41 protein-coding genes and 1 other RNA gene (1 of these 42 cut by a window edge) are annotated in these 43,518 nt (G+C 48.6%); 9 read left to right on the forward strand and 33 right to left on the reverse strand.

Annotated elements, in window-relative coordinates; genetic code table 11:
• The 16 genes from murG to FJM67_RS08440 form a co-directional block, all read right to left on the reverse strand.
• A protein-coding gene (murG, locus tag FJM67_RS08365) for an undecaprenyldiphospho-muramoylpentapeptide beta-N-acetylglucosaminyltransferase (RefSeq protein WP_140588380.1) crosses the window boundary here: on the reverse strand, nt 1-1,022 show its 5' portion. The gene continues 49 nt to the left of window position 1, outside the view; only the first 1,022 of its 1,071 coding nucleotides appear in the window; it begins with the start codon at nt 1,020-1,022; its stop codon lies off the left edge, out of view.
• Nucleotides 1,015-2,259: a putative lipid II flippase FtsW gene (ftsW, locus tag FJM67_RS08370; RefSeq protein ID WP_140588382.1), complete on the reverse strand. Its 1,245-nt coding sequence runs from the start codon at nt 2,257-2,259 to the stop codon at nt 1,015-1,017. The genes murG and ftsW overlap by 8 nt, the downstream gene beginning before the upstream one ends.
• Nucleotides 2,244-3,605 (reverse strand): UDP-N-acetylmuramoyl-L-alanine--D-glutamate ligase, encoded by a 1,362-nt coding sequence (gene murD, locus FJM67_RS08375; RefSeq protein WP_140588384.1) that lies wholly within the window; start codon nt 3,603-3,605, stop codon nt 2,244-2,246. The genes ftsW and murD overlap by 16 nt, the downstream gene beginning before the upstream one ends.
• Before the next feature lie 12 nt (nt 3,606-3,617).
• Nucleotides 3,618-4,700 carry a phospho-N-acetylmuramoyl-pentapeptide-transferase gene (mraY, locus tag FJM67_RS08380; RefSeq protein ID WP_140588386.1) on the reverse strand — a complete coding sequence of 361 codons (1,083 nt, stop codon included), beginning with the start codon at nt 4,698-4,700 and terminating at the stop codon, nt 3,618-3,620.
• A gap of 2 nt (nt 4,701-4,702) precedes the next feature.
• Nucleotides 4,703-6,073 carry a UDP-N-acetylmuramoyl-tripeptide--D-alanyl-D-alanine ligase gene (locus tag FJM67_RS08385; RefSeq protein WP_140588388.1) on the reverse strand — a complete coding sequence of 457 codons (1,371 nt, stop codon included), beginning with the start codon at nt 6,071-6,073 and terminating at the stop codon, nt 4,703-4,705.
• A complete protein-coding gene (locus tag FJM67_RS08390) occupies nt 6,057-7,529 on the reverse strand; it encodes a UDP-N-acetylmuramoyl-L-alanyl-D-glutamate--2,6-diaminopimelate ligase (RefSeq protein ID WP_140588390.1) in 1,473 nt (490 codons plus the stop codon). The genes FJM67_RS08385 and FJM67_RS08390 overlap by 17 nt, the downstream gene beginning before the upstream one ends.
• Nucleotides 7,526-9,277 carry a peptidoglycan D,D-transpeptidase FtsI family protein gene (locus tag FJM67_RS08395; RefSeq protein WP_140588392.1) on the reverse strand — a complete coding sequence of 584 codons (1,752 nt, stop codon included), beginning with the start codon at nt 9,275-9,277 and terminating at the stop codon, nt 7,526-7,528. Before FJM67_RS08395 ends, FJM67_RS08390 begins: the two co-directional genes overlap by 4 nt.
• 2 nt (nt 9,278-9,279) lie before the next feature.
• Nucleotides 9,280-9,558 (reverse strand): cell division protein FtsL, encoded by a 279-nt coding sequence (ftsL, locus tag FJM67_RS08400; RefSeq protein ID WP_140588393.1) that lies wholly within the window; start codon nt 9,556-9,558, stop codon nt 9,280-9,282.
• Entirely contained in the window at nt 9,551-10,489 is a 939-nt protein-coding gene (gene rsmH / locus FJM67_RS08405) for a 16S rRNA (cytosine(1402)-N(4))-methyltransferase RsmH (RefSeq protein ID WP_140588395.1), read from the reverse strand. Before rsmH ends, ftsL begins: the two co-directional genes overlap by 8 nt.
• Nucleotides 10,486-10,938 carry a division/cell wall cluster transcriptional repressor MraZ gene (mraZ, locus tag FJM67_RS08410; RefSeq protein ID WP_140588456.1) on the reverse strand — a complete coding sequence of 151 codons (453 nt, stop codon included), beginning with the start codon at nt 10,936-10,938 and terminating at the stop codon, nt 10,486-10,488. Before mraZ ends, rsmH begins: the two co-directional genes overlap by 4 nt.
• Before the next feature lie 198 nt (nt 10,939-11,136).
• An RNA gene (gene rnpB, locus FJM67_RS08415) (RNase P RNA component class A) lies at nt 11,137-11,485 on the reverse strand.
• Between the two features lie 44 nt (nt 11,486-11,529).
• Nucleotides 11,530-12,864 (reverse strand): sensor histidine kinase, encoded by a 1,335-nt coding sequence (locus tag FJM67_RS08420; RefSeq protein ID WP_140588397.1) that lies wholly within the window; start codon nt 12,862-12,864, stop codon nt 11,530-11,532.
• A gap of 8 nt (nt 12,865-12,872) precedes the next feature.
• Nucleotides 12,873-13,568, reverse strand: a complete 696-nt coding sequence (locus FJM67_RS08425; RefSeq protein ID WP_140588398.1) for a response regulator transcription factor — start codon at nt 13,566-13,568, stop codon at nt 12,873-12,875.
• A gap of 176 nt (nt 13,569-13,744) precedes the next feature.
• Entirely contained in the window at nt 13,745-15,262 is a 1,518-nt protein-coding gene (locus tag FJM67_RS08430) for a fumarate hydratase (RefSeq protein ID WP_140588400.1), read from the reverse strand.
• A gap of 211 nt (nt 15,263-15,473) precedes the next feature.
• Nucleotides 15,474-17,318: a DUF2786 domain-containing protein gene (locus tag FJM67_RS08435; protein ID WP_140588402.1), complete on the reverse strand. Its 1,845-nt coding sequence runs from the start codon at nt 17,316-17,318 to the stop codon at nt 15,474-15,476.
• 78 nt (nt 17,319-17,396) lie between these two features.
• A complete protein-coding gene (locus tag FJM67_RS08440) occupies nt 17,397-17,807 on the reverse strand; it encodes an HIT domain-containing protein (RefSeq protein WP_140588404.1) in 411 nt (136 codons plus the stop codon).
• Between the two features lie 83 nt (nt 17,808-17,890).
• On the opposite strand from FJM67_RS08440, the gene FJM67_RS08445 reads away from it, so the two are divergent.
• The 5 genes from FJM67_RS08445 to FJM67_RS08465 all read left to right on the forward strand — a co-directional run bounded on the left by FJM67_RS08445 (nt 17,891) and on the right by FJM67_RS08465 (nt 21,979).
• Nucleotides 17,891-18,760, forward strand: coding sequence for an SMP-30/gluconolactonase/LRE family protein (locus tag FJM67_RS08445; protein WP_140588406.1), 870 nt, complete (start codon nt 17,891-17,893; stop codon nt 18,758-18,760).
• Between the two features lie 30 nt (nt 18,761-18,790).
• Nucleotides 18,791-20,515, forward strand: coding sequence for a proline--tRNA ligase (locus tag FJM67_RS08450; RefSeq protein ID WP_140588408.1), 1,725 nt, complete (start codon nt 18,791-18,793; stop codon nt 20,513-20,515).
• The gene (locus tag FJM67_RS08455) at nt 20,469-21,116 is read left to right on the forward strand and encodes an acyloxyacyl hydrolase (RefSeq protein ID WP_140588409.1); all 648 of its coding nucleotides are present in this window, start codon (nt 20,469-20,471) and stop codon (nt 21,114-21,116) included. The genes FJM67_RS08450 and FJM67_RS08455 overlap by 47 nt, the downstream gene beginning before the upstream one ends.
• Before the next feature lie 41 nt (nt 21,117-21,157).
• A complete protein-coding gene (arsC, locus tag FJM67_RS08460; protein WP_140588411.1) occupies nt 21,158-21,505 on the forward strand; it encodes an arsenate reductase (glutaredoxin) in 348 nt (115 codons plus the stop codon).
• Nucleotides 21,506-21,574: 69 nt separating this feature from the next.
• On the forward strand, nt 21,575-21,979 hold the full coding sequence (locus FJM67_RS08465; RefSeq protein WP_140588413.1) for a DUF2069 domain-containing protein: 405 nt from the start codon (nt 21,575-21,577) through the stop codon (nt 21,977-21,979).
• Nucleotides 21,980-21,982: 3 nt separating this feature from the next.
• Here FJM67_RS08465 and rmuC read toward each other — a convergent pair whose 3' ends face one another.
• The 13 genes from rmuC to FJM67_RS08530 all read right to left on the reverse strand — a co-directional run bounded on the left by rmuC (nt 21,983) and on the right by FJM67_RS08530 (nt 36,452).
• Nucleotides 21,983-23,413 (reverse strand): DNA recombination protein RmuC, encoded by a 1,431-nt coding sequence (rmuC, locus tag FJM67_RS08470; protein ID WP_140588415.1) that lies wholly within the window; start codon nt 23,411-23,413, stop codon nt 21,983-21,985.
• Between the two features lie 106 nt (nt 23,414-23,519).
• Nucleotides 23,520-24,818 (reverse strand): adenylosuccinate synthase, encoded by a 1,299-nt coding sequence (locus FJM67_RS08475; protein ID WP_140588416.1) that lies wholly within the window; start codon nt 24,816-24,818, stop codon nt 23,520-23,522.
• A 39-nt stretch (nt 24,819-24,857) separates the two neighbouring features.
• Complete coding sequence (locus tag FJM67_RS08480; RefSeq protein ID WP_140588418.1) at nt 24,858-26,024, reverse strand: ATP phosphoribosyltransferase regulatory subunit; 1,167 nt, start codon at nt 26,022-26,024, stop codon at nt 24,858-24,860.
• Between the two features lie 14 nt (nt 26,025-26,038).
• Nucleotides 26,039-26,236 (reverse strand): DUF2065 domain-containing protein, encoded by a 198-nt coding sequence (locus FJM67_RS08485; RefSeq protein WP_140588420.1) that lies wholly within the window; start codon nt 26,234-26,236, stop codon nt 26,039-26,041.
• Between the two features lie 116 nt (nt 26,237-26,352).
• The gene (gene hflC, locus FJM67_RS08490) at nt 26,353-27,219 is read right to left on the reverse strand and encodes a protease modulator HflC (RefSeq protein WP_140588421.1); all 867 of its coding nucleotides are present in this window, start codon (nt 27,217-27,219) and stop codon (nt 26,353-26,355) included.
• Nucleotides 27,219-28,442, reverse strand: a complete 1,224-nt coding sequence (gene hflK / locus FJM67_RS08495) for an FtsH protease activity modulator HflK (RefSeq protein WP_140588423.1) — start codon at nt 28,440-28,442, stop codon at nt 27,219-27,221. Before hflK ends, hflC begins: the two co-directional genes overlap by 1 nt.
• Nucleotides 28,443-28,477: 35 nt before the next feature.
• Nucleotides 28,478-29,767, reverse strand: a complete 1,290-nt coding sequence (gene hflX / locus FJM67_RS08500; RefSeq protein WP_140588425.1) for a ribosome rescue GTPase HflX — start codon at nt 29,765-29,767, stop codon at nt 28,478-28,480.
• Between the two features lie 34 nt (nt 29,768-29,801).
• Nucleotides 29,802-30,047: an RNA chaperone Hfq gene (gene hfq / locus FJM67_RS08505; RefSeq protein WP_140588426.1), complete on the reverse strand. Its 246-nt coding sequence runs from the start codon at nt 30,045-30,047 to the stop codon at nt 29,802-29,804.
• Between the two features lie 85 nt (nt 30,048-30,132).
• Complete coding sequence (miaA, locus tag FJM67_RS08510; RefSeq protein ID WP_140588428.1) at nt 30,133-31,068, reverse strand: tRNA (adenosine(37)-N6)-dimethylallyltransferase MiaA; 936 nt, start codon at nt 31,066-31,068, stop codon at nt 30,133-30,135.
• Nucleotides 31,068-32,993, reverse strand: coding sequence for a DNA mismatch repair endonuclease MutL (mutL, locus tag FJM67_RS08515; RefSeq protein WP_140588430.1), 1,926 nt, complete (start codon nt 32,991-32,993; stop codon nt 31,068-31,070). Before mutL ends, miaA begins: the two co-directional genes overlap by 1 nt.
• Before the next feature lie 25 nt (nt 32,994-33,018).
• Entirely contained in the window at nt 33,019-34,344 is a 1,326-nt protein-coding gene (locus tag FJM67_RS08520) for an N-acetylmuramoyl-L-alanine amidase (protein WP_140588431.1), read from the reverse strand.
• Between the two features lie 98 nt (nt 34,345-34,442).
• Nucleotides 34,443-34,910: a tRNA (adenosine(37)-N6)-threonylcarbamoyltransferase complex ATPase subunit type 1 TsaE gene (gene tsaE / locus FJM67_RS08525; RefSeq protein WP_140588433.1), complete on the reverse strand. Its 468-nt coding sequence runs from the start codon at nt 34,908-34,910 to the stop codon at nt 34,443-34,445.
• 57 nt (nt 34,911-34,967) lie between these two features.
• Nucleotides 34,968-36,452 (reverse strand): NAD(P)H-hydrate dehydratase, encoded by a 1,485-nt coding sequence (locus FJM67_RS08530; RefSeq protein WP_140588435.1) that lies wholly within the window; start codon nt 36,450-36,452, stop codon nt 34,968-34,970.
• A gap of 19 nt (nt 36,453-36,471) precedes the next feature.
• On the opposite strand from FJM67_RS08530, the gene FJM67_RS08535 reads away from it, so the two are divergent.
• Nucleotides 36,472-37,218, forward strand: coding sequence for a sulfite exporter TauE/SafE family protein (locus tag FJM67_RS08535; protein ID WP_140588437.1), 747 nt, complete (start codon nt 36,472-36,474; stop codon nt 37,216-37,218).
• 19 nt (nt 37,219-37,237) lie between these two features.
• On the opposite strand, the gene orn is transcribed toward FJM67_RS08535, so the two are convergent.
• Nucleotides 37,238-37,783, reverse strand: a complete 546-nt coding sequence (gene orn, locus FJM67_RS08540) for an oligoribonuclease (protein WP_140588438.1) — start codon at nt 37,781-37,783, stop codon at nt 37,238-37,240.
• 71 nt (nt 37,784-37,854) lie between these two features.
• Here orn and rsgA point away from each other — a divergent pair, with 71 nt between their 5' ends.
• On the forward strand, nt 37,855-38,898 hold the full coding sequence (gene rsgA, locus FJM67_RS08545; RefSeq protein WP_140588440.1) for a small ribosomal subunit biogenesis GTPase RsgA: 1,044 nt from the start codon (nt 37,855-37,857) through the stop codon (nt 38,896-38,898).
• An 11-nt stretch (nt 38,899-38,909) separates the two neighbouring features.
• On the opposite strand, the gene FJM67_RS08550 is transcribed toward rsgA, so the two are convergent.
• Nucleotides 38,910-39,809, reverse strand: coding sequence for an OmpA family protein (locus FJM67_RS08550; protein ID WP_140588442.1), 900 nt, complete (start codon nt 39,807-39,809; stop codon nt 38,910-38,912).
• Between the two features lie 4 nt (nt 39,810-39,813).
• Entirely contained in the window at nt 39,814-40,668 is an 855-nt protein-coding gene (motA, locus tag FJM67_RS08555) for a flagellar motor stator protein MotA (protein WP_140588444.1), read from the reverse strand.
• A 128-nt stretch (nt 40,669-40,796) separates the two neighbouring features.
• Here motA and FJM67_RS08560 point away from each other — a divergent pair, with 128 nt between their 5' ends.
• Together FJM67_RS08560 and asd are read left to right on the forward strand one after the other, a co-directional pair.
• On the forward strand, nt 40,797-42,263 hold the full coding sequence (locus FJM67_RS08560) for an HDOD domain-containing protein (protein ID WP_140588446.1): 1,467 nt from the start codon (nt 40,797-40,799) through the stop codon (nt 42,261-42,263).
• A 12-nt stretch (nt 42,264-42,275) separates the two neighbouring features.
• On the forward strand, nt 42,276-43,133 hold the full coding sequence (gene asd, locus FJM67_RS08565) for an archaetidylserine decarboxylase (protein WP_140588448.1): 858 nt from the start codon (nt 42,276-42,278) through the stop codon (nt 43,131-43,133).
• A gap of 219 nt (nt 43,134-43,352) precedes the next feature.
• On the opposite strand, the gene FJM67_RS08570 is transcribed toward asd, so the two are convergent.
• A partial coding sequence (locus FJM67_RS08570; RefSeq protein ID WP_181161439.1) for a transposase occupies nt 43,353-43,518 on the reverse strand: 166 nt, incomplete at its 5' end.

Raw genomic sequence — 43,518 nt, forward strand, 5'->3', positions numbered from 1 at the left:
GGGTGCGCAAATGAACCTGCCGCCTGCCCCATTTTTTCTAACTGTTCACTATCTTTCAGCAAGCTTTCAAGCTCGTCACGCAGACGCTCGGCTTGCATTTGGGCTTGTGGTAACAAAATAGCTCCCCCACATTTTTCCAAATGCTCCGCATTTTTTGTTTGGTGATCGTCAATGGCAAAGGGAAACGGCACTAAAATTGACGGTAACTTAGCAATGGCCAGCTCACTGACTGTCATAGCACCGGCACGGCAAAGCACCACATCCGCCCAATAGTAAGCCTGATTCATGTTATCGATATAGGGTTCCACTCGCGCCGCTACCTGGTGTTTGTCATACAGCGCCTTCACCGCATCAATATTATTCATGCCAGTTTGATGCCAAACATCTAGGCGCTGATCTAAACGCCAATTCGCCAGCAATTCTGGCACCGCTTGGTTAATCGCTTGAGCACCCAAACTCCCCCCCACAACTAATAGTTTTAATGGGGCAGCATTATTTCCTCGCACCGGACGGGTAACTTGCTCAAGAATTTCGCGACGCACAGGATTACCCACCGTCACGGCATTCGGCAATGCCCCGTCGAAGGCCTGTAGGCATCGGCTCGCTATTTTGGATAGTAATTTATTGGTGGTTCCGGCAACCGCATTTTGTTCGTGAATAACTAAGGGGATACCAAGAAGCTTGGCCGCTACACCTCCGGGGCCAGCAACAAATCCCCCCATACCTAACACCACATCGGGCTTTAGGTTGCGCAAGTGCGCCACTGCCTGGCCAATCGCATGCAGAATACGAAACGGCGCAAACACTAAGCCCGCTATGCCTTTCCCTCTTACCCCCTTAATAGAGATAGTGCGCAAGGGAATCTCTCGCTCCGGTACGAGGCGCTCTTCCATACCACCTTTAGAGCCAAGCCAAACAACTTTCACCCCTTTGTCGAGCAACAATTGAGCACAGGCCAACGCAGGATAAATATGACCACCGGTGCCACCAGCCATAATCACTACGGTACGTGATTTAGCCACGCTGCACCTCCACTACTTGCTCGTCGAAATCTTCTGTAAAGGGAATGCCATCAGCCATTGGCTCACTCTCAGGCTCGGACATTTGCTCTGCCAATACGTCACGTTTCGTTTCAATATCTACCCGCGCTACGATAAACAAACTGCCCAGCATGATAATTAAGCTACTGCCGCCATAACTGATTAATGGCAGAGTTAAACCCTTGGTAGGTAGCACACCGGTATTTACGCCGATGTTAATAATAACTTGAGCGATCAATAGAATCGCGAAGCCGTAACAAATGTATGCTTGAAAAATTTTGTGGGCTGCTATCGCGCGCTGGCCGATGATAAACATCTGCGCCACCAACAGTCCGAAGACAAGCAGCAATAACATGCCGCCAAACAATCCTGTTTCTTCAACCCAAACAGAAAACACAAAGTCCGTATGAGCTTCGGGGAGATAAGCCAATTTTTGCACGCTGTTACCTAGCCCCAACCCAAACCACTCGCCTCGACCAAATGCAATCAACGCTTGCGATAGTTGATAGCCATCATTAAACGGGTCTTGCCAAGGATCCCAAAAGTTCATCAAGCGCTTCATCCGATATTCAGACGAAACCGCCAATACCGCCAACGCCCCAGCGGCGGCGGCAATAGTCCAAAGGAAGTGTTTTAATGGCGCACCCGCGATAAATAGCAGGGCAAATACGGTTCCAAGAAGTACCACGGAAGCACCGAAGTCAGGCTCCTTCATCAGTAGCACGAGAAAGATAAAGGTAAAGCCGATTGGCATAAAGGAACCGATAAATAGGTTTTGCCTTACCCGAGCCGAGCGTCGTACCAAAAAGCCTGATACGTATAGCACCATCGCGACTTTGGCTGCTTCGGACGGTTGCAAGTTAAATACGCCTAAAGAAATCCAGCGCTGACTACCATTCACTGACTTACCGATGCCGGGTATCAGCACCAATATAAGCAGCACTAACGCTAGCAACATCAGCAAAATGCTGCGCTCTTTTAATTGCTCAGTCGGCACGTTAATTAAAAAGGCACCAAATACTAAACCGATCACAAGGTATAGTAGTTGACGTGAAAGATAATAACTTGGGTAGCCAAAATTATCGTTTGAAATAAACGTGGAGGCGCTGGCGACCATCACCAGCCCCAAGATCAATACTGCCATTACGGTGGCGACAAAAATGGGGTCAAGCCGAAGTATATCCTTCGGCCGAATGGGGTCGATTAAACCACCGAGCATGGAAGCTCCCCGACTAGCCGGCAAAAGTGCTCACCCCTAGCCTCAAAGTTCTTGTACATATCTAAACTGGCGCAGGCCGGCGAAAACAGCACAATATCCCCTGGAGCAACAGTGGCTTTCAAGGACTGGAAAATCTCCTCCAAATCTCGATAGCGACTGTAACCACAATGCTGCTGCTCTAACACTTGCTCGATGGCAGCAGCATCTTTACCAAATAGATAACTGTGTTTCACGAACTGCTTGGCAGCGCGGGCCAGGTCTTTAAAATCTGCTCCTTTGCCATCACCACCCGCGATCAGATGGATATTGCGAGCTGCAGAGCCAAACCCCTGTAAGGCAGCCAAAGTAGCGCCAACATTGGTACCCTTGGAATCGTTTATGTAGGTGACACCATCTACGGTGGCAACGTGTTCACAACGATGTGGCAGGCCAGCAAAGCTGGCAAGCACCTCAGCGATCGCCGGGTGTTTTGGATCAACACCACATAGCTCAACCATGGCAAGACAAGACAAGACATTTGCAAGGTTGTGTTTACCTTGCAGACGAATATCACTGGCCTTGTAGAGACGCTCCACCCCTCGGCATAACCAAAGATCGTCATCCTGCAGCAAACCGTATTCATACAAATCTGGCTGACCTGTGGTAAAAGCACGTACCGGGACGTTGGTCTGCAATAGAGGCACGGTCAGAATATCTTGCTTGTTACAAACCGCTCCTTGGCAACCTTGATAAATACGCTGTTTCGCTTTTTGATAGGCCAAGAGGTTCGGATAACGATCCATATGATCTTCCGAAACATTAAGCACACAGGCGACTTTCGCACCCAAATCCGTAGTCGTCTCCAGTTGAAAGCTAGACAATTCCAACACGTAAAAATCCATGTCATCCGCTAACAGCGTGAGTGCTGGATCACCTAGATTGCCGCCCGCAACCGAACGCTTACCGACGGCTCGCAGCAGTAGATCAACCAACGTTGTCACTGTGCTTTTGGCATTTGATCCGGTAATCGCCACGATGGGAGCATTGGCATGTTCTTTAAACAGATCGATGTCGCCACGCATTTGCACACCTTGAGCTGCTAGCTGCTGCAATACCGGGTGCGCCAATGGGATGCCAGGGCTGACATATAATTCCGTCACGCCAAGAGTAAGTAATGGTTCCAGAGAACCGGTAAAAATGTTCTCTGCCGGACATAAGGCTTGGGCAGCCTCTAAGCCCGGAGGAGTATCCCGAGAGTCGACCACATAGAACTCCAACCCTTGGCGGGCTAGAAATTCAACACAAGCAAGACCGGTTTTGCCTAGACCGACCACTGCCCGAACACGATCCGAACCAATAAGCGCCATTTCTACGCTCCCTTAGCGAACTTTTAAAGTGGCTAGGCCAATCAACACCAAGCACACGGTAATAATCCAAAAACGTACGATCACTTTAGGCTCTGCCCAGCCCTTCAACTCAAAATGGTGATGAATCGGCGCCATGCGGAAAATACGCCGCTTGGTGAGCTTATAGGAGGCTACCTGAAGAATTACCGACACTGTCTCCATAACAAACACCCCACCCATGATGAAAAGCACCAATTCTTGGCGAACAATCACCGCGATGACACCCAGTGCCGCGCCTAAAGCTAGCGCTCCCACATCTCCCATAAAAATCTGGGCGGGATAGGTATTGAACCAGAGAAAACCAAGGCCCGCTCCGACCAGAGCAGAACAAAAGACGATAAGCTCCCCGGTGCCGTGCACATAAGGGATCAACAAATACTCGGCAAATTTCACGTTACCAGTGAGATAGGCAAACAGACCTAACGCACCACCAACCAAGACAGTAGGTAAAATCGCCAAGCCATCCAAACCATCTGTTAAGTTAACGGCGTTACTGGTGCCCACTATGACAAAGTAAGTAAGTACGACGAAGAACACACCCAATGGTATGGCAACTTCTTTAAACAAAGGCACGATCAGCTCTGTTTCTGCCGGTGTGGATGCGGTGTAAAATAAATACAAGGCCGCCCCGAGACCAAACACACTTTGCCAGAAGTATTTCCATTTAGCTGGTAGACCACGGGGATTCTTTTCGACGACTTTACGATAATCGTCTACCCAACCCACAGCCCCGAAAGCCAAAGTCGTCAGCAAAGTAACCCATACATATTCGTTGGTTAAGTCCCCCCACAATAATGTACTTACCGCAATCGAAAAGATAATCAGCGCACCACCCATGGTTGGCGTGCCTGCCTTACTGAGGTGGGACTGGGGGCCATCATCCCGTACTGCCTGCCCAATTTGTAGACGCTGCAATAAACAGATAACCCGCTGACCGATCAATAGAGAGATAAATAAAGCTGTCAATACGCCAAGAATGGCACGCAGGGACAAATAGTTGAAAACAGTAAAAAAGGTAAAGTGCTTGCTTAGGTATTCGGTAAGCAGGAGTAGCATGACTAGATTGGTTCCTGACTGACAAGTTGTTGAACGATTTCTTCCATTTTGGCGGAACGCGAACCTTTAACCAATACCGCATTATGCTGATCAAGATCGGCAAGAAAAGTAATGATTTCGGCTTTGGTCGCACAGGACTGAGCTCGGCCAGCTTTGGACTCCTGCGCAAATGCTTGGGCAGCAATCGCAGCGACTGGGCCAAGGGTCAACATATGTTGAATGCCTTGCTGAGCGGCATAGCGGCCAAGTGCAGCATGAATTTCTGCTTCTTGCTCACCTAACTCCCCTAATGCACCTAGCACCAGCCACGATGTTCCAGCTTGCAAAGCTAACACGTCGATTGCAGCTTCCACGGATTTTGGGCTGGCATTGTAACAATCATTAACAAGAAGCGCCCCTGTTTTTGTCGTGAGCATCTCCATTCGACCAGGAACTTGGGCAGGAACCGATAGATGTGACAAAAATTCTGCTAAATCATAGCCTTGGGCCAGCATTGCAAGGCATACGGCCATGGCATTCGCTACCTGATGACGACCTGGCCGCTGTAGCCGTAACGGGATTGAATGTCCGTTCAGCAATAAAGTTACGTCTGAATGATTAGGGAAGAATTTGGCATCCTGGCAAATGAGTGTCGCGCCGCTATCTTGAACGAAAGAGAATGACCATACTCGACGCTCACCTGCTAATGCAACCCAATAGGAAAAGTGTGGATCATCTGCATTCAAAATGATGGTCGCATCAGGTTTAGCGGTGCTAATGAGCGCCCCTTTTTCCTCTGCGATACCACGAGTCGAACCAAAACCAGCCAAATGACTACCACTGGCATTGGTTAAAATCACGATATCGGCTTGGATATAACGCCCAAGTTTTGGGATTTCACCGGGGAAACTCGTACCTGCTTCAATCACCGCGGCACCATGCTGCGCAGATAAGCCTAACAGAGTCTTAGGTACGCCGATCTGGTTATTTAGGTTAGCTTGGGTTTTCAAGGTTGGCACAAAGTGCGCGAGTGTCGCTGCTAGCCAATCTTTGACACTAGTTTTGCCGTTACTACCGGTAATCGCAACAACAGGGCCTTGGAATTGTTGGCGTATGTGATTCGCCAGTAGACCGTAGGCTTCTCTGGTATCCGCCACTAGCACATAAGTAGAAACATTTACCGGCCGCTCAACCAGTACGGCAACCGCGCCCGCCACCATGGCTTGCTCGACGAATGCGTGGCCATCGAAGTGCTCTCCGCTAAGCGCGACAAATAACGCTCCCGTTAATTCACCGCGGGTATCTGTTTCAATCGAACTGATAATGGCATCCGCGCCGACTAGCCGCCCATGACAAATTTGCGCGACGCGCTCCAGACTAAGCGTGACTAACATATTGCGCTAAAGCCTCTTCTGCTTGTTCTCGGTCATCGAAATGGAACCGTTGTCCGTTTATCTCTTGGTAGGTTTCGTGGCCTTTTCCCGCGATAAGTACGACATCGTGCCCATCAGCTTGGGCAATCACCTGGGCAATTGCTTGACGTCGGTCGGGGATGGTTAGTACTTGAGCCATTTGTCTCGACACACCATGCAGTGCATCGGCGAAAATTTGTTGTGGATCTTCAGTGCGCGGGTTGTCCGATGTCAGCACCACACGATCCGCTCCAGCCAACGCCGCAGCCATCATTAGGGTTCGTTTACCACGATCCCGATCACCACCACAACCAAAGATGCAAATCAAACGCCCTTGCACATGTTCACGCACAGCCGCCAACGCCACTTGCAAGGCATCTGGCGTATGGGCGTAGTCCACCACCACGAGAGGAGCATTAGCACGAGTTACCACTTGCATACGCCCGGGGGCACCTTTGAGCTTAGAAACATGTTGTAATAATTGCTGCGGCTCCGACACCAGTGGCCATAGGGCCGCCAAAGCGAGCATGGCATTTATCACATTAAAGCGACCTAGCAATGGTAACGCTACGTCGTAGGACTCACCATCCTTTACAAAGGCCACTTGAAAGCCGGATGGGTGGGGAGTGACGTTCGTAATTTGTAAATCCGCATCGGCAGCAAAGCCCACTGTACAGGTTTGACTCCCCCGGAGCGGCGACAGCATAAATTCACAATGCTCATCATCCACACAGCCAACGCCGAGCTCTATATTAGGCATGGAAAATAGCTTCTGCTTCGCCGCACCATAAGCTTCCATGGAACCATGATAATCCAAGTGGTCGCGGGTGAGGTTGGTGAAAATCCCTGTTGCTACCTCTACCCCTTCCAATCGGCCTTGATCTAGGGCATGGGAGGAAGCTTCAAAGGCAACCAGTTCCACACCTTGCTGCCCAAATTCAGACAAATATTGATGCAACGACAAAAAATCTGGCGTGGTGTGGGTGGCCGCTTGTAACTGATCCAAGGGCCCGAGGCCGAAAGTGCCAATCATGGCGGAGCGTAAACCACACGCTTGAGCCAGTTGTGCCAGATAAAAACAGGTAGAGGACTTACCATTAGTGCCGGTCACCGCGACGATATGCTTCGGGGCTGGGCCGTAGAACATGCGAATCAAGCCCGCGACTCGGTTGCGTATATCCTCCACTCGCAGGGCCACTACTCCCTTGGGGATAGACACTTCAATCTCTTGCGGTAGCAACACAAGTGAGCAGCCATTAGCAGCAACTTGCTCCAAATAGTCCCAACCGTTAGCGCTTACCCCAGCAAGCGCGACAAAGATTGTGTCAGGCCCAGAACGACGAGAATCGGTCACGAAGGACCGATACTCTGATGCTAACTCTGGGTAATTTTGGCTGATGTTAAGAGCGTCAAGCAGCGCCTTGGTGAGAATTGTCATCGTCCCTGCACCACTCGATAAGGAACTTTTTTATCAAGACGCACTTCCCGCAGACCTTCCGGTAGATCAGGTGGCACATTCAACGTCGTCAGCGCCCCTTCCATTACGCGGGAAAACACCGGCGCCGCCACCTCGCCGCCATAATATTCGCGTCCTTTCGGATCATTTACCATCACTACCATCGCAAGGCGCGGATCGGACGCTGGTGCGATACCTGCAAATAGCGCGATATACTGATCGTATTCGTAGCCATTGGCACCCACTTTATGCACTGTCCCAGTTTTACCTGCCACTCGATAGCCGGGAATCTGGGCCGCTTTACCAGAGCCGCTTTTGACTACCGCTTCCATCATTTCAACGACATTCTTCGCCACATTACGTGGAATAACTTGCTCACCGTCTCCCGCCACATCTTGTTTTAACAAAGTAACTGGAACTTTGTAGCCATAGTTCGCAAGAACGGCATAGGCTTGAGCGAGCTGCAATGTGGTGGCAGATAAGCCATATCCATAGGATAAGGTGGCGATTTCCGCTGGATGCCATTTTGGATGAATAGGTAAAACACCGCCGACTTCACCAGGGAAACTCACCGGTGTGGTGCGACCAAAGCCTAACTCGTAATACAGGTTCCAAACGCTGTCTTGGGGTAATGATAAGGCAATCTTTGATGTGGCTACGTTACTCGATTTAACCAGCACCGTTTCTAAATTGATCTCGCCATAGTTACCTGAATCTCGAATGGTACGCCGTCCAAAGCGCAAATACCCTGGCGATGTATCAATCACGGATTCGGTATTGTACTGACCAGACGCCAATGCTGCCGAAATGGTAAAAGGCTTCATGGTCGAACCTGGCTCAAATAAGTCGATTACCGCTCGGTTACGTAGCTGCTCATATTCAATAGTTGAGCGATCATTGGGGTTATAAGAGGGCTGATTCACCATCGCCAACACTTCCCCCGTATGCACATCTAAGATCACCGCAGAAGCGGATGTAGCACGGTGCTCCGTCACAGCGGCTTTTAGCTCCCGATAGGCTAGGTACTGAAGCCGCATATCAATACTTAAATTAATATTGGTGCCAGGCTGCTCCGGCTTCTCGTTGCCAAAGGTGCGAATCACGTTGCCTTTGAGATCCTTGAGATAGGTAAGCTCCCCCGGCTGGCCTTTCAACCGCGGTTCGTAGGCCAATTCAAAGCCTTCCTGGCCCTGATCATCAATATTGGTAAAGCCCACCACATGGGCTGCAACTTCCCCAGCAGGGTAAAAGCGTTTGTATTCTTTGGTTTTGGTCACACCCACCACTTTTGCCGCCATGATTTGTTCTGCTTCATGGGGTGGAATTTGACGACGCAGGTACATAAAGCTGCGACTGCGATTCGTCTCAAAGCGTTCCTGTAACCAGGCCCGACCAACACCCATCACTTGGGCTAATCGAGTAATTTCTGCTTCTGGAGTAGTTTCGTCCTTAGTCGGATCGAGCGCCCAAAGCGCTTTGGGATTAGCAATAATCGTCCATGTAGGCGTACTTACCGCAAGCGGCTCACCGCGACGATCCAGAATCATTCCTCGGGTAGCGGGGATAGAGTCAGTACGGACAGCGCGCATTTCTCCTTGGTTTTTGAGGAAGTCTTTCTCAACGATTGCCAAGTAAAATAGGCGTGAAGCAGCAATCGCAAATAAGACTATGGCGATCCCATAAACCCACTTTAAGCGGCCACTTTCCGGGCGGTAGGAGCTCTCTTTCATCGTCACGGCTTCACTATAATTAGTTCATCTTGATCTGGTGCATGCATATCTAAGGTTTTGATAGCAGCCTGCTCCAGTCGGCTTGGTTGTGTCAGGGCACTCTGCTCCAGCAGCAACTGCCCCCACACCACTTCGTAATTCACTTCATCTTTTTTCAGCTTCTGTAAGTAAGCAAAGTCAGTACGAAAAGCGAATACCTGCATTACCAACCAGATAGCGAAAACGCCAATACTCGTTAACAGGACATAGAAAGCCAGCCATTCCCAAACTTTGCTAGTCACGAATGCGCTCCATGATACGCAGCACCGCACTACGGGAGCGGACGTTATCACTCACCTCGCCTTTAGACGGTTTAATCGCCTTACCCACGAGTTTGAATTTGATATCTAGTTCGGCATTTTGAATCGGCAGATGTCGTGGTAAATCAGGGCCTTTACACTGGGTTCGCATAAACTGCTTGACGATGCGGTCTTCCAAACTGTGGAAGCTAATCACCACTAAACGACCACCTACTTTTAAGGCATCAGAAGCGGCTTTGAGGCCCTCTTCCAAGTCGCCAAGTTCGTTATTGATATGAATCCGAATGCCCTGAAAAGACCGAGTTGCTGGGTTTTTCCCTTTTTCCCAGGCTGGGTTCGCTTCCGCGACAATCTTTGCCAGTTGCTTGGTGGTCTCTATTGCAGTGTGACTGCGGTATTCACAAATCGCCCGGGCGATACGGCGGGAAAAGCGCTCCTCACCGAACTTATAAAGCACGTCTGCAATGTCTTTCTCATCGGCACGGGCTAACCACTCGGCAGCACTCTCACCCGCATCTGGGTTCATACGCATGTCCAGTGGACCATCGTTCATAAAACTAAAGCCACGGCTGGCATCGTCTAACTGGGGCGATGACACACCCAAATCCATCATGATGCCGTCAACTTTATCAACGCCGAATACTGCAGGAATGTGATCTGCCATATTGGCAAACGAGTCCTGCACAATACGAAAACGACTATCTTCCTGCTCCAGCACTTTGCCAAAGCCAATCGCCACCGGATCTTTGTCAAAGCCCAACAAGCGACCATTACCAATTTTCGATAACGCCAAGCGAGTATGACCACCGCGACCAAAGGTGCCATCCACGTAGTCACCGTCCACATTGGTGACCAGTTGATTAACAGATTCATCCAGCATTACGCTGATGTGTGAGAAGTCTTGCGTCGTCATAGTGTAATATCCAAACTTTCGAGAGACTGACTGTCTTCTTGCGAAAGGGTTAAGTAATCATTACGTTGAGCATCCCATTCCTCGGCTGCCCAAATTTCCAATTTGCGCCCCTGCCCTAGCAGAGTCACCCGGCGCTCAATACCGGCAAATTCTCTGAGTGGTGCAGGTACTAACATACGTCCTGCACTATCGAGCTCTACATCCGTTGCATGTCCCACCAACAGCCGCTGTAACCGACGCGCTTGAGGTTGAAAGGATGGCAACTTATCTAACTTTTCTTGTATTTGCTCCCACTCTGACAAGGGGTAAAGCAACAAGCAGCGCGAGATTGGATCGATTGTCACGACCACGCCAGCCTCGTCGTATTGACCAAGTTCATCGCGCAAACGTGCCGGAAGCGCTAAACGCCCCTTTGCATCTACACTGACTTGATGAATTCCACGAAACACGCCCATACCCCACTTATCGACACTTTCTCCCACAATTTAACACTTTTTTTATTTTTGAAATAAAAAAATTTGATGGAAGCGGCAAAAAGCTGCCTCGATGCGGAAAATTTGCCGAGAATATTGGGGGAATTACCGGATTAGAAAAATGAAGGTACTGAAAAAACGCCAAGATAGCGTCGAGATAAAACAGTGAGGAAATGTGCAAGCCGGCCGATAAGCCGGGTTCTGTCGTGGACAGTCATTCATCTAGGCCATACATCGCTGTATGGCTCAAGCAACCTACCCGAACTCAGCGCGGGTCACGCCAATGAGTTCCTATTTGGTCTTGCTTCAGGTGGGGTTTACCTTGCCACGATCTGTTACCAGTCGCGCGGTGCGCTCTTACCGCACCATTTCAACCTTACCGGCAGTAAACTGCTTAGGCGGTATATTTTCTGCTGCACTTGCCGTAGGCTTGCGCCCCCCAGGCGTTACCTGGCACCTTACCCTGCGAAGCCCGGACTTTCCTCCCCTCTGCGAACAGAGCGGCGACTGTCTGGCCGACTTGCGGGGGGCGATATTACAGCCCCCAGTAAGAATTGCAAGCCTTGGCTAGTTAATCGGCAAACTAAATACCACCGCGAGACCGCCTGTGTCGCGATTGTAAGCCTGGAGGCTACCGTGGTGAGCATCGACGATGCGCTTGGCAATGGCCAAACCTACACCGTAGCCACCACTGTGAGCTTCCCGAGCATCACTAGAGCGATAAAAGGCATGGAAGATTTTTTCCAACTTATCTTCCTCGACACCGGGGCCATTGTCCTTGATGGCTATTTGCACGTAATCTCCCTGTTGGGACAAGTCAACTTGCACCTGCCCTTCCTGCCCGACATAGAAGCAGGCATTACGGAGCACATTTTCAATAGCATGACGTAGCTGCAATGGATCACCGATAAATTGGGTTGGCTTATCCCCTACCCGTTCAATAGACAGATTTTTCAATTGGCATTCAAAGGCCACGTCATCAATGATGCTATCGAGCCAAGGCAACACTTCTATCGTTTGCTTTTTCAGGGAAGCCGCTTCCAAACGGGACAGGGACAAGACTTGCCCAATCAGCTCGTCTAGTTCGTGTAGCTCACTGCGAATACGAGACAAGTATTTTTCCTGCGCCGGCTGCCCATGGCGATCTTCCGCTATCGTAAGCGCCACTTCGATACGCGCTAATGGGGTACGTAGCTCATGGGAAACATCTCGCAATAGTCGCTCTTTGGAATTCATCAAGCCTTCGATACGGGCAGACATATCATTGAAATCCCGGGCTAAATCCCCGAAAGCGTCCCGGCGTTTAATGAGCCTCCCACTTAGTCGTGCAGACATATCACTGCGTCCAAATTCCGTTACCGCTGTCCGTAGCTTACGCAAGGGGGTAAGTAGCCACCATGCCAAAATACCGCTAGAGAGCAGTACGCCGACAAAAAATAGCCCCATAAAAAAATGCGGCCCAACTAAGTCGCTCTGGGGACGCTGACGAAACACGAGTAAATATTGGCTGCCATCCCCGCCTCTGATTTGTAGAAACTGGGCACTACGTTCATCAATGGAGGGCATGGCTGGTGGTGGACGACGGTCCTTGTCCTGCTCATCATGATGGTCATCTCGCTCGCGGCTATCTCGGTCAGATCGCTGCGTTAGCGGTAGGCCATTTTCTTGGAATAAAGCAATCCGTCCATCCAACTTCCGCTCAACTTTTCTCACTTCGTCTCTAAGTGCTCTGAGACCGTATTTTTCATAACGTTCGATTAACTCGATACCGACCTTAGAAAGCAAAGATTCCGGGACTTTGTTATGTTTTTCAGTAAATTCGACCAACATCATGCCAGCCCCAACTACCGCGATGTTGGCAACCAGAATCATCAGAAAAACACGAAAAAAGGTATGTCGCACGATGTTGCCTATCGCTGTTTCGGATCGATAAATAAGTAGCCGACGCCGCGAACCGTTTTGATTCGCGGTTCGCCATTGTCTAACAACCCCACCTTTTTACGCAGGTTGCTGATGTGCATATCTAGGCTACGATCATACAGGGTCAAAGGGCGACCTAATGCTTGCTCTGATAACTCTTGCTTGGTCAACACACGACCCGGCTCCTGAATCAAGGTTTCCAACAAGGCATATTCGGAGGTGGTTAACTCGACCGGTTCACCTTGCAGAAATACGGTGCGATCTCGGCGGCGCACCAATACATCCGCTACTTCGATATCCCCCAGTGGATCGTGCTCTTTTTCATTGCTAGCTCGACGTAAGATGGCTTTGATGCGCGCCAGCAATTCACGGGGATTGAAAGGTTTGGACAGGTAATCGTCTGCCCCCATTTCTAAGCCAAGAATACGGTCAATATCATCGCCCTTGGCGGTTAACATAATGACCGGAAGAGAACTGTGATTACGAATTTGCTTTAGGGTTTCAAAGCCGTCCAATTTTGGCATCATCACATCTAGAATAACGATATCAGGAGTTTGCTCAGCCAACATCGCTAGCGCCTCTTCTCCATTCCAGGCATGGCGCAACTGGTACCCTTCTCCTTCAAAATATTCAATTACCAGCTCCGATAAACGGGCATCATCATCAGCTAATAGAATGTTGGTCATAGTTTGCGGTCGCTACGTCAGTAATACATACGCTTATAATAAGGAGTTTCTCTGCCCAAGGGAGAATCTTTTCACCACGTTTACAGTTACATCAATTTTTATGCAATAAAAAACCCAGCAGGGTCAGCCCCTACTGGGTTTGTGGTTCTTTGCAGAAGCGAAAGTGAGGTTAAGGCTTATTTAACTTCGATAACCTGCGCTTCAATTCGCGCTTTCCATTCCGCTGGGCCGGTGTTGTGTACCGATGTACCTTGGGCATCTACCGCTACCGTTACCGGCATGTCGACTACGTCAAACTCGTAGATGGCCTCCATACCCAGTTCTGGGAAGGCAACCACTTCGGCTTTTTTGATCGCTTTGGATACCAAGTAAGCCGCGCCGCCAACTGCCATTAAATAGACAGCACCAAATTCCTTGATGGCTTCGATTGCGATCGGGCCACGTTCAGCTTTACCAATCATACCTAGCAAACCAGTTTGCTCTAGCATGGTGTGGGTAAACTTATCCATACGGGTAGACGTCGTCGGGCCAGCAGGACCAACCGCTTCGTCTTTAACAGGATCAACCGGTCCCACGTAGTAGATAAAGCGACCTTTTAGATCAACCGGAAGTTCTTCACCGTTTGCTAGCATTTCGGTCATCTTCTTGTGAGCTGCATCACGACCTGTCAGCATTTTACCATTCAATAGGATGGTTTCACCTGGTTTCCAGTCTTTCACCATTTCTGGAGTGACTTCATTTAGGTTAACGCGACGAACGCTTTCACCCACTTCCCAAGTGATGTCTGGCCAATCATCCAAAGACGGCGGCGTCAGTTCCGCTGGGCCTGAGCCATCAAGCACAAAGTGTGCGTGACGAGTAGCAGCACAGTTCGGGATCATGGCAACCGGCAAGGAAGCGGCGTGAGTTGGGTAATCTTTGATCTTTACATCAAGAACCGTGGTCAAGCCACCCAAACCTTGGGCACCGATACCTAGGTTGTTAACGGCTTCAAAGATTTCCAAACGCAATTCTTCTACACGATTTTGCGGACCACGGGCTTTTAGTTCATGAATGTCGATCGGATCCATCAAGGACTCTTTCGCCATTACCATGGCCTTTTCTGCCGTACCACCGATACCGATACCAAGCATACCTGGTGGGCACCAGCCTGCACCCATCGTAGGTACGGTTTTCTTCACCCATTCAACAATAGAGTCAGATGGGTTTAGCATCACCATTTTCGATTTGTTTTCAGAACCGCCGCCTTTGGCTGCAACATGCACTTCAACCGTGTCACCGGGCACGATTTCCATATGGATAACCGCAGGAGTATTGTCTTTGGTGTTGCGACGAGCACCGGCAGGATCGTCAAGAATAGAGGCGCGTAATACGTTATCAGGATGCAAGTAAGCGCGACGCACACCTTCATTAATCATGTCAGTAACGCTCATGGTAGCGTCCCACTGAACATTCATACCAACTTTGACAAATACAGTCACAATACCTGTATCCTGACAGATGGGGCGTTTGCCTTCGGCACACATGCGGGAGTTGATCAAAATTTGTGCCATAGAGTCTTTTGCAGCTTGACTCTCTTCACGCTCGTAGGCTTCGTGAACGGCTTTAACGAAATCAATTGGATGGTAATAAGAGATAAACTGAAGGGCATCTGCCACGCTGGAAATCAGATCATCTTCTTTAATAATGCTCATGCCTCTCTCCTGCCGAGTATTATGTTTTATTGGGGAACCAGAATGGTAAGAGTTTAGCCATACCAATGAAAGGCTTAAGTAAAATTTTCAATACATATAGCAGGCATTCAGACGACAAATGTCAGCCCTTGGTCGTATGGAAAGCAAAACACCCCAGCAGCCTTGACTAGGCTACTGGGGTGTGGGTTCATTGCTTACGGGTAAAATCCTGTTAGGCTTTTTTCGAGGTGCTGGGATTCATCAGGGAAAACTGCACATATTCTTCCAAGATGCCGGCAGTAAAGGCTTCCCTTTCAGACAGGGAATGAATCTGTTCTGCCTCCCAGTTAATCAAGCAGACAAAAACAGAGTATTTGTTAATGCAGCTGTAATCGAGGTCTCGTACGCTAATCTTGTGTTGCCCCATTAGGCGCAATACTTGCTCAATGACTTTTTGACCTTCGTATTGACCCACACCGGATATGCTTTTCAGCATGCGCTGAACTTGTTCAATTGGGTTTTCCGACACTTTAGGCTCGGGTGCGCGGCGACTTTCCAAAAGGAATTTGTCGAGCATTTCCTCGGTGTACTGCTCCCGCTCATGCACATTAGCAATACGGGCAGATTCCCTTTCTAGCAGACGAATAAACAAGCTCTTATTGCGAATATCGGAGAACTCTAGGTCACGTAGTGACAAACCACTCTCTTCCATAATCGCAACCAAGGTTTCATAGGATGCAACCGCATCTTCACCACCTTGTGCAGCAATGGACAAATGGTGACGTACCTCATGCATAATTTTCGCAGCACGGTAGTCTTCTTTGAGTTGTAAGTGCTGCTGAAAAGCTTCGCGTTTTTCTTGCAACTCTTCATTTAGCTCTTCGAAGCCAGTTTGCGCTTCCTGCTCGGCGCGCATGGCGGCGACGCGAATCTGTGCCTGTTGCGCTTCCCAGGCTTCATATGCTCTTGCGCGGGCTTGGAAAGCGCGCTCGATAGCTTCTTCAAAGCTTTGTTCAATCCGAGCTCGCTCACTGCGTTCCTGCTGCTCTTCTAGCTCCATTTGCGCGCGGTCTTGACGTTGCTTTGCTAATGCTTCTTTCGCTAGCTGTAGCTGTTGCTCAATACTCTCTATATCGGAAAGCACATTGCTTTCATCGAAAGTTGCCAAGCGCTCTTGCACTTTGCGCCAATAGGCATCGTCTTCAAATGGTACGCTAGGGTTACTAGACGCATATTGATTACGTAACGTTTCCTTGAAGGAAGCGTGACCAGGACGGAAGGCGCTGGCGGCGTCGATGACATTATCATGGTTGCCGCTGTTGCGTTTGTCTTGCTCTCGATTAAGGGATTGTGCAGGTTTGGTTGCAGTTTCAGTTTGTTCAGATGCATTGGCACTGGTATTCATCGTGCGTTCCTTAACGGACTCAGTTGTGGCTGACGTCGGTTGGGCTAAATCAGATTCTGGTTGATTGAGAGAATCAACAGGATTTTCTTGGGCAGCACTCGCCTCATCATAAATCGGCTCTACCGTATCGGCCAAATCCATATCCGTGCCTTCGATTCCACGATCCGCCATTGTTGCTTCCGGCTGAAAATCAGTAGGTGGCTCTTCTGTTTTATCTGTCGAAATATCAATTTCGACCTCAACTTGAGTTTGGAAAACCTCAGAGGTTTCGGCATTCGCAGTCATATCCGCTGCGCTAAAATCTGTTTGGAAGCTAGCAGACGGCGTTACCTTCTCGGCTTCAACCATATCATCGAGAATAGTGGCTGCATTCGCATAGGCGCGCTTGGGGTCCATGGGTTTTTCACTAAAACGACGAGGCCCATCACTTACAACCGTTCTTGCCACCGTTTCTTTAGCGTAACGTGGTGTACCGTTCCAACTCACTTTAAATAGCATCATGCGGTCGCATAATTGAAAGGCGGGGATTTCCCCCTGATTCAGTCCATTTTGTAAAATTATGGACTCAGCATGGCGTAATGCCATTTGGGCTTCACTGGAGTTGGACGAGGTTGCTAAGTTCAATAACTTGACAACTTTGCCGATGGCTTTTTTTCTTCGTCTTGTGCTCATCTTCTACCGCCTTCACCTGCGACCGCTCACTGGCCGAACGTTTGCTCAAGTAAGCTTTGTGCTACACAAAGCGCTCCTCTACTGTTCCAATGGGAGCTTCTGCTGAAGCTTTTGCAAAAGGTTTGCCAATTGCTCTGAAGCATAAGGTTTTGCCGGCAATTTCCCCCAAACAGGCTCCGGCCAGAGGGCATCCGAGGCATAACGAGCGATATGATGGAAATGTAGCTGGCGCACTTTGTTGCCGATCACGGCAATATTCAGTTTATCGGGGGCAAAGATCTCGGCCATTATTTCCGCCACCTGGCAACTTTCTGCCATGAGCTGCTGCCGGTCGTCCAGGTGCAACTGATAAATCTCGCTAACATTGTCGCGCCTAGGAACTAAAATTAGCCAAGGAAACTGGCTGTCATTGATCAGGCGCACGTCACTCAGTGGGAGGCTACCTACAAAAATAGAATCACGAGCTAAAACTTCATTGAGCTCAAACATTTACCCTTCCTATTTACAATATCTGCATTCATAAGCAATATAGCATCTCTACTATCAGAATACCTGTCGATAACGGAGATTCCATGAGCGAAATGCGCTGTGTTTTAGACGCACAAGCCAAACTAGCAGAGTGCCCACGCTGGGACGAACAAACGCAAACCCTTTATTTTGTCGATATTGATGCATTTGAATTACATGCCTTCAATATAGAAGCAAACTCCCACAATGTACGTAAGTTTGACGAAGAAATTGGTTGTTTTGCGTTAACGGAGCAAGGGGGCTTCATCGTTGCGATGCGCTCCGGTATCTATACCATGGCGGATTTCAACGCACCGTTACAAAGCTATTGGCAAGCGGATTACGATCAGGCAACCACGCGCTTTAATGATGGTCGTTGTGATCCAGCTGGGCGTTTTTTGGCCGGCTCCATGTACTCCCCCAAAGATGCTGATAATGGCGCACTATACCAGTTTGCACATGGTCAAATGACCCTGCTGGATAAGGCGGCATGGACTTCCAACGGGTTAGCCTTTGCTCCTGATGGTCTCACCATGTACTACTCCGACACACCGCGCCATATTGTTTACCAGTTCGATTATGACTCAAGCACAGGTACGGCGAGTAACAAACGTCCATTTATTGAATTTCCATTCGGTAATGGTCGCCCTGACGGCGCTGCAGTTGATGTAGAAGGCAATTATTGGACGGCCCTGTATCAGGGACAGCGGGTGGCGAAAATTAGCCCTAATGGGGAGATTTTAGCTGAGTACCCGGTGCCAGCTTTGTTTCCGACTATGGTGGCATTTGGCGGCCCAGATATGCGCACTTTATTTGTCACCACCTGTCGTGGAGCGCATAATAGCGACCAACTCGAAACCTACCCTCAAGCGGGCGGCATTTTTGCCCTAGATGTAGAGGTAGCAGGACAAATCGAAGCCCGCTTTGCTGGCTGAATCTCAACTTAAGTGAAAGAAACTCTTTATATGCGTGCAAGCAATTATCAATACTCTACGTTACGCGATGCGCCAACCGATGCGGTTGTTGTCAGCCATCAATTAATGGTTCGCGCAGGTATGATCCGTCAAGTATCTAAAGGCTTATATACTTGGCTTCCCACTGGTGTGAAAGTGATGCGCAAAGTTGAGCGCATTGTCCGTGAGGAAATGCAAAAAGCCGGTGCCCTTGAAGTCATGATGCCAGGGGTGCAGCCTGCTGAATTGTGGCAAGAAACTGGTCGCTGGCAAAAATACGGGCCGGAGTTGGCGCGTTTAAAAGATCGTCATGATCGTGACTACTGCCTTGGCCCAACCCATGAGGAAGTCATCACCGACTTAGCCCGTAACGAGCTCACCAGTTACAAGCAGTTACCACGTAACTTCTTCCAAATTCAAACAAAATTCCGTGATGAAGTACGCCCTCGCTTTGGTGTCATGCGCTCCCGTGAATTTTTGATGAAAGATGCCTATTCTTTCCATGCTTCACCGGAATGTCTACAACAGACTTATGATGTGATGCACGATGCCTACTGCAAAGTGTTCGATCGCATTGGCTTGGACTACCGCCCTGTTCGCGCTGATACCGGTAGCATCGGTGGTGCGTTCTCCCATGAGTTCCACGTTCTAGCAGACTCCGGTGAAGACGATATCGCGTTCAGTGATGCTTCTGACTTTGCTGCCAACGTGGAACTGGCCGAAGCAATCACCCTTAAAACTGCGCCGGATGCACCTACAGAAGAAGCTAAAGAAGTTTACACGCCTAACTGCAAAACCATCGCCGCCGTGGCTGAGTTCTTGCAGCTTCCAGTAGAAAAGACCGTAAAAACCATGTTAGTCAAAGGGATCAATGACGCTGGCGAAGAAATGTTAGTGGCGCTAGTACTTCGTGGTGACCACAACATCAATGAATTAAAAGTTGAAAAAATCCCTGGCTTAGTTGCTCCATTTGAGTTTGCTGATGAAGCTACCATCGTACGTATCGTCGGTGCGCAGCCTGGCTCTATTGGTCCACAAGGGCTAGCAGATAAAGGCGTTCGTGTCATCGCCGATCGCTCAGCGGCAGTGTTGTCTGACTTCTGTGCCGGTGCGAATAAAGATGATTACCACACAACCGGCTTGAACTGGGCGCGGGACATTGGTGAAGTAGAAATTGCTGACCTACGTAACGTGGTCGAAGGTGACCCTTCTCCATGCGGCAAAGGTAATATTGTCATCAAGCGTGGTATCGAAGTAGGCCATATATTCCAACTAGGCCAAACCTACTCCGAGGCTATGAAAGCAAGCGTGCTGGATGAAAATGGTAAAGCCCAAGTCATGTGGATGGGTTGCTACGGTATTGGGGTTACTCGTATCGTTGCCGCTGCAATCGAACAAAACCACGATGATAAAGGCATTGTGTGGCCCGCATCCATCGCACCTTACGATGTGGTCATTGTTGGTATGAACTACGAGAAGTCAGAAGCAGTACGAGAAGAATGCGAGCGCTTATACCAAGAGCTGAGCGCCAAAGGAATTGACGTACTACTTGACGACCGTAAAGAGCGCCCTGGCGTGAAATTTGCTGATTGCGAGCTACTCGGCATCCCCCATCGTATAGTGGTGGGCGATAAAGGTTTAGCAAACGGTATGTTGGAGTACAAACATCGCAAGGATTCCGAGGCGACTGATGTTAATAAAGAAACAGCTATCGACTTCATTCTGGAAAAAATTTAAACGCGGTTTATGGTTGCTTTGCTTGTCAGTGGCGGGAATTCTTCCCGTCACTGGTGCCGTGGCGAATGAAACAGCCACCTGGCGCACTACCATGGCCTTGACTACCGCGGCGGTTTATCTCACCAACGCACTCAATGCGGATACCATGAGTGTTGAGTTAGGCGGTACCGACAATATCGGTTTCTTGCGCTACTCTGCACGCTGGTACAGGGAGCATGCTAGCCGTATAGGAAATAGCTCGTGGCAAATTCAACCGGCACTTCAGATTGGTTATTCCAAATGGCAAGGCAGTGACGACTTATCCCAGAAAAACACCAATAACGTATTCGATGTATTGCCGGTCTTCCGATGGAGCACCAGCCGCGCACCAAAACTTTTTGTCGATACGGGGGTGGGATTATCCTTGTTTAGCAGCGAATACATCACCCAAAGAGAATTTGGCGGAACCTTACAGTTCAATAATTATCTAGGTATTGGCACGACATTTGGTAACGATAAATGGGAAGCCTCTGCCAATTTTCAGCACTACTCAAACAACAATCTATACGATAAAAACACAGGCGTGAATTTCTGGTTCCTAAGTATCTCTCACCGATACTAGCTTTTGTTTTACGAATAACAATTAGATAAAGCGATATCCCTATGACAACGATTTATCATAATCCACGCTGCTCCAAGAGTAGAGAAACGCTAGCACTGCTGACTGATCGCAATACCGACCTAGAAGTCATCAAGTATTTAGAGGACCCTCTTTCTAAGGATACGTTGCGCAGTTTGTTAGAAGAATTAGGATTTGCAAGTGCTCGTGATCTGATGCGCACCAAAGAGGACATCTATAAAGAGCTTGGCCTGGCCGAAGTCACTGATGAAGATCAGTTATTAGAAGCCATGAGCCAACACCCTAAACTGATCGAAAGACCCATCGTAAGCCACCAAGGCAAAGCTAAGATTGGCCGTCCACCTGAAAGTGTCTTAGCTCTGTTTGAGTAGTGTCTGCGGTTTCTAGTACGGTTAGGGGAAACTCTACTGTCACATTTCATATTGGATACATACGATCCCATGGCAAAACGTGAGTTTATTTCGGCACCGGAACAACTGTATTACAGTGACCTTTGCCACCGCTATTTACCGATATTGCGGCTCAACCTGTTAGCACTAGGTGCTGCTGTAGCTAGCTTCCAGTTGCTCATTAAAGATATACCGCTACAACACCCCGCGTTGTTTTTGCTATTTAGCTTAACGCCGCTATTACTAGCTACCTTCGCTGTCTGGCGTGGCAGCTACCGAGGTGCCATTTGGACCTGCTTTATCAGCATGTTCTATTTTATGGCTGGTGTACTAAATTGGACTCATCCTAAGGATTGGGCTTTTGGCACTAGCGAAACCTTGCTGTCTGTGATGCTGTTTAGCTTATCTCTGTATTATGCTCGCTGGAAAGGTTTCAGCGAGCTACCGGTCAAATAAAAATCATGAGGGGCGTTCCTGATAGTGATCGCCCTGTCTTTCTTCGGATACTTCTTCCACTAATAAAGTCAGACGTTCGGTTTCAAAATCTCGCCCCAACACTTCCAGCGACGGCATAGTTTTACTTACCTTTGCCGATAGCTGACGGAACCTATCTACCTTCCCATGCAACCCTTGCTGACCGGCTAGCGCCTTCACCGTATTGTTATAATGATTACTAACACTCCCTAACGCTCCACCAAGCTTAATCAAACGCTCAGCCAATACACAGACTTGATTATAAATCTCTCCTGCTCGCTCACTGACTTCACGGGCTTCGGAGTTACTACGCTCCATCATCCATAGATTACTAACCGTACGCAGTATCGGAATCAAAGTAGTGTGTGATACCAGTACAATCCCCTTTTTATAACCGTACTCGAAAAGGTCTTTATTGTGCTTTAAGGCTTCGATGTAGGCGGGCTCAATCGGCATAAACATCAAGACGAAGCTTGGGCTGTGCATACCAATCACGTTGGTGTAATCCTTGCCAGCTAAATCATCAATATGGCGGCGGACAGCTTGGATATGCTCACTTAAGGCAATTTGATATGCTTCCGAAGAGTCTGCTGCAACAGCACGATCGTAGGCAATTAATGAGACTTTACTATCAATGATTATGTGCTTGTTGTCTGGCAGCTTGATCAGATAATCCGTTTGCTTCTGGCGCCCTTCGTGATCTTTAAAAGAAGTCTGCACAGAAAAATGCGCATCTTCCACTAAGCCACTCATTTCCAATGTGCGGCGTAATTGCGCTTCCCCCCAAGCTCCCCGCTGTTGGCTATCACCTTTTAGTGCTGAGGTCAGGTTATTTGCCTCAGCACTCATCTGTAACCCTATCTCTAGGACTTTGTGAATTTCCGATGCCAGTTGGGCATTCCCCCTAACCGACGACTCATGCACCTCATTCACACGGCGTTGAAACCCATCTAACTGCTCTTTTAGTGGCTTCAACATACCATCTAAGCCAACGCGATTAGTGTCAGCCAAGGCCCTGCCCTTTTCTTCAAATATACGGTTTGCGAGATTCTCAAACTCCTGTTTAAGACTCTCTCTAGCGCCATTTAATTGCTCAATTTGCTCTTTATGATGGCGCTCCTTCTCTTCTAGACGGGTACTAAGAATAGTTGCTCGACGCTGCTCCTCTTGCCATTGTTGCCGTAACTGCAGCGTAGCTTGCCGCTCCCGTTCCAACTGCAAATTTAAACTGTCAATCTGCTCATCTAGGCGCATTAAATCCTGATTGGCAATGGACAGCTGTTGCTGCAAAAGGGTGCCCCTGTTCTTCATCAACCAGAAGGTAATTAAGCCACCCAGTATCAGCCCCACCCCAGTACATGCCGTCGCTATGACAATTTGATATTGATCCCACCACATCACAAACACAATTCCCATTAAAAAACCACAGCAGTAAAATACTGTTTATCCATACAGACCGCAACTAAATCGCAAAAAAAAGCCAGAACACGTCTGGCTTTTTGCATACTAAAAAACTATAGCATTAGGACTTGAACGGGTCGCGCAACACGATAGTTTCTTTACGATCTGGACCAGTAGAGATAATGTCGACTGGCACGCCAACTTGCTCTTCTAAGAAGCGGATATAGCGTTGTGCATTCTCAGGCAGAGCTTCGAAGCTGGCTGCACCGACAGTATTTTCAGACCAACCAGGTAGTTCTTGGTAAACAGGACGAGCGCCCTCGTAACCTTCGCTGTCTACCAATGAACCAGCCACAGGGTTACCCTCTGCATCTTGATAACCAACACATACCTTGATGGTTTCAAAGCCATCTAGTACGTCCAACTTCGTCAAACACATGCCAGAAACGGAGTTGATTTGTACGGCGTGACGTAGAGCCACTGCATCAAACCAACCACAACGACGTTGGCGTCCAGTGGTAGCACCAAACTCGTGGCCACGCTCACCTAAACGAACACCATCTTCACAGAATAGCTCAGTCGGGAATGGACCGGATCCAACACGCGTAGTATAAGCTTTGGTAATACCTAATACGTAATCCAAGTACAAAGGGCCGAAGCCAGAACCTGCTGGCGCACCACCGGCAGTAGTGTTTGAGGAAGTTACGTATGGGTAAGTGCCATGATCAACATCAAGTAGCGAACCTTGTGCCCCCTCGAACATGATGTTTGCACCAGATTTGCGTAGGTCATGCAGTAGACCAATGGTATCTGCTACCATCGGACGCAAGAAGTCAGCCATTTCCAAGCCTTGCGAGTAAACTGCATCGAACGCTACTGGCTCAACTTTGTAGAAATGCTCCAACATAAAGTTGTAGTATTCCAAAACCTCTTTGAGCTTTTCAGCAAAACGTTCTTTATCAAGAATATCACCAACGCGGATAGCGCGACGGGCAACTTTATCTTCGTAAGCAGGGCCGATACCACGACCAGTCGTGCCAATTTTCTTCTCACCACGGGCTGCTTCACGGGCTTGGTCCATTGCAATGTGGTAAGGCAAAATCAGCGGGCACGCTGCACTCACTTTCAAACGCTCTACCGCAGGAATACCTTGCTGAGATAATTCGTCTACTTCTTTTTTCAGAGCTTCAGGAGACAATACGACACCGTTACCGATGATACATTGCACACCGTCGCGAAGAATGCCGGAAGGAATTAGGTGTAGTACCGTTTTTTTACCGTCGATCACTAGGGTATGACCAGCGTTGTGACCACCTTGGAAACGTACTACCGCAGCCACATCTTCTGTTAAAAGGTCTACTACTTTACCTTTACCTTCATCACCCCATTGGGTGCCTAAAATTACAACATTCTTACCCATGTCTAATGGTCTCACTTAAGATTTATTGAACGATTAGTCTTATTCAACGTCCCGTAGCTGCCAACGGTCAGCTACCAGAACTAATTCTTTATCAAATCCAGCACTGCCGTTATCAGCTTGTACTACTTGATATCCCTCGGCACGCAAAGCACAGATCGCCTGCCATAGCAAATTATCCACGCTCTGTGGGGCGCGAACTTTAACGCAACTATCAGCCGCAGGATTGGCCAACGACACCAAGGCTTTTACATCCGTACTAAAACCAGTTGCGGCACGTAGACGACCAAATACCTCACCAATATTGTCGTAACGACCTCCCCGAGCAACCGCATTACCATGCCCTGGCACGTAAGCCGCGAAGACGACACCAGTATGGTAACTGTAGGAGTCCATGTCAGAAAGATCGAAGTGCAAACCCACACTCGGGAAGCGGGTTGAGATAATGTCCGCAATGGACTGCAAGTTCGCCAATGCCTCAGTAACTGCCTCACTAACACCGGCAAGCACTTGTCCTGCTTGGACTAAGGTTTCACGGCCACCACAAAGACGTGGAAGCGCTAGTAACCACGTAGCTGCGCGGGGATCAATAGATAGCTCTGCCACAAAAGCCTCTAATTCAGGCAGACTTTTGCCGCGATACAACTCGCTGATTTTTTTCTCAACATCTTGATCAATACCAGCAGCAGACATCACGCCACGAACAATATCAATGTGACCAAGATCGAGCACAACCCCTTGCAAGCCAGCGGAAAATACGGTTTCCAACATCAAAGAAATGATTTCTACGTCGGCAGACTGAGTATCATCTCCATAGAGTTCAGCGCCTAGCTGAATCGGGCTGCGCGTACCATCAAGACCTGCTGGCGTTGTACGTAATACACTGCCACAGTAACTAAGGCGCTGTACCCCTTCACTTTTCAGGCAATGGGCATCGATACGGGCAACCTGGGAAGTAAAATCGGCGCGAATACCCATCATACGACCAGAAAGCTGGTCGGTCACTTTGAAGGTTTCAAGCTCTAAATCCGAACCTGCACCAGTTAAAAGAGAATCTAGGTATTCGAGTAGAGGTGGGATGACCAGCTGATAACCCCAGCTTTTATGTAAATCTAGTAAATTGCGGCGCAGGCTTTCAATCTTGCTTGCTTGTAATGGTAGCGCTTCATCTACCCCATCTGGTAGCAACCAGCGGTCTGCCATGGTCATAACATGAGTTCCTCTTAATTTCGAACTAAGATCACGATAAGTAGCCCGAACAACATACTGGCAGCCCCGATGACACGAATATTAGCGACAGGACTGCGAGAGACTTTCTGTAACAACATGCGCCATTGTTCTGGCGCTAAAAATGGCAGTATCCCCTCAAAGATCAACATTAGTCCAAAAGCAATCAATAGCGATTCTAATAACTCAGACATTATTTCGGGATCCTGCACACTAAAAAACCGGGGCGTGCCCGGTTTTTGTAATAGTACCACGATTGCGGCAGCGACTTACAGGCTTAAGCCTATGCGCTGACGCAATTTAGATATTGTTACTGTGATTTTTCCAGATACTGGAAGAACTCACTTTTAGGATCGAGGACAAACAAGTCTCCACCGTTGCTGAAACTTTCGCGATAAGCTTGCAAACTACGGTAGAACTTGAAGAACTCGGGATCTTGTTGATACACCTGAGCATAGATGGATGCAGCTTGAGCGTCACCATCACCGCGAATCATTTCTGCGTCACGCTGGGCTTCCGCCTCTAATACCACACGCTGACGATCCGCATCTGCACGAATACCTTCAGCAAGCTCAAGACCTTTCGAACGGTGCTCGCGAGCTTCACGCTCACGCTCGGTACGCATACGCTGGTAAACCGATTCGCTCACGTCTGGCGGAAGGTCGATACGTTTAACTCGAATATCAACAATAGTAATACCAAGTTCAGTCTTAGCCACACCATCCAAGTTATCACGCAACTCAGTCATAAGTTGGTCACGCTCACCGGATACCACCTCGTGCATAGTACGCTCACCGAACTGGTTACGAAGGCCGGTATCAACTCGAGAAGATAAAACTCGATTGGCAACAAATTCATCGCCTGAAGTGGCTTGATAGAATTTCGCTACATCATCGATTTTCCACTTTACGTAGGAATCAACAATAACCGCTTTCTTCTCTAACGTCAGATAACGTTGTGGACGAGAATCCATGGTTAGAATCCGAGCGTCGAACTTTTTCACTTCGTTCATTACTGGAATCTTAAAATGCAAACCGGGCTGAACATCGTTCTCAACGATTTCACCGAACTTGAGCACCACCGCTCGTTCAGTTTCTTTTACCACATACAATGTTTGCGATGCGACCAGTAGAGCCAGCAAGGCAACAAACAATAGGGAGAATGAAGCATTACGCATTAGTTACGACCCTCCCGGCGAACAGTTGAGTTTTGACGTTTACGTAGCTCATCAATTACCTGGTCAGTCAAGACACCGATGTTAGCAGATTCAAGGGAGCTCAAGTTTGCTCCTGTGCTCGCTGGGCGCTGTTTCATTAATTGATCCAAAGGCAGATACATCATGTTATTACCAGACTCAGAATCAATAACCACTTTGCTGGCGTCACGATAGATACCTTCCATAGTCTCCAAGTAAATACGCTGCTTGGTAACTTTCGGAGCCTTCACATACTCTTGGTAGAGGCGATCGAAACGATCAGCTTGACCTTGAGCTCGTGCAACAACTTCAGAGCGATAAGCTTCCGCCTCTTCACGAATACGCTGAGCACGACCGCGCGCTTCTGGGATGATACCGTTAGCGTATGATTCGGCTTCGTTACGTACACGCTGTTCGTCTTCTTTCGCTTTGATTACGTCGTCAAACGCTTCTTGCACTTGGCTCGGCGCTTGGGTGTTTTCCACGTTAACTTTGGAAATCAGCAAGCCTGTACCGTAGTCGTTAATGTAGCCTTGCAGACGCTCTTTCATTTCTTCCGCAAGAATCTGACGACCCTCAGTAAGAATCTGATCCATCTCAGTGCTACCCACTACGTGACGCAAGGAGCTTTCTACAGCCTGTGACAATGATTCCTCAGGACTACGAACGTTCAGTAGGAAATCTTTCGGTTCACTCACCGAGTACTGGACCGAGACGCCAACTTCAACGATGGCTTCGTCTAGGGTAAGCATTAGGGCTTTGTGATCCATTGAACGCACTTTGGTTACGTTGACCTTGGTCACCGAGTCGATCAAAGGTGGATTCCAGTGCAGACCTGGCATGACGGTTTCATGGTATTTGCCAAGGCGCAAAACCACACCACGCTCTTGCTGATCGACCTGGTAAATACCAGTTGACGCCCACAAAGCGAACAGACCGATTGCGACAATGGCAATTAACCCGGAACTAAGTTTACCGCCTAAATTTGGACCACCATTGGATGATCCACCGCCGCGTTTTTTCTTAACACCGAGCATCTCCATCAGTTTACCAAAGGCTTCATCTAGATCTGGCGGTGCCTGATCGTTCTTGTCCTGTTGGCGACCCCAAGGGTCATTTTTTGGTTCCTGCTGACGGCCGTTTTCCGGCTTTTTATCAGGATTCCATGGGTCATTATCGTTATTACCCGGTTCATTCCAGGCCATACTAGATCTCCACTCTAATTTAAAATGTAGTCAGTTCAAGCTGCCTGCACTTGATCTTCGCGCATACCTACCCGAGCAAGAATCTGTAAAAAATCTTTGCGCGGTAAACGCAATTCAAGCAAGCATCGACCGAAGTCATCGTACGACTCGGAGCGCACGGCACCCTGCTCAAATAGCAGCGAACGTAAACGCCCAAATTCTGCAGGGACAACAATGGTTTCGTCCATTACATCCACCGCTAAACGTTCGGCTATGGCTTGCTCAAGCAGGTCTATTCCCCAACCTTCTTTTGCAGACAACCAAACGCGCCAAGGGTTCCCCTGCTCATCACGATCAATTCGCGGAGCACCAGTTTCCAAGGCATCAATTTTATTGAACACCAACAGAGTCGGTAATTCATTCGCATCTATCTCTTCTAGCACCAGATCAACATGCTTGATGTTATCGTCCCGGTCGTTATCCGCAGCATCAATGACATGTAACAGCAAATCTGCTTCAGATGATTCCTTAAGAGTCGCCTGAAACGCTTTTACCAATCGGTGTGGAAGTTGACGGATAAAACCTACCGTATCCGCCAACACAACCGGTCCCACTTGCTCAATTTCAAGGCGGCGCAATGTAGGATCCAAGGTAGCAAACAGCTGATCCGCAGCGTACACATCCGCCCCAGTTACCCGATTAAACAAAGTCGATTTACCCGCGTTGGTATAACCAACCAAAGAAACGGTAGGAACGTCAGAGCGAGAACGGGAACGCCGACTTTGATCCCTCTGACTGTTTACTTTCTCTAAACGTTTTTGGATCGATTTAATTCGCTCTCTTAATAGTCGACGGTCCGTTTCTAACTGCGTTTCACCGGGACCGCGCATACCAATACCGCCTTTTTGGCGCTCTAAGTGAGTCCAGCCGCGAACTAAGCGCGTCGACATATGCTGCAATTGCGCCAATTCGACTTGTAACTTACCTTCATGGGTACGGGCACGCTGGGCGAAAATATCCAGTATTAGACCTGTACGATCCAATACCCGGCATTTCAGCACACTTTCAAGGTTACGCTCTTGCGACGGCGATAGCGCATGGTCGAACAAGACCACTTCTACACCTTCAGCAACAACTATTTCACGGATTTCTTCGAGTTTGCCGGTGCCGACAAAATATTTGGAGTCCGGTTTTAATCGCGACCCTGTCACAACTGCGACAGGGTCAGCACCGGCTGAGATAGCGAGTTCAACAAACTCTTCAGGACCATATTTGGCTTGTTGGTCATTAAAATCGATATGAACTACGACTGCGATTTCACCACTTTCAGGGCGTTCGAAAAACAAGTTATCTAACCTCTTTTGACCCTAACAGGCCAAACTATTCAGCAGCGTCTTCCGCCTGATCAGAGGACGGCAGACGAATGGTACGAGATGGGACAACTGTGGAAATGGCATGTTTGTAAACCATTTGGCTAACAGTGTTTTTTAACAGAATCACAAACTGATCAAATGATTCGATTTGTCCCTGCAATTTAATACCGTTCACAAGAAAGATAGATACAGGTACTCTCTCTTTGCGAAGTACGTTTAAGTAAGGGTCTTGTAGTGATTGCCCTTTTGACATTGGATTCTCCTTAAGCATGCATAAAGTAATAAAACAAAGGTAAAACAATATTCTAGATAGTATACCAGATCTTTCTTGTTTTCCCCTATATATTCGCACCTTCGAAGTATTTCAAGGCTTGGCTTAAAAGGTTTTTATCTAAACTGTCGAAAACCTTCAATTCCTCCCAACCACGTAGCCAAGTAATTTGTCGTTTTGCTAACTGGCGCGTGGCAACAACGCCTTTAAAGATGGCATCTTCTAAAGAATCTTCTCCGGCTAAATGCTGCCATAGCTGGCGATACCCCACACAACGAATTGACGGCATTGAAATATCTAGGTCACCTCGTTGATAAAGACTTTCCACTTCCTGCAGGAAGCCCTGTTCCATCATTTGCATAAAACGCGCCTCGATACGCTCATGCAGGATCGCCCGATCAACCGGCATGACAGCGACATTCACCAGATCAAAGGGCAGCTCTTGAGCTTGTTGCTCTGCCCACCACTGGGTCATGGTTTTGCCGGTCAAACGATACACCTCTAAGGCTCTTAGCAGCCGCTGAGGATCGTTTGGATGAATACGCGCTGCTGACTCAGGATCCACTTGAGCGAGCTGCTCATGCAACACTTCCAAGCCGAGTCGCTCTCGCTCTTCTTCCAACTGAGATCGCAAAGCGATATCCGCGTGAGGCATGTCTGCCAACCCTTTTTGCAAGGCGTTGAAGTACATCATGGTGCCGCCAACTAGCAGAGGTTTGCGGCCCTGATCAAGAATATCCTCGATCTCGGCTATCGCATCGCTAACAAAATCCGCCGCCGAGTAGCTATCCTTAGGATCAATAATGTCGATTAAGCGATGGGGAGCTCGTGCCAGTGTCTCGGCGTCCGGTTTAGCAGTACCGATATCCATGGTTTTGTACACTAACGCCGAATCGACACTGATAATGTCGTAACCATGCTCAGCAGCAAGCTCCACCGCCAAGCCGGTCTTACCGGAGGCTGTTGGCCCCATTAAGCATACAATTTTTGGCTTAGCGGCCATTATCTACCTCGCAAAAACAACTTATCTAAATCAGCCATCGACAATTGTGCCCAAGTGGGACGACCATGATTACACTGACCGCTGCGTTCAGTGATTTCCATATCCCGCAGCAGCGCATTCATTTCAGCAATGCTGAGCTTTCGGTTTGCCCGTACAGCGCCATGACAAGCCATGGTTGCCATCAACTCGTTAGCTCTGGCCTCTAAAATATCGGTAGCACCATGAGTCACCAAATCACTGATCACATCTCGCACTAAGCTTTCCACGTCCCCTTTGATCAGGACAATTGGAACCGAACGCACCATCACACTTTCCGGTCCACTACGCTCTATTTGAAAACCAAATCGGCTAAAAATTTCCTGCTGATCCTCTACCAAATTCGCTTCCGAGCTAGACACAGCAACATTGATCGGCACTAGCAGTGGCTGACTGGCAATATTCTGGCGGTAAAAGGCCTCTTTCATACGCTCGTAAACAATGCGCTCATGGGCAGCGTGCATATCCACTACTATCATGCCTGAATCCGTCTCTGACAGAATATAAATCCCGTGCAGTTGGGCAATGGCATAACCTAACGGGGGGGTACGCTCATTCTGGGGCAAGGGTTCAGCAACGGCATTCATGCTCGGCGAAGCAACGGATTTAATTTCACCGGTTTGCGGATCAACCCATTCCGTTTCAGATAAAGTGACTTCGTCAGCGGCGCGAGACATTTTCGCCATCCCTTCAAGCTGGGCCCGAACGACATTAGGCTCGAAATTTCGGGAAGCCTCTGATACGGGGCGAGAAAATGCGCCTCTGTCGCTGGGCGCGACCGGAGTGCGAAAGTCCATACTTGACTGAGTTACCGGGGAAACTCGCTCAGGATTTATATTCTGCACTGGTTCAGAGCTTGATCCTGTAGGTGGAGAAGTATCTTCAGGACGCACATCTGCCAGCACCTTGTGAATACGACTAAACAGAAAATCATGCACCAAGCGACCATCCCGGAAACGCACCTCATGCTTGGTAGGATGGACGTTGACATCTACCGTCCCGGGATCCAATTCTAAATATAAAACGAAGGTGGGATGACGGCCGTTGTACAGTACATCTCGATAGGCCTGACGTACCGCGTGGGCAACTAACTTGTCACGCACCACACGACCATTAACAAAGAAATACTGGAGATCAGCTTGGGAACGACTATAGGTCGGTAACCCTATCCATCCCCACAAACGCAAGCCTGCCGCCTCTACGTCAACCGTAAGAGCATTTTCTATAAATTTACTACCCAACAAAGTCGCTAAACGTTGTTCAGCGTGGAGCTGGTCGCTCACGGGGCGCAAGTCGTATATTTGCTTACCATTGTGGCCAAGGCGAAAACCCACGTCGTATCGACTCAATGCAAGGCGCTTCACCACTTCTTCTAAATGGTTAAATTCAGTTTTTTCCGTACGTAAAAATTTGCGTCGCGCCGGCGTATTGAAAAACAAGTCACGTACTTCGATAGTGGTGCCTTGGGGATGAGAAGCCGGACGCACAACCGTGCCCATGTCCTTGCCCTCAGCTTCAACCCGCCAAGCTTCGGTCGCCATTTCTGACTGTGATGTTAGTAATAACCGCGAGACAGAGCTGATACTAGCGAGCGCTTCACCACGAAATCCTAATGTGGTTACCGCTTCAAGATCATCCAGCGTGGTGATCTTGCTTGTGGCGTGACGACTCAATGCCAGCGGCAAATCGTCTTTATCGATACCTGAACCGTTATCGCGGATTTTTATCCGACGCATTCCGCCTTGCTCGATATCAATATCTAACTGAGTTGCTCCGGCATCTAAGCTATTTTCCAGCAACTCTTTCACGACGGAAGCGGGACGTTCGACAACCTCACCAGCAGCAATCTGGTTAGCCAAACGGGGAGACAATAGATTAATTTTTGCCATGAGTGGGACAAAACCTTATTTGCGGTTAGCTGGCTGGGATAGCCAACTTTTGACCAACCCAGATGACATCATTTTTTAGTGTATTGGCAGCGCGTAGAGCATCTAAGGACACACCATTGCGTTTGGCGATTTCAGACAACGTATCTCCTTTTGCAACGGTATAAGTACCTCCGCTGCGACGACTTTGCTTCCAAGCTAAGTAGGTGCCATCGGGGGGGAGCTTGGAAAAATGGGCAATTACTCCATCCGCAATAGCATCCGCTAACTTTTTACGATAGGCATAGCTCCCTAGGTTCTTCGCTTCAATTTTATTCGAGACGAATCCTGTCTCTATCAATATTGACGGAATGTCTGGAGACTTGAGCACGACAAAACCCGCTTGCTGCACATCATCCTTGTGCAATTTGGCAACCGAACGCATTTTGCCCAATACAGATTCACCCACGTCAAGACTCATCTGGATAGTAGAGTTCATTGACATGTCCAGTAACACTTCCGCCAGGAGCTGATCCTTGTCATCCAAGGAAATACCACCCACCAATTCAGCGGCCTGCTCCTGCTGTGCCAACCAACGCCCCATCTCTGAGGTTTTACCACTCAATGACAATGCCCACACCGAGGCACCACGGGCACTCGACTTCGTAAACGCGTCCGCATGCACCGATATTAATAAATCTGCGTTCGCTTCCCGGGCCACTCGAGAGCGATCCCTTAATTGCAAATACACATCAGTGGAGCGGGTCATCACTGCTTTAAAGCCTTCCACCTTGTTGATTCGCTCGGCAAGTTCTTTGCCGATCGACAGTACAATGTCTTTTTCTCGTACGCCAAATTGACCCAATGCACCGGGATCTTTACCACCATGACCGGGGTCGATAACGACCACGATATCCCGCTTTTCGGACTGCAGCGTTGCCAGACTTTTGACCACTTCAACCGGTTTCTGATCTCCATGTTCTAATTCCACCAATATTCGCGGACCATACTCCCCAGAGGCACCCAGTTCAGTAGTTTTTGCTTTCACCGCCTTTGTCAAATCCAATACAAAGCGCGTTCCCTCATCACGTTTGGCATAGCGCACTCGCATCAGCACATCAGAAGAGATGGTCGCAAGGTTGGCAGCTAACTCGTTGGAAAGGCCCGCATTCGCCACATCCAACACCACCCTTTCAGGATTTGATAACGGGAACATACGGTGCTCAGCCGGGGAGCTCAACTCAAGCACCAGACGCGTCACACCGTCCTGCTGGGCAACACGAATATCGCGCACCTCAGCAGCAAAGGTAAGACTAGAAATGGTCAGCAACAGGGCCAATAGGCCACGCAGCAGTAGTGAAATTTTTTGATACATATCAGGCAGCTAGCTAAACAGTCAGCAAACTATATCGCGAGCCGTGTTGGATCTCAATGTTAAGGGGGTGGATCAGTGGCTTAAACCTATTTTTTATCTTATGCAGCCGCATGGGTAGCGAAACGCTGTAATATTGCTTCACCTTTTGCCGAGGTCGCTGCAATTGATACCTTACGCCCCTGACGGACAAAGTCGAGATGGATTACGAGGTCAGCCTCGGGTAACACACCTTTGCCCATCTCCGCCCATTCTACTAAACACAAGGCCCCTTCACGAAAATAATCTCGAATGCCCATATACTCGAGTTCTTCTGGTTCCGCTATGCGATATAAATCAAAATGAAACGCCTCAATCCCATTCATTTCATAAGGCTCCACAATCGTGTAGGTCGGACTCTTCACTGGCCCTACATACCCCATACCGCGCAGCAGACCCCGTACTAACGTGGTTTTACCCATACCCAGATTACCATCCAAAAATACCACGCCACCGTTAGCAAAAGCGCTGGCCATATCTGCACCAAACTGTTCCATGGCCTCTTCGCCATACACTTCTTTTTCTATCATTATCTTGCTCTCTCTTTTCTACACACACCCGTGTGCGACCTGTTCGTTAATTTACATTTATGACTTTTGCAAATACATCAGTAACTCTTGGGGAAACATGCCAATATCCCCTTTTTCCTGCGCGCATTTGATCGCAGCATCATTATGCCAACCGGCACCGATCACCGCGGCGGTAAAGGCATCTTGGTAGTAGGCCCAACAAGCCGCGACTATCCCCGTGAGCACATCTCCGGAGCCACCTCGCGCTAGCCCAGGACATGGAGCGCCAACCACTACCGGCACTTCACCTTGTTTGGCTATTACGCTAGTGATCCCTTTCAGTATCACCACTGCTCGGTATTTTTGTGCTAACTGCTCGGCTGCTGATATTAGGTCATTCAATACTTCATCAATACTAATCCCTAGCAGAAAAGCGGCCTCGCCGGGATGGGGGGTAATAATCAGCTCACCTCCCTCCCAATGCTTGCTGGCCAACAATCTTAAACCGTCCGCATCTAACACCGTTCTGCAATGAAGCTGAGCTGCAGCATCAAATAACCGATGCCCCCACTCCAAACGACCCAAACCTGGGCCTAGCACGATAATGCTCGAATTGCCCCTCAAAACACTGCCAGGCTCACCCTGAGCTTCATCAAATCCCATGATCGATGGATTTCGACATAAAGCAGCGCCTATGGTTACTCCTCGGCTATACAGAGCAACTGTCCCGGCACCGGCTCGCGCGGCGGCTTCACTACTCATAATCGCCGCCCCACCGAAACCGTGATCTCCTCCTAGGACAGCTACATGGCCATAAGTTCCCTTGTGAGAGTCGCCGTAACGGGTACATGGCTGGAAAGTGCGAAAAAACGATCTTGCTAAGAAATGAGCGCATTGAGGTAAATCTAGGTCAGCAGCTTGAAGGGATTCTATGACAATTTCATGACAGCATGCAGGCCCTTTATTAATTCTTAAGCCAATTTTATCGACAATAAAAGTAACCACCATATCCGCTTCGATAATGGTTGATCCGCTGCCCGTATTAGCATTCAAGCCACTTGGCACATCGACCGCCAAGGTCCAACCTCCAGATTGACGCAAGTGATTGCAATGATCAATTAGCGCCGCAAAATCAGCACTGGGATGCCCTAATGCACCGATACCTAATAGCGCATCAACCACCACAGCACTGCGATCGTATGCCAAGAATGCCTCAGCGGGCTGCACCGGCACATTGACAGCTCGAAGTTTCTCCCAGGCTAGCAAAGCATCACCGGTACGAGGACGCTTAGCAGCATCAAATAAGGTGACGTCGAACCCGGCCTCGTGTAGTAATACGGCCACTAATACCCCATCACCACCATTGTTTCCGCCACCGGCTAGAACTACAATCGGGCGGGTTGATGGCTGTCGATGACAAATATGCCGGTATATAGCATAGGCCGCGCGCTCCATCATGGGAAAGCTATCCCCCTCAATAGCAAAAGAGGCTTGTTCTATTTGTCTAACAGCCGCCACGTCATACAAACCTGTTAGATGTCCCTGTCCAATTCGCTCGATCATATGAAGCTCCGGAGAATAAATGGATTATTTGACCATTACCTTAATTGCTATCGCGGTACTGACTACCGGTATCTCAAAGGGTGGATTCTCCGGTGCATTCGGAGTCATCGCTGTACCCTTGATTGCACTCACCATGTCACCGGTACAAGCCGCAGCCATTATGCTGCCAATACTGTGCATTATGGATTTGTTTACCATACAAAAGTTTTGGAAGAAATGGGATGGCCGTATCATCCGCATCGCCATTCCAGCGGCAATCGTTGGCATTACTATCGGTGGACTTAGCGCAAGCTGGCTTTCAATTGCCTGGCTAAAGATATTAATTGGAGTCATTGCGATTGGGTTTGCCCTCAACGCCTTTACCAAACACATCAGGCGCGAACAGTTAACGCCATTATCTCCGCTAGCAGCGCGATTCTGGTGTGCCTTGGGTGGTTTTACGAGCTTTGTTGCCCATGCTGGCGGCCCACCGATGAATGTTTTCTTATTGCGCACTGGGGTAGACAAGACGACTTTTGTGGCGACGGCTGCACTTATTTTTACCGCGATCAACTACGTAAAATTGATCCCCTACGGTCTGCTTGGACAACTCAACCTTGATGTCATTTGGCTTTCGCTAGCCTTCACTCCCGTTGCTTTTATCGGCGTTCAGCTGGGTGCTTGGTTGCATTATCGAGTCAGCGGCGATTTATTCTTTCGCGTAATTTATACCCTGTTGGCAATAACTGGCGTCAAACTACTATGGGATGGTGTTGCGCTATTTTAAAAATAGCGCCACCTAATGATCAGATTTTAAATACTGTATTGCGGTAGTAACGCAATTCTTCAATCGACTCTAAGATATCATCCAGTGCCAAGTGGGATTCTTGCTTTTTAAAACCCTGCAATACTTCCGGCTGCCAACGACGAGCCAGCTCCTTAATGGTGCTGACATCTAAGTAGCGGTAGTGGAAGTAGGTCTCTAACTTAGGCATATATTTATAGAGAAAGCGACGATCTTGCCCTACGCTGTTACCACAAATAGGAGATTTTCCGGCAGGAACATACTGGGCCAAAAAATCGATGGTAGCCTGTTCCGCTTGGGCCATTGAAAACTCAGAACTCAAAACTCGTGCGGTCAAGCCAGATTGACCGTGATGGGTTGTACACCATTCATCCATGGCATCCATCACCTCCTTGGGCTGGTGAATCGCCAAGTTTGGGCCTTTAGCAAGGATATTGAGGTCCTTGTCGGTTACGATAGTTGCAATTTCGATAATCGTATCGGTTTCCGGTTCCAAACCGGTCATTTCCAAATCAATCCAGATCAGGTTTTGTTCGTTGTAACTCATGCCATTCAGCCCTTTATTCTCAATGGAAAGCATTATACCCTATGCGCCGATAATTAGGACTCCCAACACCGATGTCAAAGCGAAAACTTAGTAAGCAGCAAACTTGGCGCATAGAGCGTATTCATAAAGAACGCACTGAACGCGCCCAGAAGCGTGATCAGCAAGCCCAAGAGCTACTGCAATCATCCGATCTTGGACCGGAAACCCGCGGCATCATTCTTTCCCATTTTGGTACACAAGTAGAAGTTGAGGGAATCGAAGGAGAATTTCTTGGAATTCGCACTCGTTGTAACTTGCGCGCGAATCTGGGGCAACTAGTAACCGGGGACGCAGTAACATGGCGCCCTAGTCAGCTAGAAGGCGGCGTTGTTGTGGCTCGTGATGAACGCAAGACATTGCTGCAGCGACCAGATATGCATGGCCGATTAAAGCCAGTCGCCGCGAATATCGATTACATCGTCGTCGTGGTCGCTACAGAACCGGAGGCCCATGCAAATTTAATTGACCGCTATTTGGTTGCTGCTGAAACGGTTGATATCGAACCTGTGATCCTATTGAACAAAAGCGACTTACTGACAGAAGCCCATCAAAACACCCTTATCCCATTGCTCGACTCCTATCGTCAACTGGGCTATCGAGTGCTACATACATCCACAACGAATGACCAAGGTATGGCGGAGCTACTGACGTTCCTTTCCGGAAAAATCAGCGTTTTTGTTGGACAATCTGGTGTCGGTAAATCTTCCCTAATCAACACATTACTTCCCGATGAAAATATCAATGTGGGTGAACTCTCAACCAAGCGCCGTAAAGGTACCCACACAACGACCACAGCACGCCTGTTTCATATGCCTTGTGGTGGCGACCTAATCGATTCACCTGGGATCCGTGAATTTGGACTCTGGCACATCAGTGAACAGGAACTGCTAGAAGGATTTCGCGAACTGCGGGAGCACATTGGCTATTGCCGTTTCCGAGATTGCCAACATGAAAAGGAGCCTGGATGCGCTATCTTAGCTGCTCTCGATGCCGGAACCATAAGTCAAGCACGCTTCCAGAGCTTCATTCGTATTCGCCAATCCATTCGTGATAATGACGCATTTAATAGCTATTAAGCATAGCTTCTTTAGAAAACGCTTTTGGGCGCCACGCCTCGAAGATTTACGGAGTCAAAGCCGAACCGATCGCGGTTACGCGCCAACAAATCTCGATAGGAGCTATCCGTAAGGATAGTTATGGTGATGCGCCGATTCTCGGCGCTTTGCGGATCAAGGCGATTATAAGGAACCGTGTCAGCAAGACCAACCACTTGAGCAATTCGACTTAGAGACACCCCTCCCTCTACAACGGCACGTTTCGCCGCATTGGCCCGCAGGGAGGATAGATCCCAGTTATCGGTATAATCCTGCGACAAAAAACGGGTAGAATCCGTGTGGCCGGTAATGGCTATGGGGTTCTCGATTTTACGCAATACGGAGCCAATACTTAACAAAACCACTTCAGCATCAATGGTTAATTCTGCACTACCGCGCTCAAACATGGGTTTGTCAGGCTCATCGATTAAGGTGATGCGCACTCCATCAGGCGTGATATCTATGCGCATATTTTCATTTTCGGAATGCAATCGATCTATGCTTTGCAATTGCTCGGTCAATAATGCATTCATACGTTCTAGCTCTTGACCATCATTACCGGAGCCTACTTCTTCTTCCCTTGCGGGTAACGGCGTACTACCGGGATCAGGCAAGTCAAAGTCTGGCTTTTGTTCAATACTTTTTGCGGGACTACCGCCTAAATCGATTGGCTTGTTACTGAATCCTGCGGTCGAGGGCCCCATCGGATCGTTGAAAAATCCCTCAATGGCAGCACGCTCCTGAGGGGAAGCGACATTAATAATCCACATCACCAAAAAAAAGGCCATCATCGCCAGAGCAAAATCCGCTAACGCGATTTTCCACGAGCCGCCGTGGGCGCCCCCTTTTTGGACTTTCTTGACTCGACGTATTACCGGCTGATGTACATCCATGGACTCACCTGTACTGCTTAATTAGCTCGGAAAGCTCCAAGAAGCTGGGGCGCTTATCCCCCGGCAATAATTTCCGCCCAGCTTCAACTGCAATTGGGGGCGGATGACCACTAGCGGCAGCACTTAAGCAGGCTTTAACACATAGGTAAGACTTAATCTCGTGCTCTGCAAGGCCCTCCAGATGAGCCGACATTGGACCAACAAAACCATAAGCGAAGAACACACCTAGAAAAGTACCGACTAAAGCGGCAGCAACGTGGGTGCCGATTTCTTCCATAGGCCCACCGATGGCTCCCATGGTAATTACAATACCCAGTACTGCCGCCACGATACCAAACCCAGGCAGCGCTTCCGCAACCCGGTGCACCGCGGCACCCGGCCCTTTCAATTCCTCGGCAATCTGCTCAATCTCTTCATCCATCATAGCATCCAGCTCGTGGGCTGGCAGACCAGTAATGGTGAACACCCGATAGTTGTCAGCAAAAAAATCTACCAAGCGCGCATCTCGTACTACATCGGGAAATTGATTAAATAGGGGACTCTCTAATGGATGCTCTATATCCGCCTCGACCGCTAAGAACCCCTCTTGGCGGCTACGTTGAAATAGACTGTAAATAAGACACAAAAGCTGGGTATGAAAGCTTTGGTTATGGCGGGAACCAAGCACAACTTGGGGCAACATCTTCAAACAACGTACTTGAGTGTTTTTATCTGTCGCAATGAGAAACGAGCCGAAGGCAGCGCCACAGATAATTAGCACTTCAAACGGCTGCCATAAAGCCAACAGGTTACCATGTGAAGCTAAGTAACCCGTCACGACGCTGACGACTACTATGAGCATCCCTAGCAATACAAACATATTATTTCATCCTAGAACTAGTCAGTGTATTCTCGATTCAGATTATGCAGTATGATTACTTAAATACACGGGATCGTAAAGTGGGTCGGCAGCAATTTCGGCCTGAGCCTATAACCTAGCGAGCAGAGATGAAAAAGTCACCTTTTGGCCTAAGTGAATGGTTGATCAACTTAAAAGACCGAAAGCTACCCGTCAGCAGCGACAGTATTTCTCGTCTTCGTAACCAAATCAAAACTCCAGATGAAACATTGGACAGGATGCAACGCAATATCGCCTCCGAACCCATGTTAGCGTTTGCCATCCTTAATGAAGCGAACATGGTTGTCGCTTACAAACGCAATGATATCAAGAGCCCCATCCACGCCGCCTCCATGATTGGCATGAACGGCTTAAGTAAGATATTTGATAAGGTCGCTCCCTACACACGCTCCCGCAAGGAAAGCCATCAGCGGGCCTACTGGCGTGAAGTACAAATCAGTTATGAAGCTGCCAGTATTGCCAGACGCTGGGCCATAGAAAAAAGCGCTAGTCATGCTGATGATGTTTTCTGGATCACCTTTTTCCGCGATGCGGCTCGCTGGCTACTATGGTTTCACGCCCATGAACAAATGGAGCAAGTAACCGAGCAGATTCGTCGAGGAAAGGGACAGATTGAAGCGGAACAGGGAGTGCTTGGCTGTAGTATTGATGAATTGAGTGTCAAGCTATACCAAGAATGGAAAGTGCCAGAAATCATTATTGATTCTTTCTTTGGCGAACAAACACCCACAGATGAAGACTTACAGCATCTGGCTCAACTCGTACACGACCAAGAACAGCTACCTGGTTTTGCCGAAGACAAGCGTATAACCATTATTATGAATGGCCCGCTTATCTTGGCATCATGCGCCAGCAAACTCGCCCGAGAAGCAAACATTATAGGCTGGGGCAGTAAGAATCTACCGTTCTATTACCGTGTTATGTCAGCCGTTATTCATGCACGCATGGGCGAGGTGGTCCAAGCTACACATTATGCCTGCGTTGAAGCAGCGAACGACTACATTAATGATGCTAAGTACCCGCTTGCATGCCAACTACTTTCCCCTGCTCTTTTCACTAAATCCCAAGCAAAGCCAGTTAGCGCAACTAAGAAAATCACCCCACTGCAAGCACTGGAGCAAAAACTCGCTACCATAACTGAGCCTAAGGCACGCGCCACACTCGCTATGAAAGCCATGCTGTCATTGCTCAAAAGCAGCCAGCCTAAGATTGCCGTACTACGTTTTTCGAATAACCAAAACAAGCTACAGCCGCTACTGCAGTATGGTTTCGATCTCAGTCTACTCAAGCAAATCAAATGGAATAGCCCATCTAGCGTGATCGACCGTTTAGCCAATAAGCGCGTAGCCGTCCAATTAAGTGAAGCTAAGTTCAGTAACACCCTCACCCAGCTTCCCCAAGGGGCAGAGAAGATATTTCAACCTAATGGGCAGCTTATTATGGCGTCATCACCACTTGATGCCGATACAACTCACATCTATTGGATTCATACCAGCACCCAGTTTAATGAGCAGCACTATGAATCCGTAAAACGCATTGTTAAATTAGCCAATTAAGCAGGACACCTAGTGAATAAAGATCAATTATTTGCCATTGCCCAACATCTTACACCACAAAAAATGCTTTCCCGTGGCGCCGGTAAGTTAGCGGAATGTGAGCTTGGTTTCGTTAAAAACACCTTCATCAAACAGTTCGTGAAAAAGTACCAAGTGGATATGAGTGAGGCTGCCGAACCCAACCCAACCGCATACCGCAATTTCAACGACTTCTTTACTCGCGCACTGAAACCCAACGCTCGTCCTATCGTTAGTTCTGACAATCTCATCGCTTGCCCTGCCGATGGCGCTGTTAGCCAAATTGGCGATATTGAATACGGTACCATTTACCAAGCGAAGGGACATTACTATGGCCTTACCGAGCTACTTGGTGGTGACGCCAAACTGTCTGACCAATTTCTAGGTGGCAAGTTTGCCACCATTTATTTGTCGCCAAAAGATTACCATCGCGTACATATGCCCTACCCTGGCAAGCTGGTAAAAATGATTCACGTACCAGGCAAGCTATTCTCTGTAAACAAAGTAACAGCGGAGCAGATTCCCAATGTGTTTGCTCGTAACGAACGCACCGTATGTGTATTCGAAACGGATATTGGCCCTATGGTAGTAATCTTAGTTGGCGCCATGATAGTCGCCAGTATTGAAACGGTCTGGGCGGGGCAGGTCACTCCATTCAGTAAAAAAGTCCAAACTTGGGACTATCAGGACTTGGCACAGGTTGAGTTGAAAAAAGGTGAAGAAATGGGGCGCTTTAAACTAGGTTCAACAGCGATTGTGTTGTTCCCAAAAAATACCATGGAATGGTCAGAAGAGTTGAAAGCCGACTCACCCACTCGCATGGGCATGGCTCTTGGGCAAATTAAGGGCTAAAACTCAAATAACAAACCATAAAAAAAGCTAATCCTCAGTGGATTAGCTCAGAGTGTCGATAAACCCCAGCTTTTTGTTGGGGTTTTGTTTTTTATGGCATTAAATTTTAAAAGTGAACTCTCGATAGCTGGATTTAGTCAGCGTCTCTTGTAATCGGTCTCAGAGAGGTGTCGGAGCACTTGAAGTCCATTTCAAGCGCTCTTTAAGCAAGATAGACCCTTAACTAAGCAATAGGGCGATCTTTTTCATATTTTGGGCGGCAGCTGTCAGTAGACACTGTGAAGATACTTTGTCTATTCCTCTAAACCTCGCGTAGCGATACCCATGTAGTTCCTTTGCGTCCGCAAAACTCCGTTCTACCGTTTCTTTTCGCCTTGCATAAATA

The sequence above is a fragment of the Maribrevibacterium harenarium genome, from assembly GCF_006385675.1.
Taxonomy (GTDB): domain Bacteria; phylum Pseudomonadota; class Gammaproteobacteria; order Pseudomonadales; family Marinomonadaceae; genus Marinomonas; species Marinomonas harenarium.

What these genes read in the sequence shown, in the direction of transcription:
- ftsW (WP_140588382.1), bottom strand. Translation starts at nt 2,259, where the DNA reads ATGCTCGGTGGTTTAATCGACCCCATTCGGCCGAAGGATATACTTCGG.
- murD (WP_140588384.1), bottom strand. Translation starts at nt 3,605, where the DNA reads ATGGCGCTTATTGGTTCGGATCGTGTTCGGGCAGTGGTCGGTCTAGGC.
- mraY (WP_140588386.1), bottom strand. Translation starts at nt 4,700, where the DNA reads ATGCTACTCCTGCTTACCGAATACCTAAGCAAGCACTTTACCTTTTTT.
- FJM67_RS08385 (WP_140588388.1), bottom strand. Translation starts at nt 6,073, where the DNA reads ATGTTAGTCACGCTTAGTCTGGAGCGCGTCGCGCAAATTTGTCATGGG.
- FJM67_RS08390 (WP_140588390.1), bottom strand. Translation starts at nt 7,529, where the DNA reads ATGACAATTCTCACCAAGGCGCTGCTTGACGCTCTTAACATCAGCCAA.
- FJM67_RS08395 (WP_140588392.1), bottom strand. Translation starts at nt 9,277, where the DNA reads ATGAAAGAGAGCTCCTACCGCCCGGAAAGTGGCCGCTTAAAGTGGGTT.
- rsmH (WP_140588395.1), bottom strand. Translation starts at nt 10,489, where the DNA reads ATGACGACGCAAGACTTCTCACACATCAGCGTAATGCTGGATGAATCT.
- FJM67_RS08425 (WP_140588398.1), bottom strand. Translation starts at nt 13,568, where the DNA reads ATGACCAACATTCTATTAGCTGATGATGATGCCCGTTTATCGGAGCTG.
- FJM67_RS08430 (WP_140588400.1), bottom strand. Translation starts at nt 15,262, where the DNA reads ATGAGCATTATTAAAGAAGATGATCTGATTTCCAGCGTGGCAGATGCC.
- FJM67_RS08435 (WP_140588402.1), bottom strand. Translation starts at nt 17,318, where the DNA reads ATGAGCACAAGACGAAGAAAAAAAGCCATCGGCAAAGTTGTCAAGTTA.
- FJM67_RS08440 (WP_140588404.1), bottom strand. Translation starts at nt 17,807, where the DNA reads ATGTTTGAGCTCAATGAAGTTTTAGCTCGTGATTCTATTTTTGTAGGT.
- FJM67_RS08445 (WP_140588406.1), top strand. Translation starts at nt 17,891, where the DNA reads ATGAGCGAAATGCGCTGTGTTTTAGACGCACAAGCCAAACTAGCAGAG.
- FJM67_RS08450 (WP_140588408.1), top strand. Translation starts at nt 18,791, where the DNA reads ATGCGTGCAAGCAATTATCAATACTCTACGTTACGCGATGCGCCAACC.
- FJM67_RS08455 (WP_140588409.1), top strand. Translation starts at nt 20,469, where the DNA reads ATGTTAATAAAGAAACAGCTATCGACTTCATTCTGGAAAAAATTTAAA.
- arsC (WP_140588411.1), top strand. Translation starts at nt 21,158, where the DNA reads ATGACAACGATTTATCATAATCCACGCTGCTCCAAGAGTAGAGAAACG.
- FJM67_RS08465 (WP_140588413.1), top strand. Translation starts at nt 21,575, where the DNA reads ATGGCAAAACGTGAGTTTATTTCGGCACCGGAACAACTGTATTACAGT.
- rmuC (WP_140588415.1), bottom strand. Translation starts at nt 23,413, where the DNA reads ATGGGAATTGTGTTTGTGATGTGGTGGGATCAATATCAAATTGTCATA.
- FJM67_RS08475 (WP_140588416.1), bottom strand. Translation starts at nt 24,818, where the DNA reads ATGGGTAAGAATGTTGTAATTTTAGGCACCCAATGGGGTGATGAAGGT.
- FJM67_RS08480 (WP_140588418.1), bottom strand. Translation starts at nt 26,024, where the DNA reads ATGACCATGGCAGACCGCTGGTTGCTACCAGATGGGGTAGATGAAGCG.
- FJM67_RS08485 (WP_140588420.1), bottom strand. Translation starts at nt 26,236, where the DNA reads ATGTCTGAGTTATTAGAATCGCTATTGATTGCTTTTGGACTAATGTTG.
- hflC (WP_140588421.1), bottom strand. Translation starts at nt 27,219, where the DNA reads ATGCGTAATGCTTCATTCTCCCTATTGTTTGTTGCCTTGCTGGCTCTA.
- hflK (WP_140588423.1), bottom strand. Translation starts at nt 28,442, where the DNA reads ATGGCCTGGAATGAACCGGGTAATAACGATAATGACCCATGGAATCCT.
- hfq (WP_140588426.1), bottom strand. Translation starts at nt 30,047, where the DNA reads ATGTCAAAAGGGCAATCACTACAAGACCCTTACTTAAACGTACTTCGC.
- miaA (WP_140588428.1), bottom strand. Translation starts at nt 31,068, where the DNA reads ATGGCCGCTAAGCCAAAAATTGTATGCTTAATGGGGCCAACAGCCTCC.
- mutL (WP_140588430.1), bottom strand. Translation starts at nt 32,993, where the DNA reads ATGGCAAAAATTAATCTATTGTCTCCCCGTTTGGCTAACCAGATTGCT.
- FJM67_RS08520 (WP_140588431.1), bottom strand. Translation starts at nt 34,344, where the DNA reads ATGTATCAAAAAATTTCACTACTGCTGCGTGGCCTATTGGCCCTGTTG.
- tsaE (WP_140588433.1), bottom strand. Translation starts at nt 34,910, where the DNA reads ATGATAGAAAAAGAAGTGTATGGCGAAGAGGCCATGGAACAGTTTGGT.
- FJM67_RS08530 (WP_140588435.1), bottom strand. Translation starts at nt 36,452, where the DNA reads ATGATCGAGCGAATTGGACAGGGACATCTAACAGGTTTGTATGACGTG.
- FJM67_RS08535 (WP_140588437.1), top strand. Translation starts at nt 36,472, where the DNA reads ATGGATTATTTGACCATTACCTTAATTGCTATCGCGGTACTGACTACC.
- orn (WP_140588438.1), bottom strand. Translation starts at nt 37,783, where the DNA reads ATGAGTTACAACGAACAAAACCTGATCTGGATTGATTTGGAAATGACC.
- rsgA (WP_140588440.1), top strand. Translation starts at nt 37,855, where the DNA reads ATGTCAAAGCGAAAACTTAGTAAGCAGCAAACTTGGCGCATAGAGCGT.
- FJM67_RS08550 (WP_140588442.1), bottom strand. Translation starts at nt 39,809, where the DNA reads ATGGATGTACATCAGCCGGTAATACGTCGAGTCAAGAAAGTCCAAAAA.
- motA (WP_140588444.1), bottom strand. Translation starts at nt 40,668, where the DNA reads ATGTTTGTATTGCTAGGGATGCTCATAGTAGTCGTCAGCGTCGTGACG.
- FJM67_RS08560 (WP_140588446.1), top strand. Translation starts at nt 40,797, where the DNA reads ATGAAAAAGTCACCTTTTGGCCTAAGTGAATGGTTGATCAACTTAAAA.